The organism is Pelobium manganitolerans (assembly GCF_003609575.1).
Lineage (GTDB): Bacteria > Bacteroidota > Bacteroidia > Sphingobacteriales > Sphingobacteriaceae > Pseudopedobacter > Pseudopedobacter manganitolerans.
Genome location: NZ_MBTA01000026.1, coordinates 55,812 through 112,507 on the forward strand (window position 1 = coordinate 55,812; position 56,696 = coordinate 112,507).

A 56,696-nucleotide genomic window follows, 5' to 3' on the forward strand; every position below is an offset into this window, starting at 1 on the left:
ACAGATTCTTTATGCAAAATATAGGTGTTGCCGGTAAAATAAATTTGCTTGCCAATACGCTTAAATTTTTCGCACCAATCCAGCTCCTCATAATACAAGAAGTAATTTTCATCCATCAGTCCGGCTTTGTTTAAATCACTTTTTCGGCAAATGACCGCGGCGCCGTGGCAAAAACCGGTAGGGTAGGTTTTTTGATCATATTGCCCTACATTTTCTTCGTATTGCCCCAGCTGTTGGTTGCGCGCCGTAAGATAATTTAGAGGAGTATAACCGGCATATTGCACGGTATCGGGTTTATCGTAATATAAAATTAAAGGTGATAGCAAACCTATTTGGATGTTGTTTTTTAAAACATCAACTAGCTGACTAACAGTGTTTTCTGTAACTTCTGTGTCGTTATTTAAAAGAAAAATGTACTCACCTTTAGCCGCTTTTATACCTAAATTATTACCTCCGGCGAAACCTAAGTTAACTTTTGTACGAATAAAGGTAAAGTTTGGGAAAATGTCTTGGAATGTGGCTTCGTTGTTTTCTGTGCTGCCGTTGTCCACCAAAATTACTTCCAAATTAGGATAGGAAACTTTTTTTAACGAGTGAAGCAGAGCAACCGTAGCTTCTGGCTGATTATAATTGACGGTGATAACTGAAACAAGATCCATCCTAAAAAATAAAAATACCCATAGCACAATTATACAATTAAGAGGATGGAAAATTTAATAAGTTTTAAAAATATGCCCCACGCTACTGTAGAAGAAAAACTGAACGATTTAATAGCCACTTTAAACAGTTCGGACATCAACTCGGATAATATAAAATCTTTACAGCATAAGTTTAACACTGCCGTACATAATAAATTAACCGAAGCCGAATTAATTGCCGAATTTGCCAAAGTGGACGATGACAGATTATCGCGCCTGGAAAAACTAGACAAAATTGAGCTTATTTTACAAGACAATTTTGTGGATACCAAGGTAGCAAAATCTGTAGCGGTAAAGCGCTTTTTAGAACTTTTAGTGCCTTTATGTATCGGTTTTGTGATGCTAACTTTAGGGCTAGCGATGATTATTTTACCTGCGCCGCCGTATTTTGAAATGTTTACAATTTTCTATTTTAGCGTAAACGATGGTTTTACGCTGATGGATTTGATCTCATTAATTATTATTTTAACTGGCGTTTTCACCATTATTAAATCTTACTTTAAATTTGCTAACAGATAAAATTACGTGGGCAAAAAGATACTTTTAGTTGACGATGAGCCGTTTCAGCTTAGGCTGATGCAAAAAGTGCTTAACCAAAATGGTTTTGAAGCTACTACTGCGTCTTCTGTAGAAAGTGCGCTAGAGGTGTTGCAGAACGACATTCAAGATCTGATAATTTCTGATATTGAAATGCCCACTATTGATGGTTTTGATTTTCGTAAGCGGCTTTTAGAAGACAAAAAATTCAAGAACATTCCCTTTTTATTTCATACCTCGCATAATAAAGAAATGCTAATTGATAAAGGCTTAGCATTAAAAGCGATAGACTATATTGACAAAAACACGCCGGTTGAACAGCTGGTGGCCAAGGTGAAAAACATTTTAGCTACCGTGGTAGAGCAAAATGAGAAATCAATTGCCGAGCTAAAATCCGTTGCCGATAAACTAAACCTAAAAAACGTTCCGCAGAAGAAACTAAAGCTGAAGAACTTTGAAATCAATATTTTCCACAAAACCTACCAAAACCACCCCGGAGGCGATTTTATTGATTTAATTAAAATAGATGACCGTTACACTTTTGTAGTGCTGGGCGATGTGATGGGCAAAAAGTGGGGCGCATGGTTTTTCTCGTTTACTTTCCTTAGCTATATCCGCTCTGCCATACGTTTGTGCGTTTTTGACGGCAACTTATCGGTAGCTAAAATTATGCAGCGCATTAACCAAGTAATCCACGTTGATGAGTTTTTGAATGATATTTACTCTACACTTAGCTTGGTTTTAATAGATGACGAAACCGGAGATATCAGCTATTGCGGAGCCAGCGATTTGCCCCTGTTAAAATACAACCCGGCCAGCCAAGAAGTAACGCAGTATAAATCGAAAGGCTTGCTGTTAGGGTTTTTTAAAAACGGTAATTTTAATGAACAAAGTATAGCCACAACAAGTAACGACAGGGTGTACTTGATTTCGGATGGGGTGATAGATTTTGAAGCCAAAGGAGTTAAAAAAACAGATTTGAATCTTTTTTTAGGCAGTCTGAAGATGCACCTGAACCAAAACTTAAGTTTTAACCAAATAACAGAAAGTATATTCAACAGTCAGAAATATCAGGTAGACGACTGTAGCCTAATACAAATTAAACGTCTCTAGAAATGAATTATAGTAAAGAAGTTATTGACGGAACAGTATATGTGACCATCAATTTATCTGAAGCCAGCCTAAACCAATCAGAAGATTTTAAGAAGTTTTTGTACGATATAGACGAAGTTCATCCGCCAAAGATTATCCTGGACCTGGGCAAAATAGAATACATGGACAGCTCTTTTATTGGTGCCTTAGTTGGGGGACTTAAGAATGTTTTGTCTAAAGGCGGAGAAATGGCTTTAATAAACATTAACAGTGATGTGATGTCTTTGTTTGAGCTTACCCGCTTAGACAAGGTTTTTAAAATCTGTGATAATAAAGAAGATGCACTTCAGCAACTGAACTAATGGCTTCCAACGCAAAAAAGCTTACCTTAGAAATCCCAGTGCACATCAGCAGTTATAAGATGTTTATAGAAACATGCTGTAACTTTGTTAGCGGTTTTGAACCTTTGGCAACGGATTTCAAGCGCCTCTCTAAATTTAAATTGGTGATTATGGAGTTGCTCACCAACGCCATGAAACACAGCCGCGCAGTTTCATTTATTGAATTGGAAATTGGCAGTCGGGAAATCATCATCAAAAAAATAGATTCAGGAAATTTATTCACTTTTACCGACGATGCTACCGGGATTCTACACGGCTTTCCGTTAACAGCTATTGCGCCATCAACCCGGCTTTGCGCCTTGCTAGGCAACAATTATAAATTGGATGTACTGGTTAAAAACGAAAATGTAATTGAGTTTTTAGAGCCTGCGGCAGTAGATTATGATGACGTGCAGCTGATGCCCGAAAACTTTGGTTTGATGGTGATTAGACAATGCGCTAGCTCTTTTCACTACTATTTTAACAGCCACGAAGGAAAAAACGCCTTTGAAGTGATTTTTAAATTTTAAATTGGCGCTTCGGTTTGCGTATTAAGCGGCCGCTTTCAACAAGCAACAATGATAGCAATTACCTTAGCTAGCAACAATAATTACGCGATTTTAGCGGCTGTACTTATCCAATCTGTGATTACTAACCACACTAGTGGTGAAGATATTACCTTCTATTTTCTTGACGACGGGATATCCCGGATTAACCGGGAAAAGATAAACACTTTGGCAAAAGATAACGTTAAGATTGAATGGAAGCCAACCGAAGAAATTTTACCGCCCGGGGTTAAATTCCCTGAAGATAACTCCGCCTTTCCCAGAACTTCTTATTTCCGCATGTTTGCCCCCTTTGTGGTTCCTCCCAGCGTTAAAAAATTGATTTATTTTGATGTAGACATGGTGGTAAAAGCAGATGTAGCCCAACTTTGGAATACCGATATGCGCGGACATACGATGGCCGCAGTGCAAGATGTGGGCAAGGTGGCCGGTTGTAAATGGGGCGGCATCCCCAACTACGAGGAGTTGGGCATTGCCGCAGATGCGCCTTATTTTAATTCGGGTATGTTATTAATTGATTGCGAACAGTGGCGCAAACAAAACATCCCCCAAAAGGTGCTGAAAGTGATGGAGGATAATATACAGCACGTAAATTATGCCGACCAGTATGGTTTAAACGTTGTTTTTACCGGAAAATGGCTGCAGATAGATCCGTTTTGGAACTGGTTTGCAAACAACTATCATCCAAACGCAAAATGTATCCATTATCTGGATATTAAGCCCATCTATAAATCGTACAACTCGGACAAAGTATTTCAGCAAGAATTTTTTAAATACTTAGCGCAAACGCCTTGGAAAAATATGAAAATGAAGAGCGATTTAAGCCGTTTGATACACAAGGCTAAAATCAAGCTCAAGAAAAAATTTAAAGCATTCCTAAAAACCAATTAACAAACGCTTTTTAAAACATGCCCTCGTATCCGGATATTTCTTTGTTGGTTACCCACTATAACCGAAGCAAATCTTTAGAAAGGCTGCTATCGGCATTGGAACAACTTGATTTAAAATTCCACGAGATTGTAGTTTCTGACGATGGAAGTAATGCCGAACATCAGGCTTATATAACTGCCTTGCAGTTGAGATATGAATTTTCACTTGTTAAAGCGCCCATTAACCGGGGTTTAGGTAATAACATCAATAAAGGGCAACAATATATTAAAACGCCTTTTACGCTTTATATCCAAGAAGATTTTGTGCCAAAACCTTTGCTTGCCGAAAAATTAACCCTGTCTCGGCAAATGATGTTAGCAGATGCAAGCATCGATTTTGTGCGATATTATGGATATTACAGCTATCCTTACGTGAAACCCGCCGAGCATGGCTTTAACGAGATGGTGTTTAAACATTGGAAGCTTTGGCAACATTATCATAAATATTATTATTATAGCGACCATCCGCACCTGCGCAGAAGCAATTTTCTTGAACGTTTTGGCAAATATGCGGAAGGTGTAAATCCCGAGCGTGCCGAGTATAAAATGATGATGCAGGTATTGGCCAACAAACCGAAGGCATTAATTTATCATGATATTAATGCGTTGCTAACGCAGGTAAATGATGATGAAGAGCCTAGTACCTTTAAACGTAATTTTTTGCGGAACAACAATCACTTTTTATCCGTTGCAGCGCGGGCGCTTTATCGCTATCTTAGGTTTAATTCTGAATTGCTGGCTTTCAAAATCAAACGAAAAGTATATGGCCGTAGCCTTGTTTAAATTGCCAAAATGGGTTAAGCGGAATTTGTACAAAGGCAAAAGTTTTTCCGATTTAACCGATAAAGAGCTGGCTGATATCCATCGGAAATTGCAGAGATTTAAAAGTCCGGACCCAGAAGTTTCTGTGATGATACCGGCTTGGAACGAAGAAAATAACATTTTTAGGACGCTATCTTCCTTGGCCAACAGCCGTACCAAACGTAAAGTGGAGCTGGTGGTTATCAATAACAATTCAACAGATTTAACTCAAAAAGTATTAGATAAACTTGGCGTAATTAGTTATTTTGAACCTAAACAAGGGATCACTTTTGCGCGGCAATTGGGTTTAGAGCGTGCGAAGGGCAAATACCATTTATGTGCCGATTCGGATACATTTTATCCGCCGGGATGGATTGATGCGATGGTAGCACCGTTAGAGAAAGATGATGATGTAGTGGGCGTTTATGGGCGCTATGCCTTTATACCCGAAAATGATTACGACCGGGCATTTTTTTGGGTTTACGAAAGATTAGCCAGCGTAATCATCCGCTTGAGGCGCTTAAGGCGCGAGCATATCAACTTTTTAGGTTTTAACATGGGGTTTATTACCCAGGTAGGTTTGGCTAACGGCGGTTTTAAAGTAAAAAACGTCCGCAAATTTGATAATGCCATAGGCAGCGATTATTACGTTGACGAATCAGAAGACGGCCGCATGGCGGTAAACCTAATGAAAACCGGAAGGTTAAAGTTGGTTACGGATAACAAAGCAGTGGTATTCACTTCATCGCGCAGGTTAATTGCAGAAGGCGGAATTTTGGAAGCTTTTAAATCGCGCTTTAAATTGCATACCAACCGTCTGTCGGAATATTTGAAAGGGAAAAAGATTTGAAGAAAAAACACCACGTACCTACAAACTTCATCACCAAGCTAATTAGCGTTTACGTGCGCTTACGCTTCGGGAAAATAGATCCGATGATAAGGTATTTTTATCGGGATACTTATTACTGCAAATTGATTCAGCTGAAATATGTGTTTAGAGATTACGTGTTCAAGAAAAAGTATAAGGTTGTTTCTTTCAGCGGAGAGTTTGCTCCCGAATTTTTGTTTGTGATCCCGTTTGCTTACTGGCATTATAAAAACGGTACGCTCTTACGCACAGAAGGAGCCAAGTACACCAATGAAATGTACTTTTTTTCGCCTGATCATCGCGAGGTTTATGAGGTACGCACCAACGAGGGCAATTACAACTACGAAACTCCAAGGATTTTGTACAGCCACGATTACGACATGAGCAAGTGGGAGCGCGTGCCTTACAAAGCTCAGTTTAAAAATGATGTTTATGTTTATGATAAACCCATTTTAATTGTAGCTAACCGTTACAATACCGAGTGGGAGGGACCGCCCATCAGTTTTTTCAGCATTCCTATGTTGCAATATATCTTTGAGACATTAGGCAAGCATTACCAAATCATTTACAATCGTCCGCGGGCAAACCAAATTGTATCAGATACCAGCGATGTGATTGATTTAAACGAGTACGATTGGATTCGGGAGAATTTTCCGGAGGTGCTGTTAGTGGAAGATCTTTACAAAGAAAACCGCATTGGGGCCAATAATTTTAACCACTTTCAGATGTGCGTTTACGCCAATGCCGATCACTTTTTGTCTATCCACGGCGGTACATCGGCATTAGCCTGTTTATTTGAGGGCGAAAATATCATCTACTCTGCAAAAGGACCCGAGCATCATTTCGGCTGCTTTAATTCCGTTTACGAAGCAATGGCAGGTACAAAGGTTTACCTGGCTAAAACAGAAGAGCAGGTTAAAAATTATATTGCGCAACATTATCTTCCAAAAACATGAAAGGTAACGGCAATTACTGGCTAAAATCGGGCATTATAAATGTTTTCCAAAACATGGCTGGTGTGCTTTTCGGGTTCGGCAGTTTTTTCTTTTTGGTACGCAGTTTATCCGAACATGATTATGGCGTATGGACGGTTTACATGACCACCATCACCATTTTGAATATCTTCAGAGACGGTTTAATACGCAATGCGCTTATTAAATTCCTTTCTGGCGCAAATGATGCCGACAAGCCTAAAATTATATCGGCAGCCTTCACCATCAACATTCTGGTGACTCTTGTAATTGTTATTTTAAACCTTTCTTTGGGCGCGCTTTTGGCAAAATTGCTCAACTCGCCCCAGCTCACCCAGCTTTTTTACCTTTTTAATATTGTTTATATTTTAAATGGTTTACTTACCCAATTTAACTGTATAGAGCAGGCGCATTTGCAGTTTCGCGGCGTATTTGTTTCTGTTACCAGCTCGCAAGCCATTTACTTTTTGTACGTATTGTACTGCTTTGTAACCCATAAAACCATAGCGCTGCCCCATTTGGTGGCGGTGCAAATTTTGGGCACAGCCATAGCTGCTTTAATCGCATTTTTGTACACACGTCCTTTTCTCCATTTTGCAATCGGCATTTACCGCAATTGGATGTTAAAGCTTTTCAATTATGGTAAATATGCTTTTGGCACGTCTATAAGCTCTATTTTGTCGGGCAGTGTAGATCAAATGATGCTATCCAGTATCATCTCACCAAGTGCTTCTGGTGTGTTTAACGTAGCCGTGCGCATTGTTAACCTGATAGATATCCCCACCAGCGCCGTAGCTAATATCGTATTTCCGCAGAGCGCCAAACGTATAGAAACCGAGGGCAAAGATGCGATCAAATATCTATACGAGAAATCTGTGGGGACTATATTAGCTATCCTTATCCCGGGTTTAATTTTCATTTACGCGTTTCCAGAATTGGTGCTTTACCTTTTAGCCGGCCAAAAATATACCGACGCTGTTCCTTTATTAAGGATTACCCTTTTATACACCTTGTTAATCCCCTTCGGGAGGCAGTTTGGGATAATTTTGGATTCTATCGGAAAAACGCGCACTACGTTTTATATTGTGGTTTTTACGGCGGCTATGAATCTTACATTAAATTATTTTTTCATTTTAAATATGGGCGTTTTGGGCGCGGCATATGCCACCTTAGTGTCTAATATTGTTGGGTTTATTATTGCACAAGTTATTTTGAGAAAAGCGCTGGGCGTTAAGTTTTATCATGCTTTTGTGTATGCTTACCGCTTTTACCCCGAGTTTTACGAGCAATTTGTGAAACCGCAAATTGATAAATTTAAACGTCGCAACAACAAATGATAGCGGTAAGATTTATAGGGCGTTTGGGCAATCAGTTATTCCAGTATGTTTTTTTACAATATGTAAAACAGCGCGAAGCAGATAAGCTTGTTTTTTTTGAAAATCCGCATCATGCTTATATCGAAAAATATTTTGAGCTAGAGCGTAACGATAATTTTTTGTTGGGTTCTAAAGCTTATTCGGCAATAACGCGTGTTGCGCCAATGCTGTTGCCACTTAAAAAAATCTACATCCATAATTGGGTTAGTCCGCGCGAGTTTAAGTTGCGCAATTGGTCGCTGTATGAAGGCTATTTTCAATCCGACTATTACTACAAGCAACTTAAAAATCCGCCGCGTTTTAAAATTAAAAAAAGCTACCTCCGTGAGTTTGAAGATTTGTACGGTACTTTGTTTGCCGAAAGCAAAACTGTTGTGGTGCACATTAGGCGAACCGATTATATGAGCTACGGCGAACGTCGCAAACGGGATATTTCTTTACCCATGGCATATTTCAAAAAACGTTTGGAAGCGTTGGGAGACTTATCAGCACATAAAGTCATTTTCGTTAGCGACGATATTAGCCATGTAAAGCAGGTTTTTCCGCCTCAAGAAAATTTTGTTTTTTCAGAAAATTCCGAAATTATCGATTTTCAGATTATCCAACATGCGGATATCGCCATCATCTCTAACAGCACTTTCGCTTGGTGGGCGTGCTTCCTTAGCCACAAGAAGCAAAAAGTTTATGCCCCAAAAAATTGGTTCGGCTTTAAAATTGGCCGCGAACACCCGCGCGGTATCATGACGGATAAATTTGAATGGTGCGAGGTAAACGAAGACTAAAGCTTGAGGCCCTTAAAACAGAAAAGCCCAACTTCCGTCGAGCTTTTCTGAAATATTTTCACCCAAGAAGTTTTACCTAGCCACCCATCTGGCTCATTAAGTCGGTAAAATCCATAGGTTCATAATCACTTGGCGCTTCTAAGCTGATGGTGCCCACTGGCGTTTCGTCAATGCTCTTTAAAGTCATTTTGGTGGTTAAACCGTTAGCTTTGTTAGAGAACTCAACCGGTACGCCATCTACTTTCTTTAATTCGCTGGTTAAAGCATTATTAGGGATTTTAATTTCTGTTGTAGTCCAAATTTCTGCCTGGGTGCCGTCTTCTCTGTCTTTCAAAATATATTTTTTGCAGTTGTATCCTGCTATTTTCTTTGTTTCGGTTGTAGCCGTTACATCGTAATCGTGGTTTCCGTTTTGGAATTCGCGCATCTTTTCGGCCTGGGCTTTGTTCATTTTAACAGCAATTTTGCGGTTTTGCATAGGCACTTCAGTCAATGTCAACATCTCGCCTGTTACTATATTGGCTAAAATGGTGGTGGCGTACATTCCCATATCCATTTTCATCCGGCTAAGATCTCCGTTAAAGGCTACTTTCATTTCTTTAGGCAACATTGCAGCTAAAGATTGCTGGTCGGCAGGCAAAGTGTATTCTGCGCTGTAAGTAATTGTGCCTTCTTTGATGGTCTTTTGCGCATAGCTAAAACTGGCAAGGCCAATCCCCATAGCCAAGGCAAAAGTTGTTTTTAAGGTTTTAAGCATGTTCATGTTTTATGAATTTTTTGAGTACACAAGATAAATTATTTTCAGCATTATCCGGGCAGGTTTTTATAAACTACCATTTAAACTCTGTTGCCTTGTTTACGTTGAAATTGTTAATGTAAATGTTAGAGTATAAGTTGTTTTCTGACAGCGTGTTATTGTGGTAAGATACCTGGCTTTTTTTTGCAACTCGAGATAAAAGCCAGTCCGTTTTTATTGTAGGTGTATTTTTACCGCTGCCGATATAAAGCTTTGTGTTTTTGAACTTGAGAGCTTGCACTTGTCCAATATCCACCATTTTTATGTTTTGCACTTGGCAGCTGTCTAAATAAGGCTTAACCGAAAACTGGAATGCATTATCGGTTGTCGATAAATCGCTAACCACTATCGCATCTCTGCCGTTTAGCAGCGCAAGGGCCCGATGTTTTGGTACGTTAAAAACCATCAGATTTTGCTGTTGCATTTTTGTAAACTCGAGGTAACTTAACCGGCACACAAAAACAGCAAGAAATAAACAACTTAAGCGTAGATACCTGATGTTTTTGTGTGCGCAAATTATGCAGAACAATGCTGCGTAAAGCAGTCCAATTTCGAAGAAACCGTGCCATAACTGGTTTATGCTTCCGTGCGGAATTACCTCAATTTTTTTCAAACCTTCGTTCATGAAAACAATTGCATATTCCAAAGCTTTAGCCGGTACCTCTACATTCGGAAAAACGGAAGCTAAAGAAAGAAACACAAAACCCACATACATAACCACGGCGGCCGGTAAAACAATAAAAACATTGCTTAGTAAAAAGTAAACCGGGAATTGATGAAAATAGAACATGCTAAACGGTGCAGTTATTAGCTGTGCAGCAATGGAGACGGCCATTACCGACCAAATTTGGCCAACAAAATAGTTTTGCGGGCAATAGCAATTTTTAATTTTAGGGTAAATAAAAATCAGCCCACCAACTGCGATGTAAGAAAGTTGGAAACCAACATCAAATAAGTAAAACGGATTGTATATCAGTAGCATTAAAGCAGATAAACCTAAAATATTAAAAACGTTAACACGTTTCCCGTAGGCTTTCGCAATCAACACAAAAGAAATCATAATGGCCGCACGCGTAACAGACGGCGCTAGTCCGGTTGTAAGCGCGTAAAACCAAATTAGCGTCACCATTAATATGGTTTTTAGCAAACGCGTGCTTCGTTTTTTGTTCATAAACGATAGCAAAAAACTAAGAAATCCTGCAACTATAGCCACGTGCATTCCCGATACCGAAAGCACATGCATAGTTCCTGTGTTAGAGTAGGTGAGCATTAAGGCGTGGTCTAGCTGAGCCCGATAACCCAAAATCAGGGTAGACGCCACTGCTTTTGCTTCATTATTTTGAAGATGAGCGTTAAATTTAGCCACCTGTGCTTCCCTAAATCTAAGCGCAAAGGCAATAATCGGATTGCCACAGTCACTGTCCAGTTTTTGTAATTGTGGCGCCTGTAAAGAGCCTTTATGATAAATGTTTTGAAGCTGCAAATAGCGCTTGTAATTAAATTCTGCCGGATTTTTAGGGGCTTCCGTTTCTTTATAATCTGCATCAACCAGTAATACATCACCATAAGTCAAGGTAGCGCTTTTTGCGCTGTCCATGCGGCAATCGATTAACAATTTCCCTTTGCAGTCCTCTAATTTTTTATCCTTTACAGTAGCTTTTACTTGGGCCAAAAAGCTTACATAGTTCTTGTTTATTTTAGGTTTTTCATTGATAAGCACCACTAGTTTTTCTGCTTTTAATCTTGAAAAATGCTGTTCATGATAAATTTCTTTACGTTGGTTACTAATGCTGATACCGGCAAAAAAAACCGTACTGTATATTAAAGCTCCGGTAAACGGCCGCTTGAGGTATAGCTTTGCTTTTTTATAAGTTAAGGCGGACCATAAACAAAGTGCAATCAAGCAATAAAACGTGAAGTTTATGGGGAAGCTGGGTGCCAAATTTAAGCAAACAGATACAATGATGCCTAAGCCGAAAGCCAGCACAAGACGTAAAAAAGGAACTTCCGTTTTGTAATAAGCCAGCATCTTTAAATCTAAAACTGAAACCGTAACTGAACTTTTCCTTCCGAACGGCTATCGCCCGCAATTTCATCCAAACCCGAGCCCACTGTTTCTGCATCGGCGTACTGGGTAAAACTGTATTTTAGCCATATATCAACACCGCGCTTAAGCTGACAACGTAGGTTGCCGTAAAAGCGCAGGCCCTGGTTTTGGAAACCCGGGATAGAAAAACCGTAAAGCACATCACTTTCATAAGCGTAAATCCGCGCATCAAAACCATCTGTATCAAACAAGCTTAAACGCATATTGCCGGACCATTTAGAGCTAAGCGGACTGTAGGCTACATCTTGGTAAATCAAAAATCCGTATTTGCCGGTACTTTGCTCCAATTGGTACTGCACCATTTCTATGCGGTTGCGCAACGCAATTGCTTTGCTAATTTGATATTGCACCTCGGCACGGTAATTCGATTTGTTCTCGGACCCGATAGTATTTGTGAAACCGGCACTGGCTAAATTTTTCTGTTTATTTTGATGTTTATATCTGAGGGTGAAGCGTGTTGTTTTGTTTGGCATATAGTTGAACTGCGCCAGTAGGTCGTAGCCGCTCGAAGGCGCATCTACACCAAATTTAAGCCAAGGGAATTTGAACAAGTCGGTGTAAAAATCTACCGCAAATTTCTTGTTGGGCTTTATTTGCAAACCGGCATAAAAGCCCTTTTCGTTTACCGCAGTGGAGCTTTCGCCGATGCCTTGGTTATAAAAAGAGTAATAATTTTTTTGGTAGTTGCGATGAAAAAACACGGCAGCAACGTTAGGAGATAGGCTGCTGATGATGCCATTGATATATGCCAGGCCGTAGCCGAGGCTATGCGCCACCTCGCCAAAAAAATAGGTGTTGCGCAAAGTATAACTGTAATTAAAACCCACGTTGGCCAGTTGCTTACCGCTAAAATCAAACTGATTGTAAAGTGATGATCCGGGGGCAAAATCTTCGCTGTAATACGATTGGTAAGCCGTTAAACCCAAAGAAAGCTTACGATTGTTATAGGCCAGATTGCCTCCGTAAACGAGTTGTGATACCCTGCGCCGGTTTTTAAGTTCTGTTGCTGTGCGGTGCAAGCCTGTTTCTAGCAAAGAGGAAATGTCTTCTGCATTGGTGATTGGATTTAGGTCCGTGCCTGCATCTAACTTGTTGTAAGACACAAAGGGCGTAAAATCAAAACGCCAAAAATGATATTGCGCAGCCAAGCCTCTAAAAAAAGAATATTCATTGCTAGAGGTGTAGGTGCGTAAACCCAAATCTTGTTTGGCAACCGCAAATACGTCGGCGCCTTTTCCAAAGCCTAAACCGCTCCATAAAGTTAAACCTTGGCCAAATTGCAAAGCATAGTCGCCAACGGCTATTTTTTTGAAGTTTTTATAATCACGGATGTACAAGCTGCCCGAAACAAAATCAGGTCCGTGCTGTTTGTTCCAAAACTGCTCGCCGGCATCTTTGTCGATATTTAACGAAAACTGGATGTTATTGCTGAAATTGAAGCGGTAGCGTGTTAAAACCCTATCGGGCGTGCCTAAATATCTTGATTTTCCTGCATCAGCCGGAATGGTGAAGCCTTTCTGAGTTTCCAAATATCGGCTATAACGGATGAGTAAATCGTGCGTCCCGTCGGCAAAAAGACGTTTAAAGCTAAAGTTTTCAAACCCGCTGGGCGTGTTAATGTGCGCAAAATGCAGAAGCGTTTTTATAGTCTGCAAGTCAAAACCGTCAATACTTTGAAGCTCTAAATCGCTAATTAAAAGTCCGTTAGTGGCAATGTGATCAAAGAAAGCATTAATCTGCAAAGGATTTAAAAAAATTAATTCCTGTAATTGTCCCTTGCTTGTTTTATTGAGGTTAATGGGATGTTTTCGGTAATAATTTAGTCTTTCGGTAAGCTCTGTATAGTCGTAATCTTCGGTTTGGTTGGCCACTACATTCTCCACAATTTCTTCAATGATAGGATCATTATCTTGAGCGCAAAGCTTACTAATGGCAAAAAATATCAGAAATAAAACAGAGACGGTTTTAAAATTCATAGGCCAACGCTATTTGTGGTGAATAGCCTAAAACCGGGTGCGATGCTATCGCAAAATCGCATTGGATTCCTTTGTAATCTATCCCGAAGCCACCGTATTGTTTAAAAGGGTTTACAGCTAAACCGCCGCGCAAAGCCAGTATTTTTACCAGTTTATATTCAATTCCGCTCTTAAAATCTGCTTGCCCGCCAATGCCTTGTACAAACTCGCTTGCCAACAACACTTGCTCGTTAAACAAGTAGCTTGCACCAAATTTCATCTGCGTAGGGATGTTTTGCGCTGTTTCCTTTCCAAATTTACTTTGGTTTGGGTTGGCAATATGCGATGCAAGGCAAAGCCGAGGTGTAATTTGATAAGCCAGTCCTACTTCAACAGTTAACGCGCGTGCATCCCCATAATTTTGGATAGCTAGTTGATGATAATTTAAGCCAATGCCTAAAGACAGTTTTTGCCCAAACGCTCGCGCTAAACTTAGGCCGGTCTTCACTTCGTTAAAGCCGTCTGTGCCATAAGCCTGAAAACTTGCGCCTACAACGTAAGTTTTTATCGGCACCGCAAAAACCGCCGTTTTCGTGCTCAGTTCTTTTATCCCAAACTTATTTTCATAGGCTACCGCGATAAGGGCGTGTTTTAAATTTGCCGTGCCGGCTTGGTTTGTTTTTACCGCCCAAACATTGCTAAGAGCCACGCCAGCATCGCCCATTGCAGTAACAGCAGGTCCGTTTCCTTGTTGTGCTAAAGCAGAAAAACAAGGTGATAAAAGAAAAATCAATAGGTAGAAGTTCTTCATACACAAGGTTTTCGATGTTAAATTAAATAATATCATCCATATTATTAAGCAAAATTTTTAATTGGTGTATTTTTTGCAAAATATTTTATATGAGTTCTAAGAAGCTGATTTATGAATTGCTTTTAGTAGGAGACACCGGCAATGTTAAGCGCCACCAACCTGATAGCTTGCTCGAATTATTGCGTCGGCATTTGCCCGATACGGTTGATGCTACAGTTTTATTTTTAGGAGATAATATTTATCCGCACGGTTTGCCTGCTCAAGGGGATAAACTAAGGCAAGATGCCGAGGCCGTGCTTAACGCTCATCATAAAGCTGTTGAGGATTTTAAGGGGCAGGTTGCTTTTATATCTGGCAATCATGATTGGAACAAAGGAAAACGCGATGGTTTAAGCTATGTATTACGACAAGAAGCTTACTTGAACAACTTATTTGGCAAGGAAGTTTATTTTCCGCCAAAGGCTTGCCCTGGTCCAAGTTTGGTTTTTAGCAACCCACATTTAGCGCTGATAGCGATTAATACGCAGTGGTGGGTGCAAAAAGGAGAGAAGCCCACCGGTAAAAAAGACGGTTGTTTACAAGACTCGGAAGAAGCGTTTTTTGTACAGCTAAAGTCTTTATTGCAAAAACATGCAAGCAAGCGACTTTTTGTATGTGGCCATTATCCTATTTACAGTTATTCTTTGCACGGCGGTAGCTATAAGTTAAAACACCATCTTTTTCCGCTCACTATTTATAAAAAAGGCGCTTACTTACCTATGCCTGTGGTGGGGTCGTTGCTGCCTTTGTACAGGAAATATTATGGTGCACGTGAAGATTTATCGCATCCGCGCTTTAAACAGTTACGTAGAAGATTGAAGGCGATATTCCGCGAATTTCCCGGCTTAACTTACATCGCCGGTCACGAGCATAACTTGCAGTTTATTGAGAAGTACGAAAATAATTACGTGGTAAGCGGTGCAGGTTCTAAGGCCACTTATGTGGTGCGTAACGGGAAATACTCGCGATTTGCCGCCAAAGAAAAAGGCTTTTTTAAGATAAAAGTTTATGATGATTTAAGCGCGAAAGCGGAAGTTTTGGCTGTGGACGAGGAAAATGCCGATGGGCATTTACTTTTTGATGGTTGGATGCGTTAAATCAGGGTCAATTAATACTTTTAGCGCTTGGGGCATAATTTCCAATTCAATTTGCTTTACCTTTCCCATCGGTTCGCCATCATTCTGCAAATGCGTTTGCCGTTTACAAATAATGCTTGCGCGTTTACATTTGATAATTTTAAAATACTCTGAGTATTTCAATGTGTTTCTAAACATCTGAATAGCGATGTTGATTACATGGATTTTCGGGAAAGGCTTTACAATACATATTTCAAACCATCCATCGTTTAAAATACCATCTGGATTAATTACCGCGCTGGTGCCGTATTTAGTAGCATTGGCAAAGGTGAGCGAAACCGCACTGGTTTTTAGGACTTTGTTGTCGAAGTTTATCTCAAAGCGGTTGCGCTTCAATAAAAATATTTCGGTAAAAAGATGTTTGGCATAAGTAATTAGTCCTCTATTTGGATCTAGCTCAAAACGGCGTACTATTTTTGCGTTTAGTCCTACGTCTGATAAATGAACAGAAATCCTGCCGTTAACTTTTACCAAATCAATAGCTACGCTTTCGCCTCTTTCTATCAGATGCAGACATTCTGTTAAAGTGGGCGGAATCTGTAATTCTTTTGCCATGCCGTTAGCAGAACCAAAAGGAACAATCAACAATGAGATATCTTGGGAGTGGATGAGTGACGAAACTAGGTTAATTGTTCCATCGCCGCCCATAGCGCATACAATGTTCGGCTTAAAGTTGGCAATAAGTTTTTTTAGATCGCTTGTAGCATTTTCTTGGCATAAATAGATTTTAAATGGATAACCGTTTTTATGTGCATGTTCGCGAATGCTTGTTTCTGCTTCTACATCACTTTTACTGCCTGCTTTCTGATTTAAGACAAATAAAACGTTCGGTTTCATAGTTAAAGAGCTGCAAAAGGTTAGTTCAGAAACAATTTCATTAAAGCTGTTCTTTCAGGTCGATCATAAAAGCTTTAATTTTTTCTAAAGCTTCAACTACTTTTTGTTGCTCATCTACCTCGCGTTTGTTTTTCTTCATGTAATCTTTAGCGCCCTGTAAAGTGAAGCCTTTGTCTTTTATCAGGTTAAAAATTATTTTTAGGTTGCTAATGTCTTCCGGCCGAAACAGCCGGTTGCCTTTCGCATTTTTTTTTGGCTGCAGCACTTCAAATTCTTTTTCGTAAAAACGGATCATGGAAGTGTTTACAGCAAACATTTCGGCTACTTCGCCAATGCTGTAATAAGATTTTTGGATGTCTTTCTCTTTGTATGGCATGTCAATTAATCTAATGATTGGTTATCGCGCGAAGCTACTTCTAACATGGTCACATATTCGGCCGGCGTTAAATCGTTAAAGAAGAAGTTGATAGGATTTATGGCTTTTCCGCCCTTATAAACTTCATAATGGCAATGTGGCCCGGTAGAGGCGCCAGTGTTGCCTACGTAGCCTATAATATCCCCACGTTTAACTCTTTCTCCTTTGCGCACTTTAAATTTGCTCATATGTGCATATTTAGTAACATATCCATAACCATGATTAATCATAATACGGTTGCCGTAACCGCGCTCAACACCGGCAGCTACAATATATCCATCGCCGGTTGCATAAATAGGAGTGCCAATTGGAGCGGCAAAATCTATCCCTGAGTGCATTTTCCTAATTTTATAAATCGGGTGCATACGGTAGCCAAAACCCGAGATAGAACGTAATCTTCGGCTGTTAATAGGTTGTATGGCCGGGATACTGGCCATCATTTTGCCTTTAGAGTTCACGGCTTTTGCCAGCTCGTCATAGGATTTTGATTGCACGTACAGCTGTTTCGAGATGATATCTAGCTTTTTTGTGGTCTCAATCATCAACTTGCTGTAATTGTAATTTTCTAAGTTTTTGTATCGGTTTACACCCCCAAAACCAGCATTTCTTACTTCCAAGGGAATTGGCTCTGCTTCTAAAATAACGCGGTAAATATTATCATCACGTTCTTGCAGATCTTTCACCACCAAATCCATCTGCTTCAGCCTGCTCTGTAAAATGTCATATTGTAAGCTTAAAGAGCTAATTTCTCTTTTTAACTGCTTCTCTTTCGGCGAGTCTAAGAAAGTGTACGCTAATGCAATGATGATAAATGAAAACACCAAAGCAGTGGAAACAAAGCCTAGGCCTTTTAGCATTTTAAGCCCCCAGCTTAACTTTACCTTTTCGTACTTAAGTGTCTGAGAGTTAAAATAATATTTGGTTTTTGCCATTTAGGTGGTTTTAAATTTTATAGCTGTCCAAAATGGACTGCAAATGTAAAAAAATAAAAACGTAAGTTTTTGGGCTTTGATATAAGCCAACGGAAATATTGGCAAAAATTAGGTAGGCGCAGGTGTAAACAAAAAAGCACCGCCGTTTGGCAGTGCTTTTTCTTCAAGATTTTTTAATCTTATTGAGCAGCAGTAGTATCAACCGCTACAACAGAAGAATCGCCAGCAACTGTATCAACAGCAGCAGTATCAACTGTGATTGAATCTAATGAAGCTGAATCTGCAGTTTCTTCAGTAGCTTTGTTAGAGTTACAAGCAACAACTGATAAAGAGATTGCTAAAGCGAAAAATCCGAATTTGAATAAGTTTTTCATGTTAATTTCTTCTTTTATTTTGTGATTAATTTACCCTTAATACCCAAACGAAAGAAAGGTAACCCGGTAAGCTCGAAAAAAATTAATTTTTTTTGACAGAACAGCTTTGCTAATTATAAATAGCTTTAAATCAGCTTTAACGGACAATGAAAAAAATATTTTTTTTTACCGATTAAGGGTTACAATTTAGCAAAAAGAGTATTAAACAGTGAGCAGAAAGATAAATCATTCAATACCAACAGATAGTGAAATTATTTTAGGAATACTGAATAATTCATCATCAACGCTTCAATATCTTTATAAGGCTTATTACCCGATGATTTTGCAACTCATCATCAATAATAACGGTAGCGAGCATGATGCGAAAGATATTTATCAAGAAAGTATCATTATACTGCATGATAAAATAAAAAGCGGCGATTTTGAACTCACCAGCAAGCTTAAAACTTTTTTATATTCTGTTTGTAGAAGGCTGTGGTTAAAGAAACTGAGCCATAAAAGCAGGTTTAATGCAGATATAAATGATTATGAAGATCATTTTGAAGTAGAATCTGATTTGGTGGCGCACGAAGAACGAGACCAACAGTTTACGATGATGAACAGTGCGCTGGAGCAGTTGGGCGAGCCCTGTAAAACAATAATTGAGGATTTTTATATCCACAATAAATCAATGCAGGATATTTCGGAGAAATTTGGTTACACCAATGCCGATAATGCTAAAACGCAGAAGTACAAATGCTTGCAAAGGTTAAAGAAGCTATTTTTTAACCCCAAATAATATTTAAAGTTGCTTTTGTTTTAGGAGCAATTTTTTACCGTTAATAAAGTAGAAATGAAGAGTGAAATTGACTTGATCAAAAGAATAGAAGCTTACTACTATCACGAAATGAATGATGTAGAGATAGCCGAATTTGAAAATGAGCGCCGCGCTGATGCCTCCTTTGATCATAAGGTTGTAGCGCACCTTGATTTTCTGAAAACATTAAAAGCTTATGGGGATGTAAAAAACCTGCGTACAGCGATGAATGAGATTCACGATACGCTGGATGTGGAAGCTTTGGTAAATGAATACCGGGAGCAACCTACCTTATTACGCGTGCTTTGGAATAAATACCGCAAAAATTTGGCAGTGGCGGCAACCATTGCTGTTTTTACTACTTTAGTTACCCTGTTTTTTACAGGGCAGTTTGATGCCAATGAACACGGCTCTAACTACAGCGAATTAAAGCGCGATATGGAGAATATTAAGCGTTCGCAAACAGCACTGATTAGAAACATCAACAGCAAACCAACGCGAGACATTAGCCAATACAGCGGTACGGGTTTCGCGCTCTCTGCCGACGGTTATTTGGTGACCAACTACCATGTGATAAAAGGGGCAGATTCTGTTTATGTGCAAAACAATAAAGGCGAATCTTTCCGCGTACAAACCTTATACATAGATCCCGAGTTTGACATAGCGGTATTGCAAATTAAGGACAGCACTTTTAAAAGTTTGGCAAGTGTCCCCTACACCTTCAAAAAATCTAATTCTGATTTGGGCGAAGATGTTTATACCATCGGTTACCCTAAAGATGACGTGGTTTACGGAAAAGGCTATTTAAGCTCATCAACAGGTTTCGGTGGAGATTCTATCGCTTATCAAATCTCTATACCGGTAAACCCGGGAAACTCTGGTGGCCCTTTAATGGATAGCAAAGGAAACGTGATAGGTATTGTAAGCGGCAAACAAACCCAGGCAGACGGCGCAGCATTTGCGGTAAAATCCGATTTTCTATTGCGGGCTGTGAGTAACATCCCACAGGACTCTTTAAAACAAAAAATTGTAATTAATAAAAAGAACAGCTTAGCTGGTTTAAATAGAACGCAACAAATCAAAAAAATGCAGGATTACATTTTTATGGTGAAGGTGTATAACTAGCATTTAGCTTTCCTGATAAAGCAAAGCTTTGGTTTTTCGCCAGAGCTTTTTTTATGTCTAAATCTTTGATAAAGGCCAAATACAGCACCTTATAATGCTTTTTAGCGCCATAGAATTAGCGTTATTTTGCATGTAGATATTATCAGTTATTATATCCTTAGCTGAATGATGCTATTAGATCGCCTTAAATAATTAACGCTTATTTAAAGGCGCCAGTAAGGCGTAAAAAATCCAAGCAAACCAAGAGATAAAAATAACAGCTAAAATCCATGCTGCTTTTTCTGCCCCGCTTGTTCTGTTAGATAATGCAATAATAATTATCGGCAACAGCCAGCAAAAAGTTACGATGGCTAATATGGTTAGAATGCTCATTCCTACAATTAGTTCCATAATTTTTTAATAAAGGTTATCTAATTTATGCAAGTAAACTCAACAAAAAAGACCGTTCTGGTCTTTAAATTTATTGGATGTCAATTATATAGGGCATCCTAGCTTGTAAGCCGCTCATTTGTGTGGCCTGCTTTATCTTTTGATAAACAGGATAGGTTTCGCCTAGTTCTTGTTTAACAAAATAGGCTTTAATCTTATCTTCAGAACTACCTAATAAGCCCATTAATCCGTCTTTGATTTCCGGATAATTGACAATACGGTATTCTTTAAGCTTAGCTTTGCGTGCGGCAGAAGCGATGGCATCATCTATATGCCCTAATTTATCAACTAATTTAAGTTTCAAAGCCTGCTCGCCGGTCCATACTCTGCCTTGTCCAATGCTGTCTACATAGCTTTGCGTAAGCTTTCTGCCCTCGGCCACGCGTTTGGTAAAGTCGTTATAAGTGCGGTTAACCTCGTGTTGGAATATCTGTTTTTCGGCTGCACTTAAAGGCCTGCCGATATTGCCTAAGTCTGCAAACTGTCCGGTTTTCACCCCATCAAAAGTTACGCCTAGCTTGTTGTTGAAAAAGCCCTGCATATTTGGGATAATGGCAAACACGCCGATAGAGCCCGTAATGGTGTTTGGTTCGGCATAAATTTCGTTTGCAGCACAGGCTATATAATAACCTCCAGAAGCCGCATAATCGCCCATGGAAACCACCACAGGTTTTACTTTTTTGGTTAATACCACTTCGCGCCAGATAACGTCTGATGCTAAAGCACTGCCGCCGGGGCTGTTAACGCGCAAAACAACCGCTTTAATTTTATCGTTGGTGCGTGCTTTACGGATGGCTTTAGAAATTCCCTCAGAACCGATAGAATTTTCATCTCCTTCGCCTCCGCCAATATCGCCATTGGCGTAAATAACAGCAATACGGTCTGATGATGGACCTTTTTCTTCAATTGTTTTGGCATAATCGCTTACGCTAACCGTATTTAAGTTCTTCTTTTTATCGATGCCTGTTTTAGCTTTAAGCTCGTCTAAAATTTCATCTTTATATTTTAGGGCATCCACTAATTTATATTTTACTGCATCTTCCGGCGCTCTTGACTTTAAACCGTTGGCAATAGAAATCACAGAATCTTGAGCAATATGCCGGCTAGCGGCAATGTTTGCGGTAAGATGCTGGTAAAGCGAAGATAGTAAGGCATTGGTTTGTAGTCGATTGGCATCGCTCATTTTATCTAATACAAAAGGTTCTACCGCACTTTTAAAGGTGCCTACTTTAATAATTTGTGCCTCAATATTTAATTTTTCCAAGGTGCCTTTAAAAAACATATTTTGTGCGCTTAAGCCTTTAAGTTCTAAAATACCTTGCGGATTTAAGTAAATTTTGCTGGCAGCAGAAGCAATGTAATAAGCGCCTTGCGAATAAATTTCGCTGTAAGCAATAACAAATTTCCCTGATTTTTTAAAATCGAGCAAAGCATTCCTGATCTCTTCTGCAGTAGCAAACCCGGTAGTCAAATAGCTTACATCTAAATAAATACCTTTTATGTTGCTGTCGTCTTTTGCGTATTTTATGCTTTTTAAAATATCATTTAAACCTAACTTTTTTTCAGACACAAACGGGCCCACGTTTAAATCATCTAAAGGGCTTGATGATGAGCGTTCTGTAATGGGCAAATTGAGGTTCAAATGTAGGATAGAGTTAGCTTTTACTTCCACTTTTTCTTTGGAACTACCCACAATGGCAGCCAAACTCGCAATAAAAATGACAAATATTAGTATGCCCGATATGAATACACCGAGCATGGAGGCGAAAACAAATTTGAAGAATTGTTTCATTTTAGTGATTTGGAATTAAAATGTTATTTTGCAAATATAATTTATAGATAGGCATTTGCTGTATTTGTTACAAATTAATGAAACGTGTTTTTTTAGGCTTAGGAAGCAATGTTGGCGATAAAATGGCCTATTTGCAAAAGGCTTTGGCGTTAGTAGCTGAGCGGGTAGGAGCAATTGAGAAAGTTTCTTCTTTTTATGCTACAAAAGCTTGGGGCAAAACTAACGAGGACGATTTTTATAATGCAGCGGTTGAGATGCAGACAAATTTAACGGCGTTTGAAGTTTTAAAAACAGTTCAGAAAATTGAAACCGAATTGGACCGAGTGCGTAAAGAGAAATGGGGGGCGCGCACTGTGGATATTGATGTGCTATTTTATGAAAGCGATGTAATTGCTACTGAAGAACTCAAAGTACCTCATCCTTTTATTACAGACCGGAGGTTTGTACTGGTTCCTTTGGCAGAGATAGCAGAACAATTAATTCATCCGATAAAGAAAAAAAGCGTACAAAAACTGTTGGAACAATGCACAGACAACCTATCTGTTGAAAAAATAACACAAACAAACTGATGAGTTCAGAAGAAAAAAAAGTTATAGACCTTTCATATTTACAAGAAGTGGCAAGTGACAATTCGGATTTTATGGTAGAAATGATTGATATATTTTTGGCGCAAACGCCAGAATATATGTCAACATTAGAAGAAGCGGTAAACACGCAAACCTGGGCAAAAATTGCCGAGATGGCGCATAAGATAAAACCAACTTTGGCTTTTATGGGTGCCCTAGAAGCCAAAGAATCAATGGCCAGCATTGAAGCGCGTGCCAGAGGCCAAGAAGACTACGAAGGGATTAAAAAAGATTTTGCCGTTTTAAAAGAGGATTTTCGGCAGATTTTTGCCGGCTTAGAACAAAAGAGAGCGGAGTTGTTAGGTTAAATTAACCCGTTCTTTAAACTTGGTATTTGAAGTGTAAGGCAGAAAATACCAAGTAAGCTAACAGAATTAAGGGCACTGCAGCCACATTGAAAACCGCCAGCAAAACAATCGCGCTTATCAAAAACGTGAACTTGAATTTATTTGCCTGCCAACTGAGTTTGGAAAACTTCATGGAGAAAAATCGAATTTCGCTCACCAACAGGTAGGAAAGCAGGAAGCTTAAAATCACTAAAAAATAAGGATTGCTTACCCAAGCGAAATCATCTAACAAATAGGGCAGAGACACCACAAAAAACGTATTCATGGGTGTGTTTAGCCCGATGAAATCTTCTGTCTGACGTGTATCAATATTGAACTTTGCGAGACGTAGGGCCGAAAAAACGGTGATTATGAAACCAATGTAAGGCCAATATCCCGGCAAGGAAAGCGATAACAGCTTAAACAGCACGATGCCAGGAACAAAACCAAAGCTGATCACATCCGCTAAAGAATCCAGTTCTCTGCCGATATCAGATTTTACGTGAAGCAAACGTGCAGCAAAACCATCAAAAAAATCAAATACACCAGAAACTAATGTAAAAAAGGCGACCGTTTTCAGGTCGCCGTTAAATGCATACACACCAGCCATACAGCCAAAAAACAAATTGGCGCAGGTTAATGCGTTTGGGATGTGTTTTTTAATCATTTGTAGGAAGGTTTTAGGTTTAAGGTTTTAGGTTTAAGACTTTAACAATCTTACACCTAAAACCTTCTTCCTTAGGCCTTTTTCTTAGCTGTTCATCGAAACTAAAAACTCTTCGTTTGATTTTGTTCCGCGAACCTGTGTCAACAAAAATTCCATTGCTTCTTGCGAGTTCATATCTGCCAAGTGGTTTCTCAAAATCCAGATTCTTTGTAAAGTTTCCTTGTCTAACAACAAATCGTCTCTTCTGGTGCTTGATGCCGTAAGGTCAATGGCAGGGAAAATACGTTTGTTAGAAAGTTTTCTATCCAACTGCAGCTCCATATTACCGGTACCTTTAAACTCTTCAAAGATCACCTCGTCCATCTTAGAACCCGTGTCTGTTAATGCAGTTGCTAAAATGGTTAATGAACCGCCATCTTCAATGTTACGCGCGGCACCAAAAAATCTCTTCGGTTTGTGTAAAGCATTCGCATCCACACCGCCCGATAAAATTTTACCCGAAGCCGGAGCAACGGTGTTGTAAGCACGTGCTAAACGTGTGATAGAATCCAACAAAATCACCACATCATGCCCGCACTCTACCATTCTTTTAGCTTTTTCCAAAACAATGTTGGCAATTTTCACGTGACGGTCCGCAGGCTCGTCAAAGGTTGATGAAACTACCTCAGCTCTAACGCTGCGCGCCATGTCAGTTACCTCTTCCGGGCGCTCATCAATCAATAAAATAATTAAATAAACCTCTGGGTGGTTGGCCGCAATGGCGTTAGCAACTTCCTTTAATAAATTGGTTTTACCGGTTTTTGGCTGCGCTACAATTAAACCGCGCTGGCCTTTTCCTATCGGTGTAAACAAATCCATGATGCGTGTGCTATGGTCGCTCGGCTTCATAAATAAATTCAAACGTTCCGTAGGGAAAAGCGGCGTTAAATAGTCAAAAGGCACACGGTCGCGCACTTCCATTGGCACACGGCCGTTAATAGACTCAACACGCACCAGTGGGAAGTATTTTTCGCCTTCTTTTGGCGGTCTAATGCTGCCACGTACGGTATCGCCGGTTTTTAATCCAAATAATTTTATCTGCGATTGAGACACGTAGATATCATCTGGCGAAGTAAGGTAATTATAATCAGAAGAACGCAAAAAGCCGTAACCATCTGGCATAATCTCCAAAACGCCTTCGTTGATAATTACGTTATCAAAGTCAAAAGCAGGCTCTTGCGAGCGCTGTTTCGAATTTTTATCTGGCCTAATTTGCTTAGGTTCTGTTTTGCCTTCGGCACCGTCAGTTTTATCTTCTTGGTCGCTTTTTTCGGCAACAGCTTTTCTGCTGCTTGGTTTGGCTTGCTCGCTGTCCGGCGCATCAAACAAAGAAGTTTCTTGCTTTGGCAACGGACTTATCTTTTCTTCCGCTACTGTAGTTTTTACAGTTCTTGCTCTCTTTTTAGGCTTCTCGGCCACTTCCGCTTCATCGGCAACTGCGCCCGAGTTTCTGGCAGCCTCAATCAAATCATGTTGTTCTTTGATTTTCGCTATCAGCTCGGCTTTACGCAAAGCATCCGTGTTTTCTACACCAAAACTTTTTGCCATCTCACGAAGCTCAGAAACAAGCTTGTCGTTCAATTCGTTTGTATTAAACATTAATTATGTATTGTCAAGGGATTAATTTTGTGATTATCCTAAAGATTAAGCAATGTTACATCTAAATCTAGCGTGATATTTCTTAGTCCTTAGAAAAAGGATAGAATGAGATTATGCTGCAATAATATTGATTAATTTTTAAATGCTAAAATTTTCTAAAAATTTTTTTCAGCACTTTTTAATTGGCAACTTTGCCTGCAAACACGCTTAAGATGACCCGTCAGGAACTGATAGCCCAAATCAAGAAGAAAAAATCTTTTTTAACCGTTGGTTTGGATACCGATATAAAAAAAATACCGCAGCATTTATTAACGTTTGATGATCCGGTTTTTGAGTTTAACAAACAGATTATTGATGCTACAAAAGATTTGTGCGTTTCTTATAAAATAAACACCGCTTTTTATGAGTGCCGAGGTTTAGCAGGCTGGCAATCATTAGTTAAAACAGCGAATTATTTGCCTAAAGATATTTTTAGCATTGCCGATGCAAAGCGAGGCGACATTGGCAACACCTCTGCCATGTACGCAGATGCTTTTTTTAGCCAGGCCGATTCGGGGATGAGCTTTGATTCCGTTACCGTTGCGCCTTACATGGGTAAAGATTCTGTTTCACCGTTTTTGAAGTTCCAGAACAAATGGGTGATTTTATTGGCGTTAACCTCTAATGAAGGTGCAAAAGACTTTCAGTTTTTAAAAAACGAAGAGAGTTTGTTATTTGAAAGTGTATTGCAAAAATCGCAAGAATGGGCTAGCAATGAGCAGATGATGTACGTTGTAGGGGCAACCCGTGGCGATGCTTTTTTACAGATTAGAAAACATGCGCCCAACCATTTTTTACTGGTGCCCGGCGTGGGCGCGCAAGGCGGTTCTTTGGGCGACGTTTGCCAGTACGGTATAACTAAAGACTGTGGTTTGCTGGTAAACTCGTCGCGCGCTATTATATATGCTTCATCCGGCGAAGATTTTGCGCAAGCGGCACGTGCCGAAGCACAAAAAGTTCAACAACAGATGGCCAAAGAACTTGAAAAAATAGGTTTTTAGCTACGGCTGATATACAATTACTTAGCGCTTTTTTGTAGAAATAATTGCTACATTTAGCAATGCCATCTTCAGAAGCTATTCTTCATCATATCTGGAAATACAAGCTTTTTAATGCGCTTGCTTTGCATACTACGGATGGAGAACCTGTGCAGTTGCTAAATGCTGGCCGGCATAATTTAGATGCAGGTCCCGATTTTTTTAATGCTAAACTTAAAATTGGCGATACCGTTTGGGCAGGCAATGTAGAAATACATATCAAATCTTCCGATTGGCTTAAGCATAAACACCAGCGCGATGCGGCCTACAATAATGTAGTTTTACATGTAGTTTGGGAACACGATGCACCTATCCACCGTATAGACGGCACATTGCTTCCGGTGCTTGATCTTTCTGAATTTACCAATACCACTTTGTTGGATAAATACGAGCAATTGCGCGGAAACAATTATTGGGTTGCCTGCGAAAACCATTTGCCAAGCGTAAGCGATGTTAAAAAAGCTTTGGTTTTGGATAGGATGCTTGCCGAGCGTTTAGAAGATAAATCACTGGCATTGAAAGAGATTTATTCTTTTAGCGCACAAAGTTGGGAAGATACCTTTTACATTGCGCTGGCAAAAAGCTTCGGCTTTAAAGTGAATGCTTTGCCTTTTGAACTGCTGGCCAAAAACTTGCCGCAACGCATCTTAGCCAAACATAAAGACCAAGCTTTGCAGGTAGAAGCTTTAATTTTTGGCGTGGCGGGCTTGTTAAATCAGAATTTTACCGATGCCTACCCGAAACTTTTACAGCAGGAATTCCGTTTTTTGCGCGCCAAGTACAATTTGCCCGAGTTGGAGGCCAGCATTTGGAAATTTTCTAAAACCCGGCCCGATAATTTCCCCACCATCCGTTTAGCACAGTTTGCGGCTTTGGTACTGCAATCGCAACATTTGTTTTCGCAAATGATTGGTTTAAAAACTAAAAAAGAGTTTGCTTCTTTATTTGCCAGGCTACCGGTAAACAGCTACTGGAATAAGCATTACAGATTTGATAAAGAAGCCGAAGAAAAGCCGAGCGCTATCGGCTTTGGTAGCGTAGACAATCTTTTGATCAATGCCATAGCACCGCTTTTATTCTTTTACGGCAAAAGCACCGGACAAAAAAAATATACGGAAGTTGCGGGCGATTTGCTGTTGGCGATTAAGCCCGAGGACAATCAAATTGTGCGTGGTTTTAAGGCCCGAGGCTTTGGCGCTGCACACGCATTTGATACGCAAGCGCTTATTCATCTCAAAAAAAACTATTGCGATTTAAAAAAATGCTTAAATTGTGGCGTCGGTTTAGAAATTATAAAGCAAAATGATTGATAAAGTATTGCTGTTTTTTGAACGTTACTCCTTTGGGGTTTGCACTTATTTAGGCGAAAAATTCCAGATTTCCCAAGCTAAAATCAGGCTGTTCTTTATTTATACTTCTTTTTTGGCCGCCGGTTTTCCTTTGGTGTTTTATTTTTTTGCTGCGGTGGTGCTGGATATCCGCCACTTCATCAAGCGTAAAAGGATACAGTTTTGGGATATTTAGTCTTCTTCCTCAAAAAACTCGCGTAGCTCGCCAAAATAATTATCGTCCCAGCCTTCTACAAACTCATCGTACACCTCATCAGGGATATTGCTATGGCGTAGCTCCACAGAACAGCCGCTTTTATGCTCGTGCAGTTTAATAGTTACCACAGAATCTTCTTCTTGCCCGTCAAAATACCACTGTTGCACTATTTTTTTTCCGTACTCAAATTCTAAGTTTTTCCCTACAATATCCCCGTCAAACAAAGAAAATTCTGTACCCACTTCTTCACTCATCTCTGCCTCGGCACCGGTCCATAGTTTAATGCTCTGCGGAATGGTTAGTGCCAAATAAACGTCTTCTGGGCTGGCGGGTAAGGTGTAATATTTTTTGTAATCTTTCATGTTGGAGCAAAAATTCAAAGGTAAAAAGTTAAATTAAAAAGGCAGATAAGATAAAATCAAAAGCTAAAATTAAAAAAGCCAAGCCAACTCAGATTCATAAAAAAAAACCGACCCTTTAACTGAGCCGGTTTTAAATGTTCCTCGGATATTAACTTTTTTTAGCCGTAACCAGCACCACAACGCCGGCTACCAAAATAATTCCCCCGGCGTAAGGCGGCCAGTTTACGGTTTCTTTTTTATCTGCCGATATTTGTATAGGGCCGGCGTCTACCACTTTTTCTTTCTTGGTATAAGAGAAACCACCCCAAATTAGCATTGCAATTCCTACAACTACTAATATTATTCCTATTGTCCTGTTCATGATAAATGGTTTTTTTAGTGTACATAAACATTTGCAAACTTTGAACCAATTATTTTTTAAGCTTTAGGCGCGGTAGCTTTTATTAAATTTTGATTTAAAAAGCTTAAACATCATCTTTGAAGATGGGCAAAACCTTTACGAGCGTAGGTATAACCGATGCGCTTTTTAATGCGCCAATAGGCTGGTTTCCAGAAGAACGCATTCTTAAAAATGATTTGTTGGTGAGCGTTTACGCTACTTATATCTTGAGCGAAAAATTAAACGGTGACGAGCTGAACGCAACTATCGACTATATGCAACTGCATCAAATCTGCGAAAAGGTGTTAAAAAAAGAAGCTAAACTTTTAGAAACTGCGGCGCAAGAAATCATGGACCGTGCTTTGAAACTCTTTCCGCAAGTGCAAAGCCTTCAGGTTACCATAAAAAAACTTAATCCGCCCGTTAAAGCGCAAATAAAACATTCTTTTGTGCAATTGAATTTTGAAAATAGTGATGAAATTTAACGCCATCAACCAAAAACACATTAATAAACTAAAGCAGCTTTGCGGTGAAAACAACGTGTTTACCGACCAAGAGAGCGTGTATAAGTATAGCAAAGACGAAACGGAAGATTTAAGTTTTTTTCCGGATTTGGTGATTAAACCGAAGAACGTAAGAGAGGTTTCGGCGGTGATGAAATATTGTAATGAACATCTGATTCCTGTTACGCCACGTGGCGGCGGAACCGGTTTAAGCGGCGGAGCTTTGCCTGTTTATGGCGGTGTGGTGCTAAGTACCGAGCGTTTAAACAGTATCATAGAGATTGACGAGCGTAACCTGCAAGCAACGGTGGAACCGGGCGTAATTACCGAAGTTTTTATGGATGCCGTTTCAGAAAAAGGTCTGCTTTATCCCGTAGATCCGTCAAGCAAGGGTTCTTGTTTCATCGGAGGCAATATGGCGCATGGATCGGGCGGTCCGCGCGTGGTCAAGTACGGAACTATCAGAGAATATGTGCTAAATTTTGAGGTGGTTTTGCCTAACGGCGATATCATCTGGACAGGTGCCAATACCTTAAAATATGCATCGGGTTATAACCTAACGCAATTACTGATAGGTTCCGAAGGGACTTTGGCTATCATCACCAAAATAGTACTAAAGTTAATTCCTAGGCCACAGCATAATATTTTGCTGATGTGCGCTTTTCCAACAAACGAAGATGCGTGTGCAGCTGTTTCGGCCATTTTCAGAGCTGGCGTAACGCCCTCTGCGCTAGAGTTTATGGAGCGTCGTGGACTAGAGTGGGTGATTGAATATGATAAGCTCAATTTTTCTGTACATGTAGATGCGCAAGCTTATTTATTGGTTGAAGTGGACGGCAATGATATGGATATGCTTTTTGCGGATTGTGAAGTCATAAATGGGGTGGTAGAAAAACACCGTTGCATCGAAGTGCTTTTTGCAGATTCCTCTATCCAAAAAGAAGAATTTTGGAAACTGCGGCGCGTATTGCCGGTATCGGTAAAATCAAATTCTATTTACAAAGAAGAAGACACAGTGGTGCCACGCGCAAACCTGCCACAGCTGGTAAAAGGAATCAAAGAGATAGGAAAAGCTTACGGTTTTGAGTCGGTTTGCTACGGCCATGCCGGCGATGGAAACCTGCATATAAATATCATTAAAGCAAGCATGACGGATGAAGACTGGAAAAACCGACTTAAAGACGGCATTAAGGAAATATTTGAGCTTACAGTAAAACTCGGTGGCACCATCTCTGGCGAACACGGGATTGGCCTGGTACAAAAAGATTTTATGCCTATCAAATACAGCGAAATCCATTTAAACCTGATGCGTGGCATCAAACAGGTTTTTGATCCTAACGGCATATTGAACCCCGGGAAGATTTTTTAAGGTAAATATAGAAGAGGTTTAAATTTTAAGGAATAATTGGGGCTAGACAGATTACCCGCCGCTTATGATTCACCACTGACCACTGACCATTGACCATTGACCATTGACCATTCACTAATTTTAAAAACCATTACTAATATTATTAGCTAATTTCTTATTTTTGCATTTAATGGAGCGCCTTTTTGCAATTGTAGATATCGAAACTACGGGTAGTCATGCGAATGCCCACGGTATTACAGAAATTGCAATTTGTATCCACAACGGGCAATCAATTGTGGATCAGTTTGAAACGCTCATTAATCCACAGCAAGAAATACCAACATTTATCCAAAGCTTAACCGGCATCAGTAATGATGATGTGAAAAACGCGCCAACTTTTGAAACGGTGGCACCGCAGATTTTTGCCATGCTTGAGGATAAAATATTTGTAGCACACAATGTAAATTTCGATTACTCTTTCATCAATCACCACCTTAAGCGCGAGGGCTTCACCTTAAACACTAAAAAGCTTTGCACGGTGCGTTTGGCCAGGAAAATACTGCCCGGTTTGCCGTCGTACAGTTTGGGCAAACTTTGCCGCAGCTTAAACATCCGCATAGAAAACAGGCACAGGGCAGGGGGCGATGCTTTTGCCACCGCCACACTTTTTAAAATGATGGTTGATGCGGATGAGCATAACTTTATTGAAGAAGCTTTAAATGCCCGCAGTAAAGAAGAAGCTTTGCCACCATACGTATCTAGGTTGCAGTTAGAGCAAATTCCGAGGCAGCCGGGTGTATATTATTTCCGCGATAAAAAAGATAAAATTATTTATGTAGGAAAGGCTAAAAATTTATACAAACGCGTTTTAAGCCATTTTTTAAACAACGATACCCACAAAAACAAGCAAGATTTTTTGCGCGAGATCCGGAAAATTTCGCACCAAGTGTGCGGTACCGAATTGCAGGCTTTAATTTTAGAAAATATAGAAATTAAAAGGTTGTGGCCCGAAAAAAACAGGGCGGCTAAACATCCCGAAAAGCGCTTTGCTTTGTATAAATACGAAGATCAGAACGGTTATTTACGCTTAGCCATCGGCAAAAAGCAAAAATATATGCAGGCAGTGCTCTCTTTTGCGTCTATTGCCGAGGCACAAAGGTTAATGCGCCAATGGTGTGCCGATTATGAGCTTTGCAATGTGTTGTGCGACTTGCAGAAAAGCAACATGGCCTGCATTGCCCTAGAAGAAAACAAGTGTAAAGGCGCGTGTTTACAGAAAGAAAGTGCACAAGATTATAACGCTAGGGTAAAGGCTTTTATAAATGAAGCAGCCAAAGCGATGCCTAGTTATATGATTGTTGACGAAGGGCGCAACAGATTGGAAAAAAGCTGTATTGTGGTAGACAAGGGCGTTTTTTGCGGTATGGGTTATATCAGGGAAAACGAGCTGCCTACTGGTGTAGAAGAGGCGAAATCTTTGGTTACGGCATATCCATCATATCTTTTTATCGAAAAAATATTATCCGATTTTGTGCTTGCCCATCCGCAAAAGCAAATCATCCTTAATTAAATTGTCCTGTTTTTAGTCCGTTTTTCCGTTTTGTATAAGCAGCCTTTATTTGCTGATGATGTTAATTGCCCACAAATTAGGATATGGCGCGGTTTTCGCCATTACTGAATTTAAATAAGGGAGATGTGGGCGCTACATCTCTGTTTTAAACTAAAAACACACACACATGAAAAAATTAATCTACTTCGCATTTTCTTTATTGATGCTTGTAGCAAGCACCAATTTTGCTTCTGCAACAGAAAAAACAGACAAAGCACTAAGTGCTGCACAACAGGCAAAGCTTGAGCAATTGACCAACCGTGTAGAGCAGATTAGGAGCATGGACAAAAGCCACATGAGCCGCGCAGAGAAAAAAGAACTGCGCGCAGAACTGAGGCAAATGAAAAAAGAAGCAAATGCGATTGGTAACGGCGGTATTTATTTATCAGTAACGGCTTTGCTGGTGATTATTATTGTGTTGCTAATTTTATAATTGACAATTTAACCTCAACAAAAACGGCCTTTAGGAATTTTCTAAAGGCCGTTTTTGTTTTTAGCGAGAGAAAAAGGTTTCTATTCCACAATATCTTCCTTTATATGCTTGTATTTAAAAATGATAGGAAAAATAACCGCCAGCACCAACGCATAACCGGAAAAAGAAAACCAGATACTCTGCCAGTCACGAACGCCGTTTGTAGTAAAATAATCAACTACCCAACCGCTTAAAATACCCCCAAAGAAAGCGCCTAAACCGTTGGTCATAATCATAAACAAGCCCTGCGCGCTAGCTCTAATTTTAGGGTCCGATTCGCGCTCAACAAACAAAGAACCCGAAATATTGAAGAAATCGAAGGCCATACCGTAAACTATCATCGAAAACACCAAAAGGTATAAACCGTTTCCGGGGTTACCAATGCCAAACAGGCTAAAACGCAGTACCCAAGCAAAAATGCTAAGCAGCATCACTTTTTTGATGCCGAATTTTTGAAGGAAAAACGGAATGGTAAGGATAAATAAAGTTTCGGAAATTTGGGAGATAGAAAGCAAGAGGTTGGGATGTTGCACACCGAAGGAATGGGGATACATGGTTTTAAAATCATCTAGAAAAGCACCGCCAAACAAATTGGTGATTTGCAAGGCCGCACCTAAAAACATGGAAACAGTGAAAAATACAGCCATTTTTTTATTGCGGAAAAGCACAAAAGCATCTAAACCTACACTGTTGGCCAAGCTTCGTGCATCGCGAATTTTTAAAGGCGGGCGTTTAGGCATGGTAAAAGCATAAAGCCCTAGTAAAATACCGGCGCCGCCTGCAACATACAGTTGGTTGGCATTCTTTGTCCAGCCTAAGAAATCCACAATCCACATGGCGGCAATAAAGCCAATGGTGCCCCACACCCGTATAGGCGGAAAAGATTTTACAATGTTGAAACCTTTGCGCTCCAGCGCATTGTACGACACCGTATTTGCCAAAGCGATAGTAGGCATGTATAGCATAGAATTAAAAAGCATGATGATGTAAAGCGTGGGGTAATCGGTTATTTTAGAAGCTGCCAGGAGCAAGAGCGCAGCGAAGATATGGCAGACGCCCAAAACTCGCTCTGCGTTAAAAAACCTGTCGGAGATAATGCCCATGATAGCAGGCATAAATAAAGAGGCCACGCCCATGGTAGAAAAGATGCTTCCTACTTGTACTCCAGTAAAGTTGAGCGTTACAATCATGTAGCCGCCCAAAGAGATTAGCCATGCTCCCCAAACAAAAAACTGCAGGAAATTCATGGCAATCAATCGAGTTTTTAATCCCATAAAATGCACCGTTGGATGGGCAACCCTAAGTTATTTATTTTCGGGAATATGGAAATGAAAAAAGAGAGTTATGCTAATGGGAGGGGGGGTAGTGAGTATTGAGTAGAAAGTAGGGAGTAGAAGAATAGTGAGTGGTGAGTAAAAAGTAGTGAATGCTGAGTGAAAAAGTAGCAGATGCAAAATCTATCATATTCACGATTCACCATTCACCAATTACCATTCTCTAGTTGGATTTCCGCTTAGTCAGCTCGTCGCGGATGCGGGCCGCTTTTTCGTAGGCTTCTTCGGTTAAAGCGTCTTTCAATTGTTTTTGCAGTTCATCCTCCGAGTAAGCCGAGTAACTGTTTCCGGTGCTTTTTGGGCTCTCGGTTTGGGTGGGTTCTATGTTATCTAAAAAAACAAAATCAGTGCCTTCAATAACAATTCCGGCCGAAGCCAAAATAAATTCATAGGTATAAATTGGACAGCCGAACCTTACGGCAAGTGCAATAGCGTCAGACGAACGCGCATCTATCTCTAATGTTTTTTTTCCATCGTTACAAATCAGCTTGCTAAAAAACACGCCTTCAACCAAGTTGTAAATGATAACCTCCTGAACATTAATGTGGTACGCGTCTGCAAAAGATTTAAAAAGGTCATGAGTTAGAGGCCTGCTCGGCGTCATTTTCTCTATCTCTATGGCAATAGCTTGTGCTTCAAAACCCCCGATAATGATTGGCAGGCGACGCCGGCCATTTACTTCTCCTAAAACCAATGCGTAAGCACCTGATTGTGTTTGGCTGTATGATAAGCCTATGATATCTAGTTTAAGTTTTTTCATTGCTATAAAATCCCGCTACACCATATCACACGTATTGTTGATTGGCTTTGTATTAGCCAACATACATTTTGACAAAATTAAAGCCAAAATGTATGTTTTGTTTTGCTTGCTAATTTAAGCGTTTGCTTTTAAAGATTTTACCGCTTCAATTAATTTAGGTACAATTTCAAAGGCGTCGCCCACAATGCCATAATCGGCCACTTTAAAAAACGGTGCTTCCGGATCTTTATTGATCACCACAATAACTTTTGATGACGATACACCTGCCAAATGCTGTATGGCCCCCGAAATGCCAATGGCAATGTAAAGGTTTGGCGAAATAGCGATACCGGTTTGACCCACGTGCTCGCTGTGTGGGCGCCAATCGGCGTCGGAAACCGGTTTTGAGCAGGCTGTGGCAGCACCGAGTAATGAAGCAAGTTCTTCAATCATCCCCCAATTTTCTGGGCCTTTTAATCCGCGACCGGCGCTAACCACCAGCTCGGCATCTGGCAAAGAAACTTTATCTGTTGCACGTACCACCTCTTTAATTACCGCTTTTAAATCTTGCTGGTCCACAGGCGCGTTAAAGTCTTCTATGTTTCCTTCTCCGGCTTTTTCTATCACTTGATAAGCGTTTGGTGTTAAAGAAATAACCTTCACTTTTGAAGTTGCCTCTACGGTAGCAAAAGCTTTATTAGAGAATGCGCTACGCTTCACCTTAAATTGTCCGCCTGTGGTATCCGGAAGCTCAATAGCGCCGCTAATTACGGCAGCTTCAAGCTTTACGCCAATACGCGGCGCCAAACCTTTTCCGGAAAAAGAGTTAGACAATACCACCACCTCCGCATTTTCTTTTTTTGCCGCTTCTGCGATAACAGACGCATAAGCTTGGTTAACAAAAGTCTTTAACTGTTCGGTATTTACGTTTAAAGTTTTGTTTGCGCCATATTTGGCCAATTTAGCCAACTCGTCTTGCGCCACGTTTCCAATAGAAATAGCGATTAATGAAGTATCAAGTTGCGCTGCAACAGACTTTGCATAAGAAACAGCTTCAAATATTGATTTTTTGAATTTGCCTTCGGCATTTTCAACATATACTAGTACAGACATAATTTTTTTAATGAGGTTTTAGATAAATAAATGCGCTTAAATCACTTTTGCTTCGGCGTGCAATAAATCAATCAGTTTTTCCGGCTCTGCCGCGTCGATTAATTTTACGCTTCCGCGAGGTGCAGGCGTATCAAACTTTACAATTTGCGCTAGTTGCTCCACGCTAATTGGCTCTACAACATTCAAGGGTTTGGTTCTGGCACTCATGATACCTCTCATATTCGGGATTTTCCACTCGGCCACACCTTCTGCCGTGCCCGCTACAATTGGCAAAGGGATGCTAAGCACTTCTTTACCGCCTTCAATCTCGCGTTCTACCACAGCATTTCCCCCCTCTATATTCAGTTTTTTAATGATAGACACGGATGGGATATGTAACAGTTCGCCCAGCATAGCCGCCACCTGCGCGCCGTTATAATCAATAGATTCTCTTCCGGTTAAAATTAGATCAAAGGCTTTATCTTTAGCGTAATTGGCAATTTGCTGAGCCACAAAGTAGGCGTCCCGAGGCGCAGCATTTACTCTCACCGCATCAGTTGCACCCACGGCTAAAGCCTTGCGGATGGTGGGCTCGGTACTGGCTTCGCCAACATTAATTACGGTGACAGTGCCGCTGTTACTTTCCGCCAGCTCTACCGCGCGCGAAAGTGCAATTTCATCATAAGGGTTCAGCACGTATTGAACGCCCCCCTCATTAAACGAGGTATTGTCGTTATTAAATGTTATTTTGGTGGTGGTATCAGGCACGTTACTTATGCACACTAAAATTTTCATCTTCTCTTTATTTTAAATGGATAATCAATGAATCTTCATTTTGTTTGCTTTGCAAAATCATGGATGGTTTCCTAATATTGCGGTTTTTACAAATTTAATTTATTTAGGCATAAAATAAATGACCATGGACAGATTAGCACGCTTACTAGAATTTCTGCAGAACGAGCCTAACGACCCTTTTTTGAAGTACGCGCTTGCTACAGAGTACGTCCGCCTAAACCAAACAGAAGAGGCGCTCAAATATTATTTAGACCTTGTTGATAAACATACGGATTATATCGGCACCTATTATCATTTAGGAAAATTGTACGAACAATTAAATAAGCAAGATGACGCCATTAAAACTTACGAGCAGGGTATAGAAGTTGGCAAACGCATTAAAGACCAGCACGCTTTAAGCGAACTTTTAGGTGCTTACAATAGCTTACGCGATGAAATGGAGGATTGGTAGGGGATAGTGAGTATTGAGTGAATAGCAAATAGCAAGAAGTAAGTAATACAGCCCACTAATGAACTAATGAACTTTAAAACTAACCAACTAACCTCTAACCAACTAACCACACTTGAAAGGCAAACGTTTTAGAAAGCTGATTTTTTTGCGCGATGTTATTGCGTTTATGCTCACCTCGTTTGGTGGCCCGCAGGCGCATTTGGCCATTTTGCTGAATGATTTTGTGAAGAAACGAGCCTATTTAAGTGAGGAGGAGCTGATGGAGCTTTATGCGCTTACGCAGATATTACCCGGTCCTTCATCTACCCAAACGGTGGTGGGCGTTGCTTACAAGGTTGGTGGCTTAAGTTTAGCTATCCTTACGTTTTTAATTTGGGCAGTGCCTGCGGCCGCGGTAATGTGTTTTATCGCAATAAACCTCGAAACTTTTTCATTAAACCCCAGCTTTTCAAAAGTACTTCAGTTTATACAGCCCATCGCTTTGGGGATTGTAGCTTACGCGACTTACGCTTTTGGTAAAATAGCTTTAAAAAGCCAAATCAACATCATTTTGGCCACAGGCGCAGCGGCCGCGAGTTTAATTTTAAGAAGTCCCTTTGTGTTTCCGATACTTATTTTATTGGGCGGTATCGTTAGTTCGGCCACAGAAGCCAAGCATGAGGAAGATCAAATCAGGGTTAAGCTTTTTTCATCCATAAACACTAAAAAAGTAGCTTATTTCATTGGAGTGATGTTGGTTTTTGGATTATTAGGAGCCATAGTGAACCGAACTTCTCCTTTTAGTTTGCCTATCAGGTTGTTCGAGAATTTTTACCGTAATGGCATAATTATCTTTGGTGGCGGACAGGTTTTGGTGCCTTTGATGTACACAGAGTTTGTGGATGTAAAGCATTACCTCACAGGGCAAGAGTTTTTATCGGGCTATGCTTTACAGCAGATGATTCCGGGTCCTACATTTTCTTTTACCTCTTTTGTTGGCGCAATGTCTTTAGGTAACAGAGGTTATGGCGTAGTAGGGCAAATGATGGGCAGTGCCATCGCTGTTTTGGGTATAAATGCCCCGGGCTTGATTTTAATCTTATTTATTGTTCCTTTTTGGGAAGATTTAAAGAAGATTAACCGCATAAAAAGCTCGCTAAACGGTATTAATGCAGTTGCCGTGGGATTTATGTTTGCCGCTTTTTGGCTATTAATTAAACCTGTTGGTTTCAGCTACGAAAACATCGCTATCATGTTGGCCACTTTCCTTACCCTAAAATTCACGAAAGTTAAAACACCCTACATCATCTTAGTAGGCGTGCTTGCTGGGATTTTGTTAAGTTGAATTGAGTAGTGAGTATTAAGTATAAAGTAGCCTGGTAAACGTTTTAATTATCTTTATTCTTTGCTCTTTATTCCTTTTTCTATATTGGCAGTCTTGTTAATGTTAGTGCGGTCTTTATTCTTTGCTCTTTATTCCTTCCTCACAAACGAACTCCTAACAAACTAACTAACCACCCCCAACCACCTTGCTGCGTCTTTCAAATAAAATAACGTTGTGCCAAATGCCGTCCAACACGCCGATACGCTCGCGGTAGCCCACTCGCCTAAAACCCGATTTTTCGTGCAAACGAATGGTACTTTTATTGTCTTCAAAAATCTGAGCTTGCAAGGTCCATATCCCGTGCTCCTCGCTATGGCGAATTACGTGCTCCATCAAAACAAAGCCCAAGCCCAAACCTTTGCAGGCCGGATGCGCGTAAATGCTAATTTCGGCAACACCAGCATCTATACAATCATTTTGCACCTCGCGCAAGGCAACCCAGGCGCCCACGCGCTCGTCAATTTCGCAAATTAAGCGCGAGTGGGGCAGGTGCTTCGCATTCCACTCTTTCCAGCTTGGCGCCTCGGTTTCAAAAGTTGCGGTTTTAGTAGCTATTCCCAGTTCATATATTTTTTTAACGGCTTCCCAATGTTGGTGTTCAAGTGGCTTTACTAGCATTTTTTCTATGGATTTTCTTAAATAATGTCTGTCACAATTTCTTTTAAAGTAGGCAAAACTTCTTGTTTAAACCAAGGATTTTTTGCCTGCCATATATTGTTGCGCGGAGAGGGGTGGGGCAAAGGAAAAAACAGGGGTAAGTATTCGCGGAAATTTTTGACAGTTTCTGTCAAAGTGGCTTTCGTTTTATCTCCCAAATAATAATTTTGCGCGTACTGGCCAACCAATAAAAACAACTTTTTATCCGGCATCATTTGCAAAAGCTCTTTGTGCCATTTGGGCGCACATTCTTTGCGTGGCGGCAAATCTCCGCTGTTTCCGCGCCCTGGATAGCAAAAGCCCATCGGCATTAATGCAAAAAAATCGGTATCGTAAAACAAATCGCGGTCAACGCCCATCCAAGCGCGTAAGTTATCACCACTTTTATCATTCCACGGAATTAAGGTTTCATGCACTTTGCGGCCCGGCGCCTGCCCAACAATAATTATTTTGCTTTTTTCGCCTGCCAGCATTACCGGGTTTGCCCCAAAAGGCAAATATTGCTCGCACAGATGGCAGGCTTTAATCTCATCTAACAGCAACTTCATTCTTAAATAAACATAAGCATAATTAACTATTTGGCTAGTGCAATTAAAATGCCCGCGCTAACATGTGATAGTTTGCCGACAATTTGACCGAGGTAATTAGCTATAAATGACCAAGGTCAAACATTTGAGCGCTTTTTTTGCTTTAGTTTTGCAAAATGGTTAACAATAAATTAGCATTTGTTTACGTGTACGATGCCTTGTGCGGCTGGTGTTACGGCTTTAGCTCTGTAATGACCAAACTGTACGAACGTTACAAAAACCAATTTGATTTTGAGGTACTTTCTGGCGGAATGATTTTGGGCGATCGGGTAAAGCCGATAGGCGCTTCTGCAGATCTGATCCAAATCCATATCCCACGAATTGAAGAAACGGCAGGTGTAACATTTGGACAACCATACCTTGATATTTTAAAGGAGGGTACACAAGTCCAAAACTCCGAAAAACCTTCCATAGCATTGGCTGTTTTTAAATCATACCACCCTGAGCAAGCCGTTTTATTTGCCGCCGATTTGCAAAAAGCCAAGTACCTAAACGGCGCTGATTTTGAACAAGATGAGATTTATGTACCGATAGCAGAAAAATTTGGCATCCGCGGAAGCGAATTTATTGGAAAACTGCACGATGAAAAGTTTAAACAGGATGCCTATTACGATTTTGCATTGAGCAAGCAGTTGCAGGTAACCGGCTATCCGGCAGCTTTTATTAAAACCGGTGATTTAAATTTTTATATGGTTGCTAAAGGATATGCAGATTACGATACGATGGTGTTACGGGTAGAAAATGTTTTAAAACAGGTTTCTGCATGAAAAAAATAGCCATTATAGGTGCTACCGGGCTGTTGGGCAAACCTGTTGCGCAACGTTTGTTAGATGCCGGTTTTCAGGTTAGGATAATAGCCAGGAACGTGCAAAAGGCAAAAACTTTGTTTCCACATGCTGATGTTGTTTATGGCGACTTGAAAGATCGTACCTCTTTGATTAAGGGTTTGGACGGGCAAGATGCCGTATATTTAAATATCCATATTGGTCCCTACGCTAAAAAACGCGGATTTATTGCCGAAACCGATGGGATTATGAATTTGATTAGCGCGGCAAAACAAGCTGGCATTAAACGCATTGCTTACCTTACCTCTTTAGTTAAAGATTACCAAACAGAAAGCCGTTTTAAATGGTGGATTTTTGATGCCAAACTGAAGGCAGTACAGCTAATTAAAGGTGCAGGTGTGCCATATACTATTTTTCTGGCGTCTAGTTTTATGGAGAACTTCACCAAAGAAGGTGGTTTTATGAATGCCAATAACCTTAATTTGGTGGGGCAGTCTGACGTGAAAATCCATTGGATTAGCGCAGCCGATTATGCCAAACAGGTCTGCAAATCTTTCCAGCTTTTAACAGACGAAAACCGGGAATATATAGTGCAAGGTCCAGAAGCTTACACCACGCAACAAGCTTTGGAAATATTTAGGGACCATTACCAAAAGAAAAAGCTTTCTATCATCAAAATCCCAATGTACAGCCTGCTTTTAGGCAGTCTGCTGTCTACACGTATCGGCTATGCTTACCGCTTATTGTACGCAAAAAACCACTACCGCGAAAAATTTGCAGCGCAATTTACTTGGGACGAGTTGGGTAAACCTACCGAAACCATTGCGGAATTTACCCAGCGGATACAAGCATTGTAAATCAGCTATTTTTTAAAATTTTACGGATGGTAGCCATACCTTCATCAATATGGGCTTCTTCCATGGTTAATGCAGGTCTAAAACGGATAGAGCGGTCGCCACAGCCCAAAAACAGCGTGTTTGCTTCAAGTCCTTTGGCAATAAAGCGATTTCTAAAATCTTCTGCAGGTAAATCAAAGGCGCAAAGCAAGCCCCTGCCTCTTGCGTTTGTAATCCGCCCGTCTTCCTCAGCTAAAGCCGATAATTGTTGCAAAAGATAATTTCCCACGCGTGCTGCTTGGGCGCACAGTTTGTCTTCCTCTATAATCTGCAGGATTTTTTCGCTACGTACCATATCCACTAAATTACCGCCCCAGGTGGAGTTGATGCGCGATGATACTGTGAAAACGTTGTCTTTAACTTCATCAACCCTGTGTCCCGCTAAAATGCCGCAAACCTGCATTTTTTTGCCAAAGGCGATGATATCCGGACGGGCTTTTGCTCCAAAATGCTCAAAACACCAGAATTTACCACTAAGGCCCACGCCGGTTTGTACCTCATCATAAATTAACAAAGCCTCATTAGCATCACATAAAATCCTCAGTTGCTCTAAAAACTCTTGCCGCACATGATTATCTCCGCCTTCAGATTGTATGGGCTCAATAATAATCGCGCAAATTTCATCTGGATGAGCGATAAAGGCATCCTTAATTTGTTGGATGCTGCGCTGTTCTGCGTTGATAAGCGCATCTAAATTTTCATCATTTAACGGAAACTGTACGGCAGGCAGTTGTACGCGTGGCCAGTCGAACTTTGCAAACCACTTTGTTTTTACCGCAGTGGTATTGGTTAAGCTCATGGTATATCCGGTGCGTCCATGAAAAGCATGTTCAAAGTGCAATACTTTGTGCCCTTTTTCTTGCCGGTAGCCCTTTGCAAAGTTTTTTTGTACTTTCCAGTCCATTGCCGTTTTAAGTGCATTTTCAATGGCTAAGCCTCCGCCGGCCACAAAAAACGCGTGCGGCAAATCATGCGGAATTGCTATTTCTGAAAAAGTGTTTACAAAGCTGGCGTACTGCTGTGTGTAAATGTCGGAGTTGGAAGGGTTTGCGATTGCTGCCAACAATAGGTTTTCTTTAAAACGCTCATCTTCCGTCATTTTTGGATGGTTGTATCCTAAAGGTACAGATGCAAAACAGGTGAAAAAATCCAACAGATAACGTTCGTGTTTTGCATCATACATCCTTACGCCCTTGCTTTTCTTTATATCATAAACCAGGTCAAAACCGTCTGTAAGTACATGTTTAGCTAATGATTTTTTTACGTCGTTTGGTGCAACGAGGAGATTATACATGGCGCAAACTTACAAAAAATGCCTTTACTGATGATTTGGCGGGTGTAGCGGCTATGTGCTATAGAGCTGTAAAAAGCTACATACTGTTAATTTATGTTAAAAGCGCCTTTTTAAAATGATAAGCGTTAAACCTTTTGTTGCTCGTTGCATCCTAACAGCAAATAACCTTTAAAAATTTAAAAAAATGAAAAAAGCAATTAAAACCGTAGCATTCTCTGCTGTTGTAATCATGGGATTATCTGTTAGTGCTTTTGCACAAAAAGCGCCTGCTAAAGATGTTAAGTCTGCAAAAAAAGCAACAAGCGAATTAAACCTTAGCGACGCGCAAAAAGCCCAGTTAAAAGCCAATCACGAGCAAGCAAAAGCCAATCGTGATAAATTTAAATCGTCTTTAACTGCCGAGCAGAAAAAAATTGTAGAGAATAAAACTTTAGATCGTAAAACTAAAGCCAAACAACTGCAAGCCACCTTAAGCCCAGAACAAAGAGCTGCACAAAAAGCCAACTTAGAGCAAGCAAAAAAGAACCATGAAGCTTTCCATGCAAGCTTAACTGCCGAGCAAAAAGCAAAGGCCGATAGCCTAAAAGGCAAAAGAATGGCACACAAAGGCGCTAAAAAATCGCCTAAAAAAGGTTAAATCAGCCGATACAATCTTTTGTGATTAGCCTCGAGCGTCGGCGCCGTGCCGGCGCTTTTTTGTTTAAATGCTTTTTTAAAAGTGTTGAGGTCTTTGCAAATTCTCACATCACGTATCTACGTCCTCAAATCTAACGTCTCCAAACACCCTTTTGTCTTTTTTCTTTTAGGTTTCGTCTATAATCTATCCGCTTACATCTCATACAGTGCTTGTTGTCTTTAAACCTTTTAAAAAAAGCACCATCTTAGCTAAACACAAATTAACGAAAGCGATGGGAAAATCCGGACAGCGCGACCTACGGTGTCTTGGTTTCTCGTCAACAATTTTAAAAATCAATTTAAAACAAAATGAGAAAGTTACTGAAATCAATTGCTTTAACAGGCGCGTTGGCGCTAGGTTTGTCCGTGGGCGCTTTTGCACAAAACGGCGGTGGCGGCTTTAGAGGCGGCATGGACAGGATGAATTATGACCAGCTTAACCTAACAGAAGTGCAAAAGAAACAGGTTGGCGCTAACCGCGAAGCACAACGTGCAGGGCAAGAGAAGTTTAATGCCAGCTTAACTGCCGACCAGAAAAAAATCATGGAAGACACTAGCATACAACCGCGCGAGCGTTTCCAGAAACTGCAGGCCAGCTTAACAGCTGATCAAAAAGCAATACAACAAGCTAATATGGAATTGGGCCGTAAAAACCGCGAAGCTTTTGAGGCCAGCTTAAGCGCCGAGCAAAAAGCAAAATACGACGAAATGAGAGCTAATTGGCGCCCGGGAGGCAACCGCCAAAATGCACCTAGAAACGACTAATTATTGGTTTAATGGTTAACAGCAGAGCCGAGGGTGAACGCCTTCGGCTTTTTTTGTGAGGAAAGAATGGAGGATGAGTGAGGAGTAAAGACACGTTCATCAACCCTTGTTTTGTTCCTTCAATCGAGCGTGTTGCCTGTGCTATCTGGATACTCTCGATATACTCTCTTTTAAGAGGAGAGTATTTACATATTTTAGCATCCACCGTAAAATAAAAAAGCCTGAAATCATCTGATTTGCAGGCTTTTATCATTCTTTGGTGTCTCTACCGGCGGAAGAAGAGGGATTCGAACCCCCGGACCTGTTACAGTCAACGGTTTTCAAGACCGCCGCATTCGACCGCTCTGCCATTCTTCCGAGGGCAAAAGTACGAAAGCCATCCATTATGGCAAATTTATTTTACAAAATTTCCTCCGCCCACTTATAAACATTTAAACATCAGTTTTTTAATTTTTTAGCAACCTGTAAAAGCGCGGTTTTTGACGCCAAATTCCATCCAATTCCTTTCTGAAAATGGCTTGTAAAGCGTTTAAACAAATGATATAGACAGTTGCTTAATCCGGTATATTTTTTCAATAATTTGTGTAAACGCAAAGATTAACGTAATTTTCGGCCGTCATGTCGAAAATAAAAACACCGTTAAGGTCCAAAGAAACAGTTTTCAAAAACGAAGTCACCACAAAATTTGAACTTTATAACAGTCTTTTTCTAACCTTACCATTCTATAGCGTTAAAAACACGGGTTTAGCGCTGCCCTATTTTTTTAAATATTGTGAAGAAGGAACCGAGAAAAGTTTAAGGCCCGATGAGATTATCGAATCTTTTTTCTCTAAACAGGTTGAAGTAACCGATCAGAAAGAAATTTTTGACTTGCTGTTCCGCTTTATACAATATATAGAGCGGCAAGTTGTGCTGTTTGATGCCGTTGAAGACGCTGCTTTTTCAAAAATAAGCGATTTAGATGAAGCTACTTCTTTAAATAGCCTCATGAACAAGGCTTTGGAAGACGAATCTTTGTATAAAAATACACAAGAGGCGTTGGCCGAGTTTAAGCTACGTTTGGTTTTAACCGCTCACCCAACGCAGTTTTATCCGGGGCCAATTTTAGGCATCATGACGGATTTAACAGATGCCATTAAAGACAACGATGTAAATGCCATCAACCTGTTGTTGAAACAACTGGGGAAAACGCCTTTCTTTAAAAAAGAAAAACCTACTCCTTTTGATGAGGCCGTAAGCTTAACTTGGTATCTCGAAAATATATTTTACCAAACCGCATCCAACGTACATAAAAATTTAGAAGACGTTTTTAACCTCGATTTAGGAAACCATACTTTAATAGAGCTGGGTTTTTGGCCAGGCGGCGACCGTGACGGTAACCCTTACGTAACCACAGAAATTACCGAAAAAGTTTCATCGTTTTTGCGCCAAGCTTTGTTTAGATGCTATTTCCGCGACTTTAAAAACTTGAAACGCCGCGTAACTTTTAATGGCGTTGAAAAATATATGGACGTTTTAGAGAAAGTGATTTACGAAAATGCTTTCGAGTCTAACGGAAATGGCAAAAACGTCAAAGAAGAGCTTTTAGATAATCTGCGAAATATCCGCAGAGTGTTAAATGATTATCACGATGGTTTGTTTACTAGCTTGGTGGATGATTTTATTTGGAAGGTAAAGCTTTTCGGTTGTCATTTCGCATCCTTAGATGTACGTCAGGATAGCCGCGTTTTGCGTAAGCTATTTTCAGAATGTATCCAAACTGCTCCGGTAAAAGGCACAATCCCTGCAAATTACATGGATTTGTCTGAGGAAGAGAAGATAAAAGCTGTGCCGCTTAACCAGTTGGATTTAACTGAGTACAGCAACTTTGCCGAGTTAAGCAAAGATGCGCTAGATGTTATCCGGTTGATAAAAAACATGCAGAACAAGAGCGGTAAAAGAGCCTGCCACCGCTTCATCATCAGCAACTGCCAAAAAGCTTCTGATATTTTACAATTGATGCAATTGTTTTTATGGAGCGGATGGACCTTGGATGAACTGGATATGGACTTTGTCCCTTTGTTTGAGACCATTGACGATTTAAAGTACGCGCACGAGGTGATGGAGATTTTGTACACCCATCCGGTTTACCAAAAACATTTGGAACGCAGAAAAGCGCGTCAGGTTATTATGTTAGGCTTTTCTGATAGTACCAAAGACGGTGGCTACTTAATGGCAAATTGGTCTTTATACTACGCTAAATATACGTTAACAGAAATTTCGCGCAAGCACAATATAGATTTAGCTTTCTTTGATGGTAGGGGAGGTCCGCCTGCAAGAGGAGGCGGTAAAACGCATAAATTTTACGCTTCTTTTGGTAAAGATGTCGCCAACAAACAAATCCAAGTTACGGTACAAGGCCAAACCATCAGTTCGCAGTACGGCACTTTTGAAAGCTCGCGCAACAACATGGAGCAGTTGATTAACGCCGGTATTTCCTCGGCTTTAAATAAAAAAGATGCAGATACCATGGCGCAAAGCGAACGGGACTTGTTTAACAGCTTGGCCGATACCAGTTATGATACTTTTATGAGCTTGCGCAGCAATTCGCTTTTCTTGAAGTTTTTAGAGGTGCAAAGCCCGCTGAAGATGCTTTCGCAGATAAACATTAGCAGCAGGCCGGTTAAGCGTAACTCTGATGCCGAACTAAAACTGGAAGATTTGCGTGCAATTAGCTTTGTGACCTCTTGGAGCCAGTTGAAGCAGAACATCCCAGGTTTTTACGGCGTAGGAACAGCTTTAGCAAAAATTAAGGCAGAAGGGAAGTGGGATGAAGCAAAAGAACTTTACGCCGGCAACGGGTTTTTCCGCGCGGTGATGGATAACTGCATGATGTCTATGACTAAGGCAGATTTCCGTTTGACAGCTTATTTAGAGAGCGACGAAACTTTTGGCGCTTTCTGGAAAGGCCTAAAAGATGAATTTGTTTTAACCGAAAAGCTATTGTTAGAGCTGAGCGGGACAGAAGTGCTGATGCAGAAGTATCCTTTAGACAGGCAATCCATCCGCGTACGCGAAAAAATTACACTTCCATTGGTGATTATTCAGCGTTATGCAATCATCCGCTGTTTGGATAAAAACACCAGCGAAGCCGATAGAGAAATCTATAACAAACTGATTCTTAGAACACTTTACGGAATTGTTAACGCCGCACGAAACTCTGCATAATTAAGAAAGCTCCTAAATTAGGAGCTTTTTTTATGGTCTCTTGTTTCACAGAAATCTTTGTTTTAACTTATGTTCTACTAATTTATCGGAAATATGGGGGAAAGTTTACCAAACGCATTAACTGATGAAGACAAAATGCTACGTCAGTTTTTCGATTTTACACCAGATTTGTTTTGTGTAGCCTCTTTTGAAGGCAAGTTTTTAAAAGTAAACCCAGCCGTATCAAACGTTTTAGGTTATACCGAAGAAGAGCTTTTGCAAATCAGAATATTAGATTTGATTGCAGAAGAAGATAAAGAAATTACAAGTACCAGCAGAGACGGCATAAAAGAAGGAAAACCCTTAACCAATTTTGAAAACCGCTACATCACTAAATCCGGTGAAACTGTTTGGCTTTCGTGGACCTCCGTTCCGGTGCACGAGCATAAATATATTTTTGCAATAGCTAAAGATGTAACGGAGCGCAAGAAAAGCGAAGCAGAACAACAGTTGCTGTACCAAGAAATTGACCGGGCAAACAAAGATTTAGAACATTTTGCCCGCATGGCCTCGCATAATCTTCGCTCGCCCATTGCCAACATCATGGGGCTTTTTGATCTGATTGATTACGATAAACTGGCGGATGAAGACAATGCCAACGTGGTGCGTTTAATCAAGCAATCAACAGAGAAAGTAAGCGATACTTTAGAAACCTATATCAATAGCTTGATTAGAAAAGACGGTACTTCTAAATTATTGCTCAAAGAATTAAGTTTAGCCGAATGTTTAAATAATGTAAAGCAATCTTTAAACTCCCTTATCGCACAAAGTGAAGCTCTTATAAAAACAGATTTTAACGCATTTAATTCCGTCACTTTCAACCAAAGTTATTTGGAAAGCGTTTTATTAAATCTGCTTACCAACGCTTTGAAATACCGAAAACCCCGCCAGCAGGCAGAGGTTTTGTTTAGTACCCAGATAAATAACGGTAAAAAACAGCTGATTGTAGCCGATAAAGGTTTGGGTTTTGATATGGAAAAAGCTAAAGGACGCATTTTTGGTTTAAACCAAACTTTCCATACCAATCATGATGCAAAAGGGGTTGGACTGTTTTTGGTGAAAAAGCATATCACCGAGCTAGGTGGCGATATTTCTGTGGATAGCACGAAAGATGTGGGCACCCGGTTCACCATCACATTTCCCTAAATCCATGGGTAAGTAAAGGGTTTGTCAGAAACAAAAAAAGAGGAATAGCAGCACTATTCCTCTTTTTGTTTTAATTCTAGGTGCGGTTGCACGCCCCAGGTTTTTATTTTAGTTTTCCTAAAGCATCTGCAATTCTTTTGCAGGCTTCGCGCAGCTCATCTTCAGATGCTGCGTAAGAAATACGGATACATTTTTCGTTGCCAAATGCTTCGCCGGTTACGGTAGAAACGTGTGCAGTGTTCAACAAATACAAAGAAATATCTTCTGCATTGTTCATCGTTTGTCCGTCAACAGATTTACCAAAGAACGAAGAAACATCTGGGAAGAAATAGAAAGCACCATCAGGTAAATTCACTTTTAAACCCTCAATCTGGCTCAACAGCTCATGTACAATGCCTCTTCTTTTCAAGAAGGCATCGCGCATTTCGTGAACTTCTTTTAAGCCTCCCTCTAAAGCAGCTAAACCGGCTTTTTGAGTGATAGAGCAAGATCCTGAAGTAACCTGGCCCTGTAATTTGTCTGCCGCATCGGCAATTTCTTTAGGCGCAGCCAAATAACCAATTCTCCAGCCTGTCATCGCATAAGCTTTTGAAAAACCGTTTACAACAATTGTCCGGTCTTTTACAGATGCAAACTCTGCGATAGAAACGTGGCCTCCAATAAAATTGATATGCTCGTAAATCTCATCAGAAAGAATGAAGATTTCCGGGTGTTTTTCAAAAACTTTTACCAAAGCTGCCAATTCTTCTCTGCTGTAAACACTGCCTGTAGGGTTGCAGGGCGATGAAAACATAAACATTTTGGTTTTCGGCGTAATGGCGGCCTCTAACTCTTCTGGCGTAATTTTAAAATTGTTTTCTGCTGTGGCATTAATAAAAACCGATTCACCTTCGGCCAATTTTACCATTTCCGAGTAAGAAACCCAGTAAGGCGTAGGGATAATCACCTCATCGCCAGGGTTAATCATCACCATTAATGCGTTTGCCAATGCTTGTTTAGCACCGGTTGATACCACAATTTGGTCAAAATTATAATCTAAATTATTTTCTCTTTTCAGTTTGGCGGCAATGGCTTTTCTCAAATCCGGATAGCCAGAAACCGGCGTATAGTAAGTGAAGTTCTTATCCATGGCTTCAACCGCAGCGTCCTTAATAAATTGAGGCGTGTGGAAGTCAGGTTCGCCAAAGCTTAGGTTAATCACATTGATTCCTTTAGCGGCTAATTCGCGGCCTAATTTGGCCATTTTAATCGTCTGGCTTTCTGCCAGATTGTTGATTCTATTAGATAAAATACTCATGATTTATGTTGTGTTGGCAAAGATATAAAAATACTTTTTATGCGGTAAAGGAATGTAAATTCAATAAGTTTGTAAGCCCTGCGTTAACAATTCATAAAAATAAGAGTGCCTTGCAAACAAAATTAAAAATAGTGCTAACAAGCTTGCTCACCAGCATCATGCTGATGGTGTTAAAATTTGTTGCCTACTATATAACACAATCAAATGCTATTTTTACCGATGCCGTAGAAAGCATTGTAAACGTGCTGGCATCGGCCTTTGCCTTCTACAGCATTTATTTGGCCGCACAGCCTAAGGACCAAAACCATCCTTACGGGCATGGCAAAATCGAGTTTTTTTCCGCTTTTTTTGAGGGGGCTTTAATCGGTATCGCTGGATTAATTATCGTGGTGAAATCGGTTTATAACCTGTTTTATCCGCAACAGCTCTCCGCTATTTTAGACGGTGTGGCCATCATCGGTTTTACCGGAGCTGTTAACGGTGCTTTAGGGTACTATCTGATTAAAAAAGGTAAGGATTTAAATTCGATTACTTTAAACGCAGACGGAAAACACCTGTTAAGTGATGCCGTAAGTACCTTAGGGTTGATGCTGGGTTTGGTATTAATTTATTTTACCAATTTATTTGTGCTGGACAGCCTTATCTCTTTTGCGGTGGGATGTTATGTTTTATATACCGCTTACCGCTTGGTGCGCAAATCTGTGGGCGGGTTGATGGACGAATCTGACGTGGAAACGGTGGAAAAAGTAGTCAGTTTTTTAAACGTTAACCGCCACGAAGCTTGGATTGATGTGCATAATTTACGCACCCAACGTTACGGCGCCGAAACGCATATCGATTGCCACGTAACTTTGCCTTATTATTACGAGCTGACGCAGGTACACCATGAGATTTCTGAAATTGACCGTTTGGTGAGCGAGAATATTGGCGAACAAACCGAGTTTTTTATCCATGCGGACCCTTGTTTGCCGCAATGTTGCCATTATTGCCGCTTAAAAAATTGCCCGGTGCGTAGCGAAGCGCAAACTATAGAGGTGGTTTGGACTTTAGATAACGTTACAAAAAACCAAAAACATTTTGAGCGATGAATGGAGAGAAAGATTTTAATGTTAGGGTTTACGGATTATTGATAGACGAGCATAAGCGGATTTTATTGAGCGATGAAGAACGTAACGGCACGCGCTTTATCAAATTCCCGGGCGGAGGTTTAGAATTTGGCGAAGGCTTGCTTGAAGGTTTAAAGCGCGAATTTTTAGAAGAATGCAACTTGCAAGTGCAAGTGGAGCGCCATTTTTACACCACCGATTTTTTTGTGGCTTCGGCCTTTGGTGGCGGGCAACTGATTTCAGTTTATTATTTGGTGAAGCCCCTGCACGATTTCGGTTTTAAATTGGCAGCGTGCGCTTATGATTTCGGTGAGCAAAAAGGTGACGAAAAGCAATGCTTCAGAATGGTTCCGCTGGCAGATTTGGGTCCCGGAGACCTTACTTTCCCGGTAGACCAGCACGTGGTACAATTATTAAAAACTACTTTACAATGAAAGATTTAGTTAGAAGAGATTTACAGCATATTTGGCATCCATATACGCAGATGAAAACCGCTGCGCCACCCATACCCGTAGTGAAAGGAGAGGGGGCATATTTGTACACAGAAGACGGCCGTAAATTAATTGATGCGGTTTCTAGCTGGTGGGTAAACATTCACGGGCACAGCCATCCCTATATTGCACAAAAAGCGTTTGAGCAGTTGCAACAGTTGGAGCATGTGATTTTTGCAGGTTTTACGCATCCGCAGGCAGTTACCCTAGCCGAAAACCTTTTGAGCATTTTGCCAGCCAATCAGAACAAAGTTTTTTACTCTGATAACGGTTCTACGGCGGTAGAAGTTGCCATAAAAATGTGTCTGCAATATTGGTTTAACAAGGGCCACAAACGCCAGAGAATATTGGCTTTTAAAGATGCCTACCATGGCGATACTTTTGGCGCAATGGCAGTAAGCGGACGCAGTGCGTGGACAGCGCCTTTTGATGCACTTTTATTTGATGTAGAGTTCTTGGATTTGCCTACAAAAGAAAATATAGGGGCTCTAAAATCCCAAATATCAAATCTTAAATCTCATTTGGCCTGTTTTATTTTTGAACCTTTAATCTTGGGTTCGGGTGGGATGTTGATGTACGATGCAGATTTATTAGACGATTTGTTACAGCACTGCCATAAAGAAGAGGTATTGACCATTGCAGATGAAGTGATGACGGGCTTTGGCCGTACAGGAAAGCTTTTTGCCACAGATTATTTAAACCACAAAGCAAACATTATGTGTTTCTCCAAAGGTTTAACCGGCGGAACCATGGCCTTGGGCATCACTACTTGCACTGCGCAAATTTACGAAGCCTTTTTATCAGACGATAAACTGAAAACCCTATTCCACGGCCATTCGTTTACGGCAAACCCTGTGGCTTGTGCGGTAGCAAACGCCAGTTTTGACCTGCTTATCCAGCCGCAAACGATGGCGAATATCCAGCGCATCCAACAAAAACATCAAGATTTTAAAACACGGATCCAAAACCATTCTAAGCTTAAAGAAGTGCGCCAAACCGGCACCATCATCGCCATGGAATGGCGCATGGAAGCCACATCTTACTTTAGCGACATCCGCGACCGTTTATATAACTACTTTTTAGCCCAAAATATCATCCTCCGCCCCTTAGGCAATATCCTATACATTTTACCGCCTTATTGCATCAGCAATGAAGATTTGGATTATGTGTATGCTAAAATTGAAGAAGCTTTAGAAGTGATTTAGTGGGCTAGGATTAAGTAGCGAGTAGGAAGTAGAAAGTAGAAAAGAAGCGAGTAGCAAGTAGCAAGCACGCCTGTCTTTACTCCTTATTCTTTACTCCTTATTCTTTACTCTAGGCTTCAAACTTGTAACCCACACCTTTTACGGTAGTTACGTACTCGTCGCCAAGTTTTTCTCTTAGTTTACGTATATGTACATCAATAGTGCGGTTAGTTACCACCACAGAGTCTTCCCAGATACTGCTTAAAATGGCGTCGCGCGTGTACACTTTGCCAGGTTTAGAAGCCAGCAAATACAAAAGTTCAAATTCTTTTTTTGCTAAAGAGATTTTTTCGCCGTTTTGATAAACTAAAAACGAATCGCGGTCAATCACCAAATCGGCAATTTCAATTTTATCTTCTTCGGCTTCTTCATTTTGTGAATTGCGTCTTAGGATAGCGTTAATGCGGCTTACCAGGGCGCGCGGTTTAATGGGTTTGGCTATATAATCATCGGCACCAACGTTAAAGCCTGCAATTTCAGAGTACTCTTCGCTACGGGCTGTTAAAAACACCATAAAAGTATTTTTAAACTCGGGCATGGCGCGTAAAAGCCTGCAGGCCTCAATGCCGTCCGTCTTCGGCATCATAATATCTAAAATGATTAAATCTGGCTGAACTTTACGTGCTTCGTCGATGGCCTCTTTTCCGTTATTAGCGGTGTAAACCTGGTAACCTTCTTTCTTTAGGTTATATTCAATTAATTCCAGAATATCTGGCTCGTCGTCAACAATTAAAATCTTTGGTCTGCTACTCATTAAAAAACTTTTGTTACGAAATTAATATCTTTTCCGCCAGCTTGGGTTAAATTAATATTAACAGATTGTTAAACTTCCGAGCCTTAAAATTGATTAAAGCGTTTTTTCTAAAAACTGGTTTAAAGCATCCCCGCGAAGGTTTTTAGCGATGATTTTTCCGTTAGGGTCAATCAAAAATGAAGCAGGGATTGCGCTTACATTATACAATACCGCCGTTGGCGAATCCCATTGTCTCAGTTCTGAAACTTGCGCCCAATCTAATTTATCGCTCACAATGGCTTTTTTCCAGGCTTCTTCGTTGTCATCCAAAGAAAAACCTAAAACCGTAAAATTTCTGTTTTTGAAACGGTGGTAAGTGGCCACCAAATTTGGGTTTTCTTGGCGGCAAGGTCCGCACCACGATGCCCAAAAATCTACCAGCACATATTTGCCTTTGAAATCTGCCAGCTGAATAGTTTTACCATCCGGACTTAAAGCACTTATATTAGGTGCTTGGCTGCCAATGGCAACCTTCTGCGCACTTTGCATTTGTTCTGCAAAAGATACAATAGCTTTGTTTTTTGGGAAATATTCTTTTGCTTTTTGGCTGTAGTCAATCAGCTGTTTTTCGTAGGCGTCGTGGTTCATGCCCATCATTACATTTGCCGCAAAAAATGCGGTTAATGATTTTTTATTGTTCTCAATAAATTTCATGGATTGCTCCATAAAAGGCTGCGCAAGCGTTTGCATTTTACCATTGTATTCTGCAATCAGCTGTTCTCGGCTGCCCACGTCGGCCGTGATTTTTTGGCTATACTCTTCGGCCAGCTTTCCGTTTTTTTCGCTAAAATCTGCCGTAATTTTGTTGTATTCGGTTATTTTATCGGCTTCATCGGAGCCTTTAAGTTCGTAATTTCCGCCAGGGCGACTTAAATCTGCTTTAAGCTCAATTTTATCGCCATTTTCTGCAATCACTAAAAAAGTTTGCTGACCAATAGCCACTTGATAAAAATCTGGTTCCTCGCTTTTGGCCGTTAAGCTAAATTTTTTGTCTTCGTTTAAAAAAGTAGAATCGATAGGTGTCATCTGCCCGTTATTATCCAATTCTAACAGATAAACTTTTTGGGCGTTTCCGGGGTTTGTTAAAGCGCCTTCAATGCTAAAACTGTCTTTTTTTGCACATGCAGTGGCTAACAAAGCCCATCCAACCAATCCTACGATATAAACTCTTCTCATTTCGCTTGCTCTAATTTTTCTAATAACAACTGATTTGCTTTTTTTGGATCCACTTTACCGTGCGAGAGCTTCATTACCTCGCCCATAAACATTCCAATAACTCCTTTTTTGCCGTTGTGGTATTCTATTACTTTATCTGGGAACTTATTTAACGCGGCCATGATAAAAGCGTCAAGCTCATTGTCGCATTTTTTATGTATCAAATTAAGTTCTTCTACCAGTTGGCTTACCTTCGCTTGCGGGTTTTTAGCTAAAGCGGCAAAAAGCTTGTTTTTAGCTTGGTTGTTATTGATTTCACCTCCGTCTACCAAATCAATAATCGCCGCAATTTCTTGCGCAGGTATCTGCAAATCTGCAAAACTTTGTTGTGTTTCTTTTAAGTAAGAGCGTAACGTTCCCATTACCCAGTTAGATGCCAGCTTGTAATTTTTTGTGTGCGCCGTTATCTCCAAAAAACAATCGGCCATCGCTTTTTCTGCGGTAAGCACCAAAGCATCGTAGGCTGGTAAGTTCATTTCTTTGGTGAATTTTTGATAAAGCTCCTCGGGTAAGGCGGGCATTTCGGCTTTTACGGCTTCTAAAAACTCTTCAGAAATAGATAAAGGCAACAAATCTGGTTCTGGGAAATAGCGGTAATCGTTCGCCATTTCTTTAGAACGCAAAGGGCTGGTTTTGCCGGTATTGGCGTCAAAATTTAAGGTGTTTTGATCAATGGCTTTTCCCTTGTTCAACAGTTTGATTTGACGTTCAATCTCGTGTTCTATAGCGCGCTGTACGTTTTTAATAGAGTTAAGATTTTTTACCTCGCAACGGTTGCCCAGCTTTTTCTCTCCTTTTAAACGTACAGAAATATTGGCATCGCAACGCATAGAGCCTTCTTCCATGTTGCCATCGCAAATATCAAGGTAGCGCACTAGTTTGCGCAATTCTGTTAAATAAGCGGCTGCTTCTTCGCCTGTGCTTAACATAGGTTCGGTTACTACCTCTAACAAAGCTACGCCAGCACGGTTTAAATCTATGTACGAATAGTTTGGATCCATCTCGTGGATGCTTTTGCCTGCATCTTCTTCCATATGGATGCGGTTTAAAATGATGTCTTTCTCACTGCCATCATCCAAGCGGATTTTTAAACTGCCGCCCAAACAGATAGGCTCGTTATCTTGCGTAATCTGATAGCCTTTGGGTAAATCGGCGTAAAAATAATTTTTACGATCAAAAAAGTTAAAGCGGTTAATTTTACTGTTGATGGCCAAGCCTAACTTGGTGGCATATTTTACCGCTTTTTCGTTAGTTAAAGGCAAAGCGCCGGGTAAACCCAAAGAAACCGGACTGATATTTTGATTTGGTAAACTTCCAAAACTTGCCGAGTCTGTGCAAAAAGCTTTAGACGCAGTAGATAATTGAACATGCACCTCTAGCCCGATAACAGCCTCGTATTGTTCAAAATTGTTTATAATATGATTCATTAAGTATCAAAAGTTTACTAAAGTGGCTATTTTATTGTGATTTTCAAATATAAATTAATTCATGGCAATTACTTTAACAAAATAAATATTCGTAACCGGCTTTAAGTTAGGAGGCTAAATTTTTTGGATGAGGAAGTTTTAGGTAAAGATGTTAAGACAAACAGTGGTTTTAAGGAGAAGTTTTAACCTCGGAAAAACCTAAT

General features: G+C 40.4%; 59 protein-coding genes and 1 tRNA gene (1 of these 60 only partly in view). 33 read left to right on the forward strand and 27 right to left on the reverse strand.

What is annotated here, in order from left to right:
- Positions 1-659, reverse strand: partial view of a glycosyltransferase family 2 protein gene (locus tag BCY91_RS12150; protein ID WP_120182323.1) — the 5' portion only. It extends 253 nt beyond the left edge of the window; 659 of the gene's 912 nt are visible here — the first part of the coding sequence; its start codon is at positions 657-659; its stop codon lies off the left edge, out of view.
- A 45-nt stretch (positions 660-704) separates the two neighbouring features.
- Between BCY91_RS12150 and BCY91_RS12155 the strand changes: the two genes are divergently transcribed.
- Genes BCY91_RS12155 through BCY91_RS12200 form a run of 10 tightly spaced genes read left to right on the forward strand, consistent with a single transcriptional unit; the run spans position 705 to position 9,000 of the window.
- Positions 705-1,217 carry a hypothetical protein gene (locus BCY91_RS12155; RefSeq protein WP_120182324.1) on the forward strand — a complete coding sequence of 171 codons (513 nt, stop codon included), beginning with the start codon at positions 705-707 and terminating at the stop codon, positions 1,215-1,217.
- A 6-nt stretch (positions 1,218-1,223) separates the two neighbouring features.
- Complete coding sequence (locus BCY91_RS12160; protein ID WP_120182325.1) at positions 1,224-2,348, forward strand: response regulator; 1,125 nt, start codon at positions 1,224-1,226, stop codon at positions 2,346-2,348.
- 2 nt (positions 2,349-2,350) lie between these two features.
- Positions 2,351-2,689 (forward strand): STAS domain-containing protein, encoded by a 339-nt coding sequence (locus BCY91_RS12165; protein WP_120182326.1) that lies wholly within the window; start codon positions 2,351-2,353, stop codon positions 2,687-2,689.
- Complete coding sequence (locus BCY91_RS12170) at positions 2,689-3,237, forward strand: ATP-binding protein (RefSeq protein WP_120182327.1); 549 nt, start codon at positions 2,689-2,691, stop codon at positions 3,235-3,237. Before BCY91_RS12165 ends, BCY91_RS12170 begins: the two co-directional genes overlap by 1 nt.
- A gap of 48 nt (positions 3,238-3,285) precedes the next feature.
- Positions 3,286-4,164, forward strand: coding sequence for a glycosyltransferase family 8 protein (locus BCY91_RS12175; RefSeq protein WP_120182328.1), 879 nt, complete (start codon positions 3,286-3,288; stop codon positions 4,162-4,164).
- A gap of 17 nt (positions 4,165-4,181) precedes the next feature.
- On the forward strand, positions 4,182-4,985 hold the full coding sequence (locus tag BCY91_RS12180) for a glycosyltransferase family 2 protein (protein WP_120182329.1): 804 nt from the start codon (positions 4,182-4,184) through the stop codon (positions 4,983-4,985).
- Positions 4,966-5,853: a glycosyltransferase family 2 protein gene (locus tag BCY91_RS12185; protein ID WP_120182330.1), complete on the forward strand. Its 888-nt coding sequence runs from the start codon at positions 4,966-4,968 to the stop codon at positions 5,851-5,853. Before BCY91_RS12180 ends, BCY91_RS12185 begins: the two co-directional genes overlap by 20 nt.
- Positions 5,850-6,827: a hypothetical protein gene (locus BCY91_RS12190; RefSeq protein WP_182995377.1), complete on the forward strand. Its 978-nt coding sequence runs from the start codon at positions 5,850-5,852 to the stop codon at positions 6,825-6,827. The genes BCY91_RS12185 and BCY91_RS12190 overlap by 4 nt, the downstream gene beginning before the upstream one ends.
- Positions 6,824-8,179, forward strand: coding sequence for a flippase (locus BCY91_RS12195; protein WP_120182331.1), 1,356 nt, complete (start codon positions 6,824-6,826; stop codon positions 8,177-8,179). Before BCY91_RS12190 ends, BCY91_RS12195 begins: the two co-directional genes overlap by 4 nt.
- Positions 8,176-9,000 carry an alpha-1,2-fucosyltransferase gene (locus BCY91_RS12200; RefSeq protein ID WP_120182332.1) on the forward strand — a complete coding sequence of 275 codons (825 nt, stop codon included), beginning with the start codon at positions 8,176-8,178 and terminating at the stop codon, positions 8,998-9,000. Before BCY91_RS12195 ends, BCY91_RS12200 begins: the two co-directional genes overlap by 4 nt.
- Positions 9,001-9,076: 76 nt before the next feature.
- Here BCY91_RS12200 and BCY91_RS12205 read toward each other — a convergent pair whose 3' ends face one another.
- From BCY91_RS12205 to BCY91_RS12220, 4 genes are all read right to left on the reverse strand, one after another.
- Entirely contained in the window at positions 9,077-9,763 is a 687-nt protein-coding gene (locus BCY91_RS12205; protein WP_120182333.1) for a DUF4412 domain-containing protein, read from the reverse strand.
- 67 nt (positions 9,764-9,830) lie between these two features.
- Positions 9,831-11,825, reverse strand: coding sequence for a ComEC/Rec2 family competence protein (locus BCY91_RS12210; RefSeq protein ID WP_120182334.1), 1,995 nt, complete (start codon positions 11,823-11,825; stop codon positions 9,831-9,833).
- An 8-nt stretch (positions 11,826-11,833) separates the two neighbouring features.
- Positions 11,834-13,879, reverse strand: coding sequence for a hypothetical protein (locus BCY91_RS12215; protein WP_120182335.1), 2,046 nt, complete (start codon positions 13,877-13,879; stop codon positions 11,834-11,836).
- A complete protein-coding gene (locus BCY91_RS12220) occupies positions 13,869-14,669 on the reverse strand; it encodes a PorV/PorQ family protein (protein WP_120182336.1) in 801 nt (266 codons plus the stop codon). The genes BCY91_RS12215 and BCY91_RS12220 overlap by 11 nt, the downstream gene beginning before the upstream one ends.
- Positions 14,670-14,758: 89 nt before the next feature.
- Here BCY91_RS12220 and BCY91_RS12225 point away from each other — a divergent pair, with 89 nt between their 5' ends.
- Positions 14,759-15,805: a metallophosphoesterase gene (locus BCY91_RS12225; protein ID WP_245989116.1), complete on the forward strand. Its 1,047-nt coding sequence runs from the start codon at positions 14,759-14,761 to the stop codon at positions 15,803-15,805.
- On the opposite strand, the gene BCY91_RS12230 is transcribed toward BCY91_RS12225, so the two are convergent.
- The 4 genes from BCY91_RS12230 to BCY91_RS12245 all read right to left on the reverse strand — a co-directional run bounded on the left by BCY91_RS12230 (position 15,779) and on the right by BCY91_RS12245 (position 18,402).
- Entirely contained in the window at positions 15,779-16,681 is a 903-nt protein-coding gene (locus BCY91_RS12230; RefSeq protein ID WP_120182337.1) for a diacylglycerol/lipid kinase family protein, read from the reverse strand. The genes BCY91_RS12225 and BCY91_RS12230 overlap by 27 nt on opposite strands.
- A 40-nt stretch (positions 16,682-16,721) precedes the next feature.
- Entirely contained in the window at positions 16,722-17,057 is a 336-nt protein-coding gene (locus tag BCY91_RS12235; protein WP_120182338.1) for a MerR family transcriptional regulator, read from the reverse strand.
- A 5-nt stretch (positions 17,058-17,062) separates the two neighbouring features.
- The gene (locus BCY91_RS12240; protein WP_120182339.1) at positions 17,063-18,028 is read right to left on the reverse strand and encodes a M23 family metallopeptidase; all 966 of its coding nucleotides are present in this window, start codon (positions 18,026-18,028) and stop codon (positions 17,063-17,065) included.
- A 179-nt stretch (positions 18,029-18,207) separates the two neighbouring features.
- Positions 18,208-18,402: a hypothetical protein gene (locus BCY91_RS12245; RefSeq protein WP_120182340.1), complete on the reverse strand. Its 195-nt coding sequence runs from the start codon at positions 18,400-18,402 to the stop codon at positions 18,208-18,210.
- 208 nt (positions 18,403-18,610) lie between these two features.
- Here BCY91_RS12245 and BCY91_RS12250 point away from each other — a divergent pair, with 208 nt between their 5' ends.
- Positions 18,611-19,180 carry an RNA polymerase sigma factor gene (locus BCY91_RS12250; RefSeq protein WP_120182341.1) on the forward strand — a complete coding sequence of 190 codons (570 nt, stop codon included), beginning with the start codon at positions 18,611-18,613 and terminating at the stop codon, positions 19,178-19,180.
- Positions 19,181-19,234: 54 nt separating this feature from the next.
- A complete protein-coding gene (locus BCY91_RS12255) occupies positions 19,235-20,323 on the forward strand; it encodes a S1C family serine protease (protein WP_120182342.1) in 1,089 nt (362 codons plus the stop codon).
- Positions 20,324-20,515: 192 nt separating this feature from the next.
- Here BCY91_RS12255 and BCY91_RS12260 read toward each other — a convergent pair whose 3' ends face one another.
- Both BCY91_RS12260 and sppA read right to left on the reverse strand, forming a co-directional pair.
- Positions 20,516-20,713 (reverse strand): hypothetical protein, encoded by a 198-nt coding sequence (locus BCY91_RS12260; protein WP_220699479.1) that lies wholly within the window; start codon positions 20,711-20,713, stop codon positions 20,516-20,518.
- 70 nt (positions 20,714-20,783) lie between these two features.
- The gene (gene sppA, locus BCY91_RS12265) at positions 20,784-22,544 is read right to left on the reverse strand and encodes a signal peptide peptidase SppA (RefSeq protein ID WP_120182343.1); all 1,761 of its coding nucleotides are present in this window, start codon (positions 22,542-22,544) and stop codon (positions 20,784-20,786) included.
- Between the two features lie 77 nt (positions 22,545-22,621).
- Between sppA and folK the strand changes: the two genes are divergently transcribed.
- On the forward strand, positions 22,622-23,113 hold the full coding sequence (gene folK, locus BCY91_RS12270; RefSeq protein WP_120182344.1) for a 2-amino-4-hydroxy-6-hydroxymethyldihydropteridine diphosphokinase: 492 nt from the start codon (positions 22,622-22,624) through the stop codon (positions 23,111-23,113).
- Positions 23,113-23,478: an Hpt domain-containing protein gene (locus BCY91_RS12275; RefSeq protein ID WP_120182345.1), complete on the forward strand. Its 366-nt coding sequence runs from the start codon at positions 23,113-23,115 to the stop codon at positions 23,476-23,478. The genes folK and BCY91_RS12275 overlap by 1 nt, the downstream gene beginning before the upstream one ends.
- A gap of 13 nt (positions 23,479-23,491) precedes the next feature.
- Here the strand turns inward: BCY91_RS12275 and pssA are convergent, their stop codons facing one another.
- Both pssA and rho read right to left on the reverse strand, forming a co-directional pair.
- On the reverse strand, positions 23,492-24,163 hold the full coding sequence (gene pssA, locus BCY91_RS12280) for a CDP-diacylglycerol--serine O-phosphatidyltransferase (RefSeq protein WP_120182346.1): 672 nt from the start codon (positions 24,161-24,163) through the stop codon (positions 23,492-23,494).
- Between the two features lie 84 nt (positions 24,164-24,247).
- Positions 24,248-25,801, reverse strand: coding sequence for a transcription termination factor Rho (rho, locus tag BCY91_RS12285; protein WP_120182347.1), 1,554 nt, complete (start codon positions 25,799-25,801; stop codon positions 24,248-24,250).
- Positions 25,802-26,013: 212 nt separating this feature from the next.
- On the opposite strand from rho, the gene pyrF reads away from it, so the two are divergent.
- From pyrF to BCY91_RS12300, 3 genes are read left to right on the forward strand one after another with little or no spacing between them, the layout of a single operon-like run.
- Positions 26,014-26,841, forward strand: coding sequence for an orotidine-5'-phosphate decarboxylase (gene pyrF, locus BCY91_RS12290; RefSeq protein WP_120182348.1), 828 nt, complete (start codon positions 26,014-26,016; stop codon positions 26,839-26,841).
- A gap of 59 nt (positions 26,842-26,900) precedes the next feature.
- A complete protein-coding gene (locus BCY91_RS12295; RefSeq protein WP_120182349.1) occupies positions 26,901-28,187 on the forward strand; it encodes a DUF2851 family protein in 1,287 nt (428 codons plus the stop codon).
- Positions 28,180-28,401 carry a PspC domain-containing protein gene (locus BCY91_RS12300; RefSeq protein ID WP_120182350.1) on the forward strand — a complete coding sequence of 74 codons (222 nt, stop codon included), beginning with the start codon at positions 28,180-28,182 and terminating at the stop codon, positions 28,399-28,401. Before BCY91_RS12295 ends, BCY91_RS12300 begins: the two co-directional genes overlap by 8 nt.
- Here the strand turns inward: BCY91_RS12300 and BCY91_RS12305 are convergent.
- Both BCY91_RS12305 and BCY91_RS12310 read right to left on the reverse strand, forming a co-directional pair.
- Entirely contained in the window at positions 28,398-28,784 is a 387-nt protein-coding gene (locus BCY91_RS12305; protein WP_120182351.1) for an SRPBCC domain-containing protein, read from the reverse strand. The genes BCY91_RS12300 and BCY91_RS12305 overlap by 4 nt on opposite strands.
- A 148-nt stretch (positions 28,785-28,932) precedes the next feature.
- Positions 28,933-29,145, reverse strand: a complete 213-nt coding sequence (locus tag BCY91_RS12310) for a hypothetical protein (protein WP_120182352.1) — start codon at positions 29,143-29,145, stop codon at positions 28,933-28,935.
- 122 nt (positions 29,146-29,267) lie between these two features.
- On the opposite strand from BCY91_RS12310, the gene folB reads away from it, so the two are divergent.
- The 4 genes from folB (at position 29,268) to BCY91_RS12330 (ending at position 33,056) form a co-directional block, all read left to right on the forward strand.
- The gene (gene folB / locus BCY91_RS12315; RefSeq protein WP_120182353.1) at positions 29,268-29,648 is read left to right on the forward strand and encodes a dihydroneopterin aldolase; all 381 of its coding nucleotides are present in this window, start codon (positions 29,268-29,270) and stop codon (positions 29,646-29,648) included.
- Entirely contained in the window at positions 29,638-31,035 is a 1,398-nt protein-coding gene (locus BCY91_RS12320) for an FAD-binding oxidoreductase (RefSeq protein WP_120182354.1), read from the forward strand. The genes folB and BCY91_RS12320 overlap by 11 nt, the downstream gene beginning before the upstream one ends.
- 169 nt (positions 31,036-31,204) lie before the next feature.
- On the forward strand, positions 31,205-32,584 hold the full coding sequence (locus BCY91_RS12325; RefSeq protein ID WP_120182355.1) for an exonuclease domain-containing protein: 1,380 nt from the start codon (positions 31,205-31,207) through the stop codon (positions 32,582-32,584).
- A 166-nt stretch (positions 32,585-32,750) separates the two neighbouring features.
- Positions 32,751-33,056, forward strand: coding sequence for a hypothetical protein (locus BCY91_RS12330; RefSeq protein WP_120182356.1), 306 nt, complete (start codon positions 32,751-32,753; stop codon positions 33,054-33,056).
- A gap of 80 nt (positions 33,057-33,136) precedes the next feature.
- Here the strand turns inward: BCY91_RS12330 and BCY91_RS12335 are convergent, their stop codons facing one another.
- The 4 genes from BCY91_RS12335 to BCY91_RS12350 form a co-directional block, all read right to left on the reverse strand.
- Positions 33,137-34,369 (reverse strand): nucleoside permease, encoded by a 1,233-nt coding sequence (locus BCY91_RS12335; protein WP_120182357.1) that lies wholly within the window; start codon positions 34,367-34,369, stop codon positions 33,137-33,139.
- A 223-nt stretch (positions 34,370-34,592) separates the two neighbouring features.
- Positions 34,593-35,189, reverse strand: coding sequence for a bifunctional nuclease family protein (locus BCY91_RS12340; RefSeq protein WP_120182358.1), 597 nt, complete (start codon positions 35,187-35,189; stop codon positions 34,593-34,595).
- A gap of 114 nt (positions 35,190-35,303) precedes the next feature.
- A complete protein-coding gene (locus BCY91_RS12345; protein ID WP_120182359.1) occupies positions 35,304-36,281 on the reverse strand; it encodes an electron transfer flavoprotein subunit alpha/FixB family protein in 978 nt (325 codons plus the stop codon).
- A gap of 36 nt (positions 36,282-36,317) precedes the next feature.
- Complete coding sequence (locus tag BCY91_RS12350) at positions 36,318-37,055, reverse strand: electron transfer flavoprotein subunit beta/FixA family protein (RefSeq protein ID WP_120182360.1); 738 nt, start codon at positions 37,053-37,055, stop codon at positions 36,318-36,320.
- Between the two features lie 124 nt (positions 37,056-37,179).
- On the opposite strand from BCY91_RS12350, the gene BCY91_RS12355 reads away from it, so the two are divergent.
- A complete protein-coding gene (locus BCY91_RS12355) occupies positions 37,180-37,506 on the forward strand; it encodes a tetratricopeptide repeat protein (protein ID WP_394341555.1) in 327 nt (108 codons plus the stop codon).
- Positions 37,507-37,618: 112 nt separating this feature from the next.
- Positions 37,619-38,830 (forward strand): chromate efflux transporter, encoded by a 1,212-nt coding sequence (gene chrA, locus BCY91_RS12360; RefSeq protein WP_120182362.1) that lies wholly within the window; start codon positions 37,619-37,621, stop codon positions 38,828-38,830.
- 165 nt (positions 38,831-38,995) lie between these two features.
- Here the strand turns inward: chrA and BCY91_RS12365 are convergent, their stop codons facing one another.
- Complete coding sequence (locus BCY91_RS12365; protein WP_120182363.1) at positions 38,996-39,487, reverse strand: GNAT family N-acetyltransferase; 492 nt, start codon at positions 39,485-39,487, stop codon at positions 38,996-38,998.
- 17 nt (positions 39,488-39,504) lie between these two features.
- On the reverse strand, positions 39,505-40,074 hold the full coding sequence (locus BCY91_RS12370; RefSeq protein ID WP_120182364.1) for a uracil-DNA glycosylase family protein: 570 nt from the start codon (positions 40,072-40,074) through the stop codon (positions 39,505-39,507).
- A 155-nt stretch (positions 40,075-40,229) separates the two neighbouring features.
- Here BCY91_RS12370 and BCY91_RS12375 point away from each other — a divergent pair, with 155 nt between their 5' ends.
- Both BCY91_RS12375 and BCY91_RS12380 read left to right on the forward strand, forming a co-directional pair.
- On the forward strand, positions 40,230-40,880 hold the full coding sequence (locus tag BCY91_RS12375; protein WP_120182365.1) for a DsbA family protein: 651 nt from the start codon (positions 40,230-40,232) through the stop codon (positions 40,878-40,880).
- A complete protein-coding gene (locus BCY91_RS12380) occupies positions 40,877-41,755 on the forward strand; it encodes an SDR family oxidoreductase (protein WP_120182366.1) in 879 nt (292 codons plus the stop codon). Before BCY91_RS12375 ends, BCY91_RS12380 begins: the two co-directional genes overlap by 4 nt.
- Before the next feature lies 1 nt (position 41,756).
- Here the strand turns inward: BCY91_RS12380 and lat are convergent, their stop codons facing one another.
- On the reverse strand, positions 41,757-43,088 hold the full coding sequence (gene lat, locus BCY91_RS12385; RefSeq protein ID WP_120182367.1) for an L-lysine 6-transaminase: 1,332 nt from the start codon (positions 43,086-43,088) through the stop codon (positions 41,757-41,759).
- Positions 43,089-43,272: 184 nt separating this feature from the next.
- Between lat and BCY91_RS12390 the strand changes: the two genes are divergently transcribed.
- Together BCY91_RS12390 and BCY91_RS12395 are read left to right on the forward strand one after the other, a co-directional pair.
- Positions 43,273-43,725 carry a Spy/CpxP family protein refolding chaperone gene (locus BCY91_RS12390; RefSeq protein ID WP_120182368.1) on the forward strand — a complete coding sequence of 151 codons (453 nt, stop codon included), beginning with the start codon at positions 43,273-43,275 and terminating at the stop codon, positions 43,723-43,725.
- Positions 43,726-44,072: 347 nt separating this feature from the next.
- Positions 44,073-44,528: a Spy/CpxP family protein refolding chaperone gene (locus tag BCY91_RS12395; protein ID WP_120182369.1), complete on the forward strand. Its 456-nt coding sequence runs from the start codon at positions 44,073-44,075 to the stop codon at positions 44,526-44,528.
- 272 nt (positions 44,529-44,800) lie between these two features.
- Here BCY91_RS12395 and BCY91_RS12400 read toward each other — a convergent pair.
- A tRNA-Ser gene (locus tag BCY91_RS12400) sits at positions 44,801-44,885 on the reverse strand.
- Positions 44,886-45,146: 261 nt separating this feature from the next.
- On the opposite strand from BCY91_RS12400, the gene BCY91_RS12405 reads away from it, so the two are divergent.
- Both BCY91_RS12405 and BCY91_RS12410 read left to right on the forward strand, forming a co-directional pair.
- Positions 45,147-47,735, forward strand: coding sequence for a phosphoenolpyruvate carboxylase (locus BCY91_RS12405; RefSeq protein ID WP_120182370.1), 2,589 nt, complete (start codon positions 45,147-45,149; stop codon positions 47,733-47,735).
- Positions 47,736-47,828: 93 nt separating this feature from the next.
- Positions 47,829-48,920, forward strand: a complete 1,092-nt coding sequence (locus tag BCY91_RS12410) for a PAS domain-containing sensor histidine kinase (protein ID WP_120182371.1) — start codon at positions 47,829-47,831, stop codon at positions 48,918-48,920.
- 103 nt (positions 48,921-49,023) lie between these two features.
- On the opposite strand, the gene BCY91_RS12415 is transcribed toward BCY91_RS12410, so the two are convergent.
- Entirely contained in the window at positions 49,024-50,217 is a 1,194-nt protein-coding gene (locus BCY91_RS12415; protein WP_182995378.1) for a pyridoxal phosphate-dependent aminotransferase, read from the reverse strand.
- Positions 50,218-50,327: 110 nt separating this feature from the next.
- On the opposite strand from BCY91_RS12415, the gene BCY91_RS12420 reads away from it, so the two are divergent.
- The 3 genes from BCY91_RS12420 to bioA are packed head-to-tail and all read left to right on the forward strand — an operon-like array spanning position 50,328 to position 53,019.
- Entirely contained in the window at positions 50,328-51,305 is a 978-nt protein-coding gene (locus BCY91_RS12420) for a cation diffusion facilitator family transporter (protein WP_245989123.1), read from the forward strand.
- On the forward strand, positions 51,302-51,757 hold the full coding sequence (locus BCY91_RS12425) for an NUDIX domain-containing protein (RefSeq protein WP_120182373.1): 456 nt from the start codon (positions 51,302-51,304) through the stop codon (positions 51,755-51,757). The genes BCY91_RS12420 and BCY91_RS12425 overlap by 4 nt, the downstream gene beginning before the upstream one ends.
- Positions 51,754-53,019, forward strand: a complete 1,266-nt coding sequence (gene bioA, locus BCY91_RS12430) for an adenosylmethionine--8-amino-7-oxononanoate transaminase (RefSeq protein ID WP_120182374.1) — start codon at positions 51,754-51,756, stop codon at positions 53,017-53,019. The genes BCY91_RS12425 and bioA overlap by 4 nt, the downstream gene beginning before the upstream one ends.
- A 109-nt stretch (positions 53,020-53,128) precedes the next feature.
- Here bioA and BCY91_RS12435 read toward each other — a convergent pair whose 3' ends face one another.
- From BCY91_RS12435 to gatB, 3 genes are all read right to left on the reverse strand, one after another.
- Positions 53,129-53,812, reverse strand: a complete 684-nt coding sequence (locus BCY91_RS12435) for a response regulator transcription factor (RefSeq protein WP_120182375.1) — start codon at positions 53,810-53,812, stop codon at positions 53,129-53,131.
- A gap of 93 nt (positions 53,813-53,905) precedes the next feature.
- A complete protein-coding gene (locus BCY91_RS12440; RefSeq protein ID WP_120182376.1) occupies positions 53,906-55,027 on the reverse strand; it encodes a TlpA disulfide reductase family protein in 1,122 nt (373 codons plus the stop codon).
- Positions 55,024-56,493 carry an Asp-tRNA(Asn)/Glu-tRNA(Gln) amidotransferase subunit GatB gene (gene gatB / locus BCY91_RS12445; protein ID WP_120182377.1) on the reverse strand — a complete coding sequence of 490 codons (1,470 nt, stop codon included), beginning with the start codon at positions 56,491-56,493 and terminating at the stop codon, positions 55,024-55,026. The genes BCY91_RS12440 and gatB overlap by 4 nt, the downstream gene beginning before the upstream one ends.
- Positions 56,494-56,696 lie beyond the last annotated feature (203 nt).

Bases quoted from the DNA above. Each gene is read 5' to 3' on its own strand.
- BCY91_RS12330 (WP_120182356.1), top strand. From the start codon at position 32,751: ATGAAAAAATTAATCTACTTCGCATTTTCTTTATTGATGCTTGTAGCA.
- BCY91_RS12260 (WP_220699479.1), bottom strand. From the start codon at position 20,713: ATGGAACTAATTGTAGGAATGAGCATTCTAACCATATTAGCCATCGTA.
- folK (WP_120182344.1), top strand. From the start codon at position 22,622: ATGAAACGTGTTTTTTTAGGCTTAGGAAGCAATGTTGGCGATAAAATG.
- BCY91_RS12170 (WP_120182327.1), top strand. From the start codon at position 2,689: ATGGCTTCCAACGCAAAAAAGCTTACCTTAGAAATCCCAGTGCACATC.
- BCY91_RS12435 (WP_120182375.1), bottom strand. From the start codon at position 53,812: ATGAGTAGCAGACCAAAGATTTTAATTGTTGACGACGAGCCAGATATT.
- BCY91_RS12335 (WP_120182357.1), bottom strand. From the start codon at position 34,369: ATGGGATTAAAAACTCGATTGATTGCCATGAATTTCCTGCAGTTTTTT.
- BCY91_RS12235 (WP_120182338.1), bottom strand. From the start codon at position 17,057: ATGCCATACAAAGAGAAAGACATCCAAAAATCTTATTACAGCATTGGC.
- rho (WP_120182347.1), bottom strand. From the start codon at position 25,801: ATGTTTAATACAAACGAATTGAACGACAAGCTTGTTTCTGAGCTTCGT.
- BCY91_RS12210 (WP_120182334.1), bottom strand. From the start codon at position 11,825: ATGCTGGCTTATTACAAAACGGAAGTTCCTTTTTTACGTCTTGTGCTG.
- BCY91_RS12215 (WP_120182335.1), bottom strand. From the start codon at position 13,879: ATGAATTTTAAAACCGTCTCTGTTTTATTTCTGATATTTTTTGCCATT.
- BCY91_RS12165 (WP_120182326.1), top strand. From the start codon at position 2,351: ATGAATTATAGTAAAGAAGTTATTGACGGAACAGTATATGTGACCATC.
- BCY91_RS12395 (WP_120182369.1), top strand. From the start codon at position 44,073: ATGAGAAAGTTACTGAAATCAATTGCTTTAACAGGCGCGTTGGCGCTA.
- bioA (WP_120182374.1), top strand. From the start codon at position 51,754: ATGAAAGATTTAGTTAGAAGAGATTTACAGCATATTTGGCATCCATAT.
- BCY91_RS12425 (WP_120182373.1), top strand. From the start codon at position 51,302: ATGAATGGAGAGAAAGATTTTAATGTTAGGGTTTACGGATTATTGATA.
- BCY91_RS12185 (WP_120182330.1), top strand. From the start codon at position 4,966: ATGGCCGTAGCCTTGTTTAAATTGCCAAAATGGGTTAAGCGGAATTTG.
- pssA (WP_120182346.1), bottom strand. From the start codon at position 24,163: ATGATTAAAAAACACATCCCAAACGCATTAACCTGCGCCAATTTGTTT.
- sppA (WP_120182343.1), bottom strand. From the start codon at position 22,544: ATGAAACAATTCTTCAAATTTGTTTTCGCCTCCATGCTCGGTGTATTC.
- BCY91_RS12225 (WP_245989116.1), top strand. From the start codon at position 14,759: ATGAGTTCTAAGAAGCTGATTTATGAATTGCTTTTAGTAGGAGACACC.
- BCY91_RS12355 (WP_394341555.1), top strand. From the start codon at position 37,180: ATGGACAGATTAGCACGCTTACTAGAATTTCTGCAGAACGAGCCTAAC.
- gatB (WP_120182377.1), bottom strand. From the start codon at position 56,493: ATGAATCATATTATAAACAATTTTGAACAATACGAGGCTGTTATCGGG.
- BCY91_RS12180 (WP_120182329.1), top strand. From the start codon at position 4,182: ATGCCCTCGTATCCGGATATTTCTTTGTTGGTTACCCACTATAACCGA.
- BCY91_RS12240 (WP_120182339.1), bottom strand. From the start codon at position 18,028: ATGGCAAAAACCAAATATTATTTTAACTCTCAGACACTTAAGTACGAA.
- BCY91_RS12195 (WP_120182331.1), top strand. From the start codon at position 6,824: ATGAAAGGTAACGGCAATTACTGGCTAAAATCGGGCATTATAAATGTT.
- BCY91_RS12410 (WP_120182371.1), top strand. From the start codon at position 47,829: ATGGGGGAAAGTTTACCAAACGCATTAACTGATGAAGACAAAATGCTA.
- BCY91_RS12405 (WP_120182370.1), top strand. From the start codon at position 45,147: ATGTCGAAAATAAAAACACCGTTAAGGTCCAAAGAAACAGTTTTCAAA.
- BCY91_RS12175 (WP_120182328.1), top strand. From the start codon at position 3,286: ATGATAGCAATTACCTTAGCTAGCAACAATAATTACGCGATTTTAGCG.
- BCY91_RS12295 (WP_120182349.1), top strand. From the start codon at position 26,901: ATGCCATCTTCAGAAGCTATTCTTCATCATATCTGGAAATACAAGCTT.
- BCY91_RS12350 (WP_120182360.1), bottom strand. From the start codon at position 37,055: ATGAAAATTTTAGTGTGCATAAGTAACGTGCCTGATACCACCACCAAA.
- BCY91_RS12155 (WP_120182324.1), top strand. From the start codon at position 705: ATGGAAAATTTAATAAGTTTTAAAAATATGCCCCACGCTACTGTAGAA.
- BCY91_RS12305 (WP_120182351.1), bottom strand. From the start codon at position 28,784: ATGAAAGATTACAAAAAATATTACACCTTACCCGCCAGCCCAGAAGAC.
- BCY91_RS12370 (WP_120182364.1), bottom strand. From the start codon at position 40,074: ATGAAGTTGCTGTTAGATGAGATTAAAGCCTGCCATCTGTGCGAGCAA.
- folB (WP_120182353.1), top strand. From the start codon at position 29,268: ATGGGCAAAACCTTTACGAGCGTAGGTATAACCGATGCGCTTTTTAAT.
- BCY91_RS12200 (WP_120182332.1), top strand. From the start codon at position 8,176: ATGATAGCGGTAAGATTTATAGGGCGTTTGGGCAATCAGTTATTCCAG.
- BCY91_RS12245 (WP_120182340.1), bottom strand. From the start codon at position 18,402: ATGAAAAACTTATTCAAATTCGGATTTTTCGCTTTAGCAATCTCTTTA.
- BCY91_RS12365 (WP_120182363.1), bottom strand. From the start codon at position 39,487: ATGCTAGTAAAGCCACTTGAACACCAACATTGGGAAGCCGTTAAAAAA.
- BCY91_RS12440 (WP_120182376.1), bottom strand. From the start codon at position 55,027: ATGAGAAGAGTTTATATCGTAGGATTGGTTGGATGGGCTTTGTTAGCC.
- BCY91_RS12415 (WP_182995378.1), bottom strand. From the start codon at position 50,217: ATGAGTATTTTATCTAATAGAATCAACAATCTGGCAGAAAGCCAGACG.
- BCY91_RS12320 (WP_120182354.1), top strand. From the start codon at position 29,638: ATGAAATTTAACGCCATCAACCAAAAACACATTAATAAACTAAAGCAG.
- BCY91_RS12375 (WP_120182365.1), top strand. From the start codon at position 40,230: ATGGTTAACAATAAATTAGCATTTGTTTACGTGTACGATGCCTTGTGC.
- BCY91_RS12325 (WP_120182355.1), top strand. From the start codon at position 31,205: ATGGAGCGCCTTTTTGCAATTGTAGATATCGAAACTACGGGTAGTCAT.
- BCY91_RS12340 (WP_120182358.1), bottom strand. From the start codon at position 35,189: ATGAAAAAACTTAAACTAGATATCATAGGCTTATCATACAGCCAAACA.
- BCY91_RS12230 (WP_120182337.1), bottom strand. From the start codon at position 16,681: ATGAAACCGAACGTTTTATTTGTCTTAAATCAGAAAGCAGGCAGTAAA.
- BCY91_RS12275 (WP_120182345.1), top strand. From the start codon at position 23,113: ATGAGTTCAGAAGAAAAAAAAGTTATAGACCTTTCATATTTACAAGAA.
- BCY91_RS12345 (WP_120182359.1), bottom strand. From the start codon at position 36,281: ATGTCTGTACTAGTATATGTTGAAAATGCCGAAGGCAAATTCAAAAAA.
- BCY91_RS12220 (WP_120182336.1), bottom strand. From the start codon at position 14,669: ATGAAGAACTTCTACCTATTGATTTTTCTTTTATCACCTTGTTTTTCT.
- BCY91_RS12205 (WP_120182333.1), bottom strand. From the start codon at position 9,763: ATGAACATGCTTAAAACCTTAAAAACAACTTTTGCCTTGGCTATGGGG.
- BCY91_RS12255 (WP_120182342.1), top strand. From the start codon at position 19,235: ATGAAGAGTGAAATTGACTTGATCAAAAGAATAGAAGCTTACTACTAT.
- BCY91_RS12310 (WP_120182352.1), bottom strand. From the start codon at position 29,145: ATGAACAGGACAATAGGAATAATATTAGTAGTTGTAGGAATTGCAATG.
- BCY91_RS12300 (WP_120182350.1), top strand. From the start codon at position 28,180: ATGATTGATAAAGTATTGCTGTTTTTTGAACGTTACTCCTTTGGGGTT.
- pyrF (WP_120182348.1), top strand. From the start codon at position 26,014: ATGACCCGTCAGGAACTGATAGCCCAAATCAAGAAGAAAAAATCTTTT.
- BCY91_RS12380 (WP_120182366.1), top strand. From the start codon at position 40,877: ATGAAAAAAATAGCCATTATAGGTGCTACCGGGCTGTTGGGCAAACCT.
- BCY91_RS12390 (WP_120182368.1), top strand. From the start codon at position 43,273: ATGAAAAAAGCAATTAAAACCGTAGCATTCTCTGCTGTTGTAATCATG.
- lat (WP_120182367.1), bottom strand. From the start codon at position 43,088: ATGTATAATCTCCTCGTTGCACCAAACGACGTAAAAAAATCATTAGCT.